Here is a 54,312-nt window from a genome sequence, read left to right on the forward strand (position 1 = left end):
AACTCAAGACTCCATTTTTGGGATTGCGGCGATTTATTTATTTAGCCTGTGGTACCTCTGGTGCCTTGGGAGCTTATATATTTTTAACCCAACTATTGGCAGGGAAGTCCGAGGTTAGTACTACCCTGAGTAATTTAGCAGTGCAAATGGGAGTGATTGGCTTAATGATCTTGCTCTACCGCATAGATCGACCCAAAACCCCTAAGGTTTAACGGGTTCGTCACGGTACCACCAAGCCAAAATTTGTACCCAGTTCCAGCCTCTTTGTGCCATTTGCTGACTAATTTTTTGATCAAGATGCTTACCATCGGATACGGGCATAAACCCATTACCCCAATTAATCCAACTCACAGGCAAACTGGCTCGATAATAGCCCTTAAATCCATCGCGTAAGACGTATCCTGCGGTTTCAACTACGGCTAGGTCGCTATTTTGATGAATGACTGGTACTGGCGTAGGTTGCTTGGGATCAAATTTGAAGAAACCACTATAAACTTGATCACGGGTATCGCTGACTAGATCGTAGGGTGCAGTTCCCCACTTACGTTGTTTTTGAGTATTAATGGCATAACTGCGAGCAGCAACAGCTTGTGCCTTAAGTGCGTCTAAGTGCCAACTAGCTGGCATCTCCGAAGGTACGACACTACGCAGATATTCTTCGAGAGGTAAAATGTTGACAGCGATCGCTTTGCTATTCCAAGACCGAATTTCGATATTACCTGGGTAAAGGCGATCACCAATCTGGGTTAGTCCGTTGTTAGAGGGCTGAATTAGATTAACTTGAGTTCGAGGCAGAAAGTACCATTTACCCGGATTAAGTGTAATAGGTTCAGAGTTATTACCAGTGGTTAAGGTTGCAGGCTGGGTTACAGCTACAGGCATTTGTGCATCTGCTTCTTCTTTGATGAGAACCCGTAAAATAGCAGCATTAGCAGCAGCACCAAGGTTAGCCGAAATTAAGCAGACACACAAACTCAAGAATACTTTTTTAATCATTAGGTAACTCACAGGATCACTCACACACGTTACTTTCGTAAACTTAATGGCTAAACATTATGATTAAACATTAAATTACTGAAAAATTTAGTCTAATAATGTCAGTGTCCCTAAGTTTATGTCAAGACCTAAGGATTAATTACATAGAATTAATTGAACCTTTTTTTGCGGCGGCGGGCGATCGCCTTACGCTTTAGTTTTTCAATTGGGGTCTCGAAATGTCTTAATCGTTTCATGTCGGCAAAAATTCCAGCTTTGGCTACCTGTCTTTTAAATCGCCGCAAAGCTGACTCAATTCCTTCATTTTCCCCAATATTCACTTGTGTCATTCTGTATTACTCAAAAAATTTTTAACTAGGTTTTAAGAAATTTTACTTTAACGAACTTTATAATTACCGAATCCATAGACTCAGAAGAGTCAGGTTATAGCGATCGCATCAAGTACTTACTGATTTAAGTTGCTGGTTATTTAGTTTTCGTTATAGCTACCTTGAAATTCACTACATACTCCCTTACTACTATAAAAACACAGCTAATTAAAAGGGGTAAAGGCTACACGCCCATACTCCCAATACGGTAATCTTTCACTACGAAGGGAGTATATCTAAATAATCGATCAAAATATTTAGATAAAAAAGTGAAGCTGATATGAACTAGATGAATCCATGTCACTTCACGTTAATTTAATTTTGTGATTAATTTTTTGTGATTAATTAATGATCGATTTCGACAAAACTAAAGCAGTGCTTTGCATCGAGTTTAGTAACGGCGAGAAAATCCATCTCTGTTACCACCACGTCCACCACCACCAGGAGCTCTTTCTTCTCTAGGTTTGGCTTTATTAACCTTAAGGTCACGCCCCATCCACTCTGCACCGTCTAGGGCTGAGATTGCTGCTTCTTCTTCGGCATCAGTATTCATTTCCACGAAACCAAAACCGCGCATTCTGCCAGTTTCACGATCTGTAGGGAGTTGAACACGCTTAACACCGCCATACTCGGCAAAAATGTTAGAAATATCTTGTTGAGTAACATCATAGGAGAGGTTACCGACGTAAATAGACATGAAATGTATCTCCAGAATCAAATAATTATTGAAGAGATTTAGATTCGGGAAGATGATTGCTAGATTAGAGAACCTGTCAGCCGAATTAATGCTCACGGAAAATCATAACACAGGTAGAGCTATTATAAACTTAATTTATCTTAACTATCAAAAATTCATTTACAAATTCATTTAGAAATTTAAAACTTTTGGAGCTTGGCAATAAAGAAGCCATCCATATTAGATTTATGGGGTAAAATTTTTAGCCACGGATGACTAGAATCTGATTGTAACTGGGGAGCAATATTTGGAGTCACAAGTTTCCAGTGGGGGTGGGTTGCCAGAAACTGCTTGATTACAGCTTCATTTTCATCTGGATGAATTGTACAAGTTGAATAGACCAGAATACCTCCATTTTTAACCCAAGTTGCGGCTTGATTCAGGAGTTCAGTTTGTAAAATGGCTAGTTTTTTTGATTCCTCTGGGTTTTGTCGCCACCGAGCATCTGCGTGACGATGAAGAGTTCCTAATCCTGAGCAGGGGACATCTAATAAAACTCGATCCGCTTGATTTTGAAAATCAGCAAACTCTCTACTATCTCCCACTCGAATTTGCACAATTGATAACCCTAGCCGATCGCAATTTTGTTGGAGTTTTTGGAGACGGCTGGCAGTGCGATCGCAGGCATAAATTAAACCCTGATTGCCCATGAGTTCAGCTATATGGGTAGTTTTACCCCCAGGAGCAGCACAGGCATCAATTATAGTTTCATTAGGCTGGGGATCAAGAATTAAGCCAGTTAGTTGTGCGCTGGCATCTTGAACAGTCCATAAACCTTCCGTAAATCCGACTAGGCTGGGAATATTTCCCGATCCTGTATTTAGCCTTAGGGCATTAGGGATGAGGGGTAGAGATTGCACTTTAATCTCGGTCGCTTCAAACAAGGTAATTAATTCTGCGGTGGTTATTTTTAAAATATTTGTGCGCAAATCAATATGGGGCGACTGATTAAACCATTGACATAATTGATCGGTTTCTTCCCTGCCAAATTGTTCTATCCATAATTCAATTAACCAATCGGGAAAACTATGCAGAGTGCCTAAATCATGAATATTATTAAAAAGTGTGTGTTGTTCCTGCTCTCGGCAAATCTTTCTGAGGACTGCATTTACTAGTCCCGATAATCCCCCTAGTTTTACGGATTTAGCTAAATCGACAGTAGTATTCACAGCCGCAGAATTGGGAATCTGGTCTAAAAAAACAATTTGATAAATCCCTATGTGTAAAATTAATCGGAGATCGGGTGGTTGTTTTGCGGTTGGTTTACCTGTAAATTCGGCAATTAAAGCATCAAGGGTACGTTGCCTGCGGGTAATGCCATAGACTAACTCTGTTACTAGGGAGCGATCGCTTTTAGAAATATCTGGATAACTCTGCAATAGGCGATCGAGGGCGATATCAGCAAAAGCTTTCTGTTTATTTATGGACTTGAGGGCATCAAAGGCTAGTTTGCGGGCATTGGTCATAGATACCAATTAAACTGAAGATATTAGGCGTTATTTGACTGAGATTTACTGAAGTTTATTGAATATAGAGAGTATTTTATGGCTTGAGCCAGTAAATAATTTAAGGCATTGACACTGTATCTAAAAGCCTTTGAATGATCTGCTTGGGCGATCGCCGACCCGCAGGAATAATCCGATGTCCTAAAACATAGGGTGCTAGAAACTTAACATCATCAGGAGTGACATAATCTGCCTTGCGGTTGGGATCAAGGTTAATTCGTAAAAATGCCAGACTTTGAGCAGTGCGCTGTAATGCTACTGTGCCTCTGGGACTGGCTCCAAGGGTAATTTCACTATCTTCACGGGTTGCCCTCACCAAATCCACAATGTATTGGCTGGTGTTGCGGTTAATTTTAATCTGCCGACACTTTTGGCGCAAAGCCAGAATTTCCTCGGGAGTAATACAGGGTTCTAACTTAGTCACACCGATCGCCCCTGACTGCATTTTTAAGAGGATTTCAATTTCCTGATCACGGCTAGGATAACCAAGGGTAAAGGCAAGCACAAACCGATCAAGCTGTGCCTCTGGAAGGGGGAATGTGCCTTGATATTCAATGGGGTTTTGGGTAGCGATCGCAAAAAATGGAGACGGAACCGCACGAGAAACGCCATCTATAGTTACCTGCGCCTCTTCCATAACTTCGAGTAAAGCTGACTGCGCCCGTGGGGTGGCTCGATTAATTTCATCAGCTAATAAAATATTGGCAAATACAGGACCGGGTAAAAATTGAAATTGTCCCGATTGGGGATTCCAGATATTTGTGCCAGTGATGTCCGTGGGTAATAGATCAGGAGTACATTGGATTCTTTGAAAAGAGCCAGCGATCGAGGCAGCTAAGGACTTTGCCAATAGGGTTTTGCCAACTCCGGGTACATCTTCTAATAGGGCATGACCACCAGCCAGTAAAGCCACTAAAGTAAGCTCAATCGCCTCACCTTTACCCACGATCGCCTTACCTAGATTTTCGACTAGCTGTTGAATCTTGTATTGATCGTCCATGAGTTATTACTGCAGATGACTGGCTTATATTTTTAGGAACTTATATTTTTAGGAAATAGGTTTGAAATATATTTCTGAAACTATGATGTAAAAATTATGACACTAAAATTTACAAAACAATTTACAAAAGAATTTACGAAACCAGATTAAGACAACCAAAACTAAAACCGAAATCCTACACCTGTTTGAATTGCTGTAGCTGTACCACCAGCATTACGATAACCATCGATCGCAAAAATAATATTGCCAAAAACCACTAAATTACTATTAGGAATAGTGTAATCAATCCCCGGTTGGAAAACTAAGGCTGTTTTATTACCTACGGGAGTATTGGTGGAACTATTAGTAAAAGCTATGCCTGTTCCCAAATAAATATCCGTATCAAAGTTAAGAGGATAATCAAAGGAAACTGTAGGCACAATGGCAGTACTGCTCCCAAATAATACTTGAGTTCTCAGAGAAATCGGAATTTCTAAAAACTTATACCTCAATGCCGCTACAGCAGAAGTATTTCTACCTTCGTTACTATTGACATTACCTTCACTCACGCCAAAACTTAGTCCACCACCGATGTAACTACCATAGGCGGGTTGTGCCTGTACTTGAGAGGTAAAAGCGAGAAGACCTAGCCCAATTCCTAGTCCTAGTATGATTTTCATTGTAGTTCTCCATATTTAAAGACTTTTGCTTGGGATTGTATCAGATCAGCGCATAAATAGTTGATTTGGGGAGTTAATTGGCTAATGAATTGGCGATCGCTGACTTGAAAGTATAAAAAGCGTAAATAAATACATCTTATCTAAGGTAAGTGTAAGCTTTGTTTAGCCTGTGCAGAATTACTAGGGATTTTTAGTACAATCAGTGACTTACGGTGATTATTGGCAAGCTCTCTAAATGACTGAAAAACTTACTGAAAAAGTGATTGAAACAGGCGATCGCATTCCTTTAATTTTAATTATCAGCAGCAAGCCAGATTTCCTGTTAAATTTCAAGTTAAACCATATTCAGCAATGTGAGTCTATTTCAGAAGCCTTAAAACTGGCATTAGCATCACGAACGGATCAACAATCACAGTGTATTTTGCTTGACTGGGAATTATCAGAATGTTCTCAGCTTACCTGTATGAGCGTAACTACTTTGATCGAAAAGAAAGAGGTGCTTCAGCAGTTAGACAAAGCATCCCAAAATTTTGTACCAGTTTTAATCTTAATAGGGACAAAGCAGGAAGAAAAGCTTAAAGAAATAGTTACTCCTCTGCATCTAGATTATCTGCTTAAAGAAAGTTTGAGTCAGGAATTTTTAAATTTTGCTATTAATCAGGCGATCACTAAGGCAAATCTAAACCAAAAATTAGCAGAAACCGAACGGAAATTACAGAAATATGAACCTAAGAGAAAAAGTAGTAAAAGGATTAGGCTTAAATCTCTTAAATCTCCAGAAAAATCTCTATCCCTTTATCAATTTGACCCTCAGATTCTTGACCAAGTCAGTGATGCGGTGATTCTGATAGACAAAGATTATCGAGTAACCTACTGCAACGATTCTGCTTTAAATCAGTATAAGCTTCCAGCAGATAAAATGCGTGGTAAATACTTAAGCGAATGCTATGAATTTAAGTGGCTGAATCCTGAAGATGAACATAGAGCCATGGCAGCAATCGAAACTCAGGGCTATTGGGAAGGTGAAAATATCCATCGCCTTTTAAATGGGGAAGAATTATGGGTCGGCTCCAGAGTAGTTACACTTAGGGATGAAAGTGGAAATTCTATTGGGTTGTTGGCAACAATCCGCAACATCACAAAGCAAAAATTAGCTGAACAATCTCTCAAGGAAAGCGAATTAAAGTTAAGAAAACTAACTGATAATATTCCCGTTGCCCTTTATCAATTTCTGCTCAAACCTGATGGCTCAATGTCCTTCCCATTTACGAGTCAGGGTACTTTCTCGCTTTACGAACTTACCCCAGAAGCAATTCAAGCGGATGCCAATATCATTTTTACCTTAGTACATCCCTTGGATGTGGAACCTTTGTATCAATCCATCCAAATTTCGGCTCAAACCCTAGAACCTTGGCGATGGGAAGGCAGAATATACACGGCTTCAGGAAAATTAAAGTGGATTTCAGGGATTTCTCAACCCGAACTACTGCCCAATGGTGACATTCTTTGGCATGGCATGGCTAGGGATATTAGCGATCGCAAGGAATATGAAATTGCATTACAAAAAAGTGAAGCAACTAATCGTACTATGCTGAATGCTATTCCTGATTTGATCCTACGACTTGCCAGTGACGGCACCTGTTTATCCTATAAAAAGTCTGGAATTGGAGTAGATAATTGCCAACCAATTAAAAATCATATTTCAGAGGTTTTAACCCCAGAATTGTTGCAACAACAGATGCAAACTATTGAGCAAGCGATCGCCACAGGAGAATTACAGATTCATGAACATAAACATCTTAAACCCAATCGTATTGTTTATGAAGAGGTGAGAACCTTAGCGATTAATGATCAAGAAGTTCTGGTGATCGTGCGTGATATTAGCGATCGCAAACAAGCAGAAATTGAACTCAAAACCAAAACTACCGAACTTGATCGATTTTTCTCTGTATCCCTAGATTTACTTTGTATTGCGAATATGGACGGTTATCTCCTCCGCCTTAATCCTTCTTGGCAGACTACTCTAGGCTATAGTTTAGATCAACTGGAGGGGAGTTATTGCATTGATTATGTTCATCCCGAAGATGTAAAAAGGACTTTGGATGCGATCGCACTTTTTAATACTCAGCCGTACATTGCCAAATTTGTAAATCGCTATCGATGCCGTGATGGCTCCTATCGTTGGTTCGAGTGGAGAGGCGCAAGCAGTGGTAACTTGATTTATGCTGCCGCTAGAGATATTACTGATCGGAAACAAATAGAAGAGAAATTACGGCGAAGTCAAGAAAATTTATGCCAGAGTGAAGAGCTATTGAAACTAACAATTGACAATACTCCCGTTGGTATCTGCACTTTCAACCTTGAAAATCAATTTTTAACTGTCAATCAGTACTTATGTCAAATACTTGGCTACTCACCTGAAGAGCTTATCAAAAAAACTACCTTAGAATTTAGCCATCCCAGTTATGCAGAAACCTGTTTGGCAGCTATTTCCCGACTGTTAGCTAATATCACAAAACATGAATGTATAGAGAAACAGTATTTACATAAAAATGGAACTCTAATTGATGCTATTACTCGAATCAGTTTGATTAAAAATGCTAAAGGTGAGCCATCTCACTTTGTCGCCACTGTGGAGGATATTACCCAGCGTAAACGTACAGCGATCGCTCTCCACCAAAGAATAGAGTACCAAAATGTTTTAATGACCCTTACCCAACAGATTCGTCAATCTCTGAACCTAAATCTCATCCTAGAAACTACTGTAACCGAAGTCAAAAGAATCTTAAATTGCGATCGGGTAATCATCTATCAGTTGCTTGAAAATGGCTTGTCTAAAATTGTCCAAGAATCTGTAAACCCAACTTACCCAGTTATTCTGCATAGCAGTTGGCATGACACACATCTAACATCTGAAATGTTTGAATATTTTATTAACTCTAATATTTTGATTGAGAATAATGTTTCCGAACATTCCTTTTTTAAAGATTTATCAGAGTATATGCAGGAAGCAAAGATCAAATCCAAGATTATTGCTCCAATTGTGCATCATATTAATAATGTCAATAACGAGGTTAATAATAAAGTTGAAGTCACTAGATGGCAAAGATATGATAAACAGCTATGGGGGCTATTAATTGTGCATTCCTGCGGAGAATTGCGGCACTGGCAACCTGAAGAAGCTGAATTATTAGAACAGATTACTAATCAACTGGCGATTTCTATTCAACAGGCAAGTCTCTACCAACAACTGCAAAATCAAGCTAAGGCTGATCGCATCCAGACTGAGGTTACTTTAATAATTAATCAATCTAACAGCGTAAAAGAAGCACTAGATTTGATCTTAAAAAAAGCAAAGGATTTCCTACAGTGCGATCGCATTCAAATTTTTCAACTAGATGTCAACTGCAACGGCTATGTCCTAAAAGAGGAAGTCTGCTGTCCCGAATTATCAATGCTGAATACCGTATTTAAAGATAGTTGCTTTGCCCCCAAAGATATAGCCACAGAATATCTGAATGGTCAAGTTACCTATATCAATGATGTGGAAAATGACCCAAATATTGCTCCCTGTCATGCTGAAATATTGCGCCAGTATCAAGTTAGGGCAAATCTTGTCGCTCCTATTATCTTGGGCGATAGCCTGTGGGGACTATTACTCGTACATCAATGCACTGAACCAAGGTATTGGCAACCATTAGAAATCAGCTTTATCCAGCAAATAGGGATGCAGATTAGTACAGCTGTGCAGAAAGAGAATCTATATCTACAAATATGTAATGAATTAGATCAAAAGAAAATACTATTGCAAGAAATACACCATCGGGTGAAAAATAACCTGCAAGTTATGTCCAGCATCTTGTTTCTCCAGTTTCGTAATGCCCCACTTGCAACTCAGTTAAGCATAGAACAGTATCAAAGCCGCTTGGAGTCTATGGCATTAATTCATGATCAACTCTATCGTAGTGATGATCTTAGCCTCATTGATTTCTCTAGCTATATTCATAACTTAACCGCCAACCTATTACAGTGTTACTATCCCCATCCAGACCTAATTGAACTAAACATAGAGGTTAATAACGTATTTCTATCCCTAGATCAATCTATTCCTTTAGGGTTAATTATTAATGAACTGGTCTCTAATTCTTTGAAATATGCCTTCCCCAATCAGTATGGCAGAATCAATATTCAGCTAACAAAGACCATTCCGCTAAACAAGATGCCAATATCTTTAACACTCTTGGTATCAGATAATGGGGTAGGTATAAGGCAGGATTCAGCCCTAGACACTTCTCAAAATTTAGGATTACAGCTAGTCCAGAGTTTAACCGAACAATTAGAGGGAGATATTAGCTTTGATTATAAAAATGGCTTTAGCGTGCAAATAACTTTCCCGATTACTTAAAACCGCCATTCTGACTAACCCATTAACAAATACCTTAACTACAGAGAGATGATGGAATATACTGCTAAATAATCGCAAAGTTCGCCTTTTTATCATGAGGATCAATTGGTAATTACTGGTAACTAATAGTAGTGTATAAAATTAATAGTACTGTTTGGATGTAAATGCTTGAGGTTATGGGTACCAAAACATTAATTGTCGAGGACGAAAAGCTAGTCGCCCAACATATTTCACAGCTTTTAAAGGATGAAGATGGCAGTATCTGCGAAATTGCCTCTGATGGTAATACAGCAATCAAAAAAATTGCAGACTTTCAGCCTAAACTTATCCTCCTCGATATCCGCCTCAAAGGAGAAATGGATGGTATAGAAGTTGGTGAGCATATTCAATCTTTGTATGATATTCCTTTCCTTTACCTCACTGCCTTCAGCGATCGCGAAACTATTGAACGTGCTAAACATACCTATCCTGCGGGATATATTCTCAAGCCTTTTCGCCGTGAGCAACTAACTTCGGCAATTAAAATAGCTATGTCAACTCATAGCGCTCAAAAAAATGCTCAAATAAATAAGCTTGCCTTAGAGCATGATTCATCTCCAGCAGAAAAAGTACTAGCTAATTATCGGCTGAAACCAATACTTGACTACATCAATAAACATTTTGATCATGAGATTAATTTGGAAACTTTAGCTGATTTGATCAACATGAATCCTTCTTATTTTTGCCGATTTTTTAATCAAGAAGTTGGCTGCTCTCCCTATCAATATATTATTCAAACCCGTATAGAAAAGGCAAAAATTCTCCTGAAGCAAAAAGATTTATTCATTAATGATATTTGTTTTCAATGTGGATTTACTTCCCACAGTCAATTTAATCGCCACTTCCGCCGTTTTGTAGGTATGACACCCAAAGAATTTCGTGACTTATAGAAATTAATATCAGTAAGCTTAAATTCTATAGTTATTACAGTTTTTATGAAAAAAGGGACAAAGTAGGGTTGCAGGGCTAGGTTCCCCGTTATGGTTTTATATTTCTTTTTGTGCTGCTTAAAACTGATAAGCGCAATATAAATGTAGTTATAAATACTTAAAACTCATATCAATTAATAACTAGGTTGTAAAAAACGGGTTAACGCTTTCGGCTGGATTTACTCTAATGTCTCTGTGTATCGCAAAGGAGATGTACCAGTGCAGTTACTAAACAGAAATGTGAAATCCAGTTCCGTTCAGGAGCGATCGCTTGTGGTAGTTATTGCGGAGTCTGATTATTCAACTTCTCAGCTAGTGGTTGCAGAACTAAGGAAAGATCGGCATTTGGTCATAGTCCGTGACAACTTTGAAGATATTGATGTAGCTCTAAGTATTCAAATACCTGATCTATTAATTTTAGGAAATGTGCAGGGAGTTAGATTCTTAGATTCATTACGGAAATATTCTAAGTTACATCCGAATATGCGGATCATTTTACTCACTGGTGATGAGAAGGTAAATCAAACTTTTCGAAATTGGGCAATCTCTAAGGGATTTTATGATGTTCTTAGTTCCTACTACTCAAATTTACATCTATTGAGAGAAGCATTACAGGAAATTCTCTATTCATATCAGAACAATCCTCAAGAAATTCCAGAATTTAACACTTCAATTTCCGATTTAGTTATTCCTGAACTGCCCTTAGACCTGAATTTAGAAACAAACCTAACTTTAGAAACACTAAGCTATCGGCAAACTCTATATGCACTTAACCAGATCACCCAATTTAGCAAGCAATATTTTAATGAAATGATACTGGCTAATTATTGGAATAAGTCTTACAGAAGTCTAATTGTCGAACACCATTGGCTAGAGTCTTGGTCTATCAATCATAACGGCACAATTTCGTATTTTAGTGAAGAAATACCAGAGGGGCGACTTACCGAATCCGAATATGCAAGCTTAAAGTTATGGGTTCAGGGCTTTCTACAGGAATGCGATCGCCTAATTAATGACTACACCTCAATTTTACAAAAAGCTAAGTTATCGGTTCCAGTTAATCAAATCATTGGTTTTATAAGTTGACGAGCATAATGACCTTAGACCCAAATTCATCTCATAATTCCCATAATATAATTCCTGGTTATCACCTGAACCTATCAACCCTGCGGATAGTCATAGCTGAATCCAATCCAAAAATTCTGAACAGCTTACTTCAGAAAATGCTAAGTATTAGCAACTGGCATATTTATACCTGTGGTGAGTACACGGAATTACTTGAGGTTTTGAGTTTTGGTACCGTCGATTTATTGCTACTAGGAAATATTAATCAAAGTAATTGTCGGGAAATTTCTCAAATTTGTCGCCAAGAGTGGCAAGATTTACCAATAATTTTCATTAGTCATGATCCGATGATTCCGGGCTTTTATCGCAGCTTGATTGCCGACAGTCAAGGACTTGGCGATGTCGTTAGTAGTACTGCTGATAAACATGATCACTTTGTCAAAGTAATTCAAAATGTGACTGGTGTAATTCATGCCCAAAAACAAGTTCTATCTTGCCTATCTCTCGCTCCAACTACTGCCAAGGAAGATTTGATTTCACTAATAATTGATGGTAAACCTACTACTTCACCAAAGGGAACTCAACTGCTCAAAGCATTGTTAGGTAATCAAGCTAAATTGCTAAAAGCCTGTGGTGGGCAAGGAAGGTGCGCTACCTGTCATGTATTTGTCCAAGCAGGAATGGATTATTTAACGCCTCCAACTGCTTCAGAACTAATGACCCTAGACCTGATGGGGATTAAAAACCCTAATGCTCGCCTTGCCTGTCAATGTCAAATTCTTGCAGCAGGGGTAGAAGTTGAAGTCCCAAAAGGTAAATATATTGGTTCGGAAGCGGAACTGGAATCATTAATTGGTAAGAGGGCGCAACAGTCGTTTATTGATCCGAGCACGGGCGAAATTCTCATACATGAAGGTAAATTGATCTTAAGATCAGCCCTACAGAAGATGCAGGAAATTAATCAAGAGTTAGCAAAAAAGCTGGGTATTTTGTTATGCCGCAAATCTATGCAAAAGCCAACTTCAGTTACCTATTCCCTAAAAGACCTCTAGGTAAATCTTGAGATTTTTATTCGGGGTAAAATCTGGCTGTACTCATCTCCTCTAGGTTCAGAATTTCCGCTAACTGCTCGGCATTAAGTAACCCTCGATCTAAAACAATCTGGCGTAAGGATTTCCCCGTAGCTAGGGATTCTTTGGCAATATCGGCACTATTCAAATAGCCAATGTGCGTATTCAAAGCTGTAACTAAAGATAAACTTCCTTCGGCGTATGCCAGACAGCGATCGCTATTAGCAGTAATGCCACTAATACATTTTTGTGCCAAGCTATTCAGGGCATTACCTAAAATTTCCATGCTATGTAAGAGGTTATAGGCAATCAATGGCATCATCACGTTAAGCTCTAATTGTCCTGCTTGGGCAGCGATCGCAATGGCAGCATCATATCCCATCACTTGAATGCACACCATATTTGTCATCTCAGCAATTACGGGATTATATTTACCCGGCATGATCGAGGAACCCGGTTGCACAGGCGGTAGTTGAATTTCTTTAAACCCAGTTTTTGGTCCTGAATCTAATAAACGTAGATCATTGGCAATTTTGATCGAGTCTTGAGCTAGATTGCGTAAGCTTCCCGAAACATTAACAAAGGCGGACATACTCTGCATTGCTGCCATGGGATTAGGAGCAGGCTTCAAATTAAATTTAGTCAGTTCGCTCAGTTTCTGTGCCACTTTAACCGCATAGTCTGGATGGGTATTCATGCCCGTACCCGCCGCACTACCGCCCAGTCCCAGTTCAGTTAAATCTAGGGCAGCAATCCGAATCCGTTTAGCATGATCGGTAATAATTTGAGCGTATGCCAGAAATTCATCGCCTAAACGCACAGGTACAGCATCTTGGAGATGAGTCCGTCCAGATTTAATCACATCTTTAAATTCGGTGGCTTTGAGTTGAAGTTGACTGATTAAATGATCTAAGGCGGGATAAATATATTTTTCCAGTGCCATTAAACCACCAATTCGGATCGCGGTGGGGATAACATCATTGGTAGATTGCCCATAGTTGACATGATCGTTAGGACTGATGCGGTTGTAGTTCCCTTTGCGATCGCCTAGTAATTCTAAAGCTCTATTTGCTAGAACTTCATTGATATTCATGTGATGGGAAGTTCCCGCCCCTGCTTGATACACATCCACTACAAATTGCTCCCGCATTGCTCCTGCCAGTACCTGATCACAGGCGATCGCAATCATTTCGCCAACCTCACTGGGAATACAACCTAGTTCCGCATTAACTAGGGCAGTCGCTTTTTTAATCGTGATCCCTGCATCTATGTAAATCGGTAAAGGTTTAATACCACTAATCTGAAAATTGGCGATCGCCCGTGCCGTTTGAATTCCATAGTAAGCAGTTTCAGGGATTTGTAATTCTCCCATGGAATCTTTTTCGGTGCGATACTCAGTCACGTTTTACTCCTTTTAATTAATGCCACTTAATCAATGCCAATAGCAAGAATGCTCGAACCATTGTAAATCGAACTGCCTAATAAATATCCATAAATAGAAATTTCACTGTTTGTCATATTTGCTTTATGCTCAAAGCTTGTATCTGCTGGCTTTTGCAAATCCTTTTTTTGTTCCAGTTTTAGTAAGTTCTAAATTATGGTAGTGATCAAGAGGGCATGATGCAGAACTTAGAGTGAATTTCAGAATTGTAGTGATGGATAAATATCCAAATAGCACCGATATGATTTTCTAATTTCTTAGAAAAAGAAAGAGTTTTTCTAACAAGGCGAGAAATTCTTTGCCTTAAAGTACAATTGAACCTTTCAATATGATTAGTCTGTCCAGACTCTTTGCCCACAGCCTTATGGCGTTTTTAGGCAAAATACAGCTATAAGCTTGCCAGAAGTCAGTATAACAAACAGCCCATTGTCGATAAACGGTTGGTAAAGATTGCCATAACCCCAAGGCTGTTTCTTGGTCTCGACTACCAACAAACACTCCAACAATTTCTCTAGTATTTCGGTCAATTGCTAACCAAATCCATACCTTACATTTTTTATCCCCTACAAATGACCATAGTTCATCGCACTCAATGGTCAGGCGTGCTTTTTTTTAGGGATTACCTTAACTTGCGGCTCTACACTGACAGACTTACCATTTACATAACTCTGTAACCACTGTAATGACACCTTGGCAACACGCTTAATCCCTCGCATGGATATACGTTCTAGCAGCAGATTATCGACTAATTTAATTGTGGATTCAGCTATTGGCTGGTTTTTGGGATTAATCACAAATTGACGATTACACTTTTTACATTTGTAGTTTTGTTTTTTGTGACGGGTTATGCCATTCTTAACTATCTGGTCACTTTCACAGTAAGGACATTTTACTTCCATAGTTACTTCTATTTTGTTTTACCCCTTTTTTTATCTATCATGCCCTCTTGATCACTACCAAATTTACTTATCGATCCCAACCATATCCATGCCAAAATTCTAACTGAATGGCAAAAAAGCCTATGACCTACCTTATCCTCGACACCGAAGGTAAAGAATATCTGTACGAAATTGCTCTTATCGACCAAGCAGGTAACCTCATCTACGAAGCCTTCACCACCCTAAAACCGCAGACACCCGACTTAAACTCAAACCCCTAGAACAAATCCTACAAGAAGTCACTGCGATCGCCACAGGTAAAACCCTCTGTCATTACTCCAAACATGATCGCCAAGTCATTGAAAACAGCAACCGCTATGCCAACCTTACCATCTCCAAATTTTCCTACGCCTGCACCTGTGAACTAGCAAAGCAGATATTCCTCACCCTTCTCAGCTACTCCGTCCCTAATCTCAGCAGGCACTTTAACCTTAAATTTGAACCAATCCTAGTAGCTGCAAAATTTCAAATACTCCATCATTACTATCGACCAACTGGAATGCCCATCGAAGAATGCTCGTGGCTAGTCATGGTGGCTCATAAAGCTAGCTAATGGGAAATATCCCTTCACTTTCTTTCTGGGCGGCGATCGCACTCCATAAACATAAAAACTCTTTCAGAGTAATACTCAAATTGTGGGGGACGTGAGAAGAGTTAGCAGGATTATCCACCAAGGCACTCTAATATCTGGAATAAACTTAGCTTTAAGCATTGGCAAACCTTGGGGCAGTATAAATCTGATTGAGCTTAAAGAAGCTGGGCGACAATCGTATTCATCAACAATTCCATAACGAGCCGCCAATTCCGCCACAATATGTACTTTACCAGTTCGACGCATCAGATCAGGAGTATTAAATAAGGCAGCAATTACTCTACCCACAAATAAATGAGTTTCCCAATTAAACTTATCTAGGATTCTTACAGATGAGTTTCCCTTCTCGGCAACGCCAAGATTACTCTCAGTATTTTGAAGGTTGTCATCAACTAGCCTATGAAAATGCTCAGTGCCAATAATACCGGGATAAAGTGAAATCGAAACAACATTAAATGGCTTAAGTTCGACTGCCATATCTGCCGCAAGGCGATCGCAAGCAGATTTACCAGTTAGTTCCATAGGCTACTCCAAAGATAGGAGCTAATCCGCCCCAAGAAGATATGGTCACGATTAATCCTTGCTTGCGTTGGGTCATCATCTTCGCTGCCCAATGACTTGACACATAGTGACTGCTCAACCCAACTTGATTGCAAGCATCCCAAAGACTAATATCCGATTCCCAAAATGGCTTGCCTTTGCTCTCTATCAGCGATCGCACTCCGCCATAGGCATTGTTTACCAATAGATCTAATTGTCCATTTTGTTCCCTATCAATTTGCTCAAATAGAGATTTAATCTGTATATCATCACTGTGATCGGTGGGTATAGCAATACAAATTCCACCCGCCTTTTCTACTGCATTCTTAGTATCTAATAAGTCATTCGATAACAGTTCTGGAGAATTACTACCATCAAAACTGCGCCCCGTAATATAAACCAACGCACCTGCTTCACCCAAAGCGATCTCAATACCCTTGCCAATTCCCCGTGATGCCCCCGTTACAAGTGCGACTTTACCATTCAAATTTCTTGGCACGAACAATAACCTCCATTTTACGAACTACCTTACAAGTATCACTCAAAGAATAGAAAATTACATCAGTCCTTTGGTAAAAGCGAAGTGATAAATAAAGTGATAAAATGAAAATAGCAATAGTCGGTTCCAGAGAATATCCAAATCTATCCAAAGTTAGAGCATACATTCAAACCTTACCCATAGATACAGTAATCGTAAGCGGTGGGGCTAGAGGAGTAGATAAATGTGCTGAGAAAGTAGCAGAATCCATCGGACTCCAAACAGAAATCCACCCCGCAGATTGGCATAAGTTTGGCAAAGCAGCAGGAATGAAACGCAACCAGCAAATAGTCGAAACATCAGACCGAATCGTGGCATTTTGGGATGGAGAGAGCAGAGGAACTAAGAACACCATCGACACAGCAAAAAAACTAGGCAAGGGAGTTACAGTCTTTCAGTAAAAGCGAAGTCAAGAGGATAAAACAATGACAAATCGTGAAAAACTAATCTATTCCAAAACCGCAGCCAGTAGAATGCTGAACTGCCTACCCCATCAAGTCAGCAGATAAAATCATCCTAGCTAAAGCCAAGGGTAGAAGACCCAAATTCATGAGCAAAAGAGCATTTCAGAAACACTTTGTGGAAATCCACAAGCAGAAAGCTCTGGAAGTAAATCTTTATCAACAATCAGCTACAGAATGGCTTGCCCACAGCCCCGATAGTAAAACCTATCATAACATTGAAATAGCTAATAACCGCATCACTTGCACCTGTGAAGATTATCGAAACCAGCAACAAATACTGAGAAATGCCTGTTGTAAGCATATCTACTCCCTACTATTCCAAAATGGATTTAACTCCTTGAGAGATTATCAAGCCAAACAAGCAGCATAGTCCTTTGAGGTTTGGTGATTTTCATATAGAGCCTGTTTCATATCTCATGAGTAGCAATTCTTTTTAGCATCAAGCGAATAAAGCAAAGATTGAGTTTAGCTGTAGCATTAACGAGAGTTCTCTCAAAGTTCTTAACTAAGATTTTGCATCTTTCAACCCAATTACCCACCTTGTCGGCACAACTACAAACCCAGACAGACCTTTTTCTGCCTTCTGTTGCTTTGATACCTTAGGAGAAATTTCAAACCTAATCTTAGTCATAATCTCAGGATAAACCTTCTGTAAATCAGTCGTCAATTTTTCGATATGATAACCACTATCCAGCAATATCGTAGTTAGCGTAATGTCATCTGGCTTCGATTTGAAGTAATCAATGTTAAACGTTAACATCTCAATCAGTCCTTGGTCATCTGATACATTTGCTCTTGTTAAATAGGTAAAGAAAGGAAATCCCAGAGTGTCAACGGCTAAATGTCTTTTGATCCCGTTAGTTGCTTTGTAGGAGCAGAAGCCCTTGGATTCTATACTTGCATTACAAGTATTTTTCACTGCTTGTGAGTCAATGATGATTAAAGTTGTCCATTTTGATTTTTTTTTGACTGTTCACGGGCTGTTGAATGCAAAGCTTCCATAATCGCAGTAAATGTACCTGTATCTTTCCACTCCTTGTAGTATCGATACACTGTAGAGAATGGTGGTAAGTCTCGGGGCATATCTCGCCAATTACAACCGTTTTTGAGTTGGTAGAGTATGCCGTCTAAAATTTGTCTTTTTGTCCAAGTTGGCGGTCTAGTTTGCTTTTTCTTTGGGAGCAATGGTTCTATAATTTCCCATTCTTTATCTGTTAGGCTACTTGAGTATGGATTTAGCATTTTCTAAGCATCATACATCTTGCTCATAATAGATATGAAACAGGCTCTATAAGGAAAGAATCAGGCTAACCAATCAGCTAAAACTGTCCTAAATTGTCTGGACATTTGGGACTTGTAATCCATATCAAATCCATATTAGTGCCCTATCAAATCCTGAGTTAAGCTATGAGTAGACTTAGTCTTTCAGTACGAGTGAAATTAAAGAAAGGGCTAAATAGTTTGAAGTAGGCAATGGAAAAGTAATTGGCTGGATTGGTGAAGATAAGCACTACATAGGCAGAACGGGAAACGATATGAAAGGTTCGGCATTAGCAAATATATTTGTAATTGGTAAAGATGGCACCAGAGCAGAAGTTATAGAGCCTGTTTCATATCTCATGAGTAGCAATTCTTTTAGCATCAAGCGAATAAAGCAAAGATTGAGTTTAGCTGTAGCATTAACGAGAGTTCTCTCAAAGTTCTTAACTAAGATTTTGCATCTTTCAACCCAATTACCCACCTTGTCGGCACAACTACAAACCCAGACAGACCTTTTTCTGCCTTCTGTTGCTTTGATACCTTAGGAGAAATTTCAAACCTAATCTTAGTCATAATCTCAGGATAAACCTTCTGTAAATCAGTCGTCAATTTTTCGATATGATAACCACTATCCAGCAATATCGTAGTTAGCGTAATGTCATCTGGCTTCGATTTGAAGTAATCAATGTTAAACGTTAACATCTCAATCAGTCCTTGGTCATCTGATACATTTGCTCTTGTTAAATAGGTAAAGAAAGGAAATCCCAGAGTGTCAACGGCTAAATGTCTTTTGATCCCGTTAGTTGCTTTGTAGGAGCAGAAGCCCTTGGATTCTATACTTGCATTACAAGTATTTTTCACTGCTTGTGAGTCAATGATGATTAAAGTTGTCCATTTTGATTTTTTGACTGTTCACGGGCTGTTGAATGCAAAGCTTCCATAATCGCAGTAAATGTACCTGTATCTTTCCACTCCTTGTAGTATCGATAGACTGTAGAGAATGGTGGTAAGTCTCGGGGCATATCTCGCCAATTACAACCGTTTTTTGAGTTGGTAGAGTATGCCGTCTAAAATTTGTCTTTTTGTCCAAGTTGGCGGTCTAGTTTGCTTTTTCTTTGGGAGCAATGGTTCTATAATTTCCCATTCTTTATCTGTTAGGCTACTTGAGTATGGATTTAGCATTTTCTAAGTATCATACATCTTGCTCATAATAGATATGAAACAGGCTCTATAGTTAAATATCGGATTTGGTTAGAAGGGATAGTGAAAAAAGGTAAAGGTGCTGCATGGCATGAATTACAAGGATTGAGGGAAAGATATATAAAGGGCGAAAAAGTAATATTGCTATGCTATTGTCACCCATTGAGATGTCATGGTGATGTTTTGATGGAATACATAAAAAAGGAGTAAAAAAGTGAATAGGTTGAAAAGGCACGAAAGTCCCCGTTTAGAAGGGCGAAATAACAACGGTAAGGGTGGAACTGCCCGAAAACGCCAAATAGACAAACGCAATCGCCAAATCGCCAGCTCAGGGAGAAAATGAAAAATGGATATTTAGCAAGTGATTCAAATAAAGCTGAATTTGGTAAAGACCCTAGATATGGATTGCTCTGTTCACTTGAAGTGAATGGTAGGAAAGCCCCAATTTTTACCCAGCGAACCACCAGAGGTTACACCGTGCCGGGCAAATGTGCCAGTGCCAAAGATGCTCTAGTCCATTGTTTGAATGTTAAAGGAAAAGTAGATTTAGATTGGATAGTTGAAAGATGTTGATGTGTCAGAAATATTAACAAGTGGCATAATATAGATAAGATGACACTATAAGCAAAAAATTATGACAGGAATAATGCTACGGTTGGGCGAACAAGGCAGAATGGTCATACCAGTGGAACTACGAAAAGAGCTAGGGCTTGAAGTCGGAACGGAATTAGTCGCTACAATCGAAGGCGATCGCCTAATTTTAGAAACTCGTAAAGCAGTATTATCTAAACTTAAAAATCTTTTTGCGGTGGTGCCATCTGACATTAGTTTAGCTGATGAACTTATTGCTGATCGAAGAGCAGAGCATGAGTAAATATGTTCTTGATGCTTCCGCACTTTTGGCTTCACTGCATTGCGAAAATGGCTATGAGATAGTTGATGAACTCCTACCTGAATGTGCAATCTCAACTGTCAACCTATCAGAGGTGATTCAAAAAGCAAAGCAGAGAGGAATTGTAACAGACACAGTAGTAGATGGATTACAAGTAGTAGGAGTAGAAATAATAGATTTTACTATTCAACAAGCAGAAATAGCAGCTAATCTCTGGTCAATAACTAAGCCTTTTGGTCTATCCCTAGGCGATCGCGCTTGTTTAGCATTAGCTCAATCCCTAGATGCCATAGCCGTAACTGCGGATAAAGCTTGGGAAAATATACCAAATATTCAAGTACAAGTAATTAGGTAAATAAGTCCTTCGGTATTTGCGTAGTAAGCGTGAATGCAAATGGAACATATAGCTGAAGAACTATCCCGATTAGGACTAATATTCTATGACCCCGAAATACAAGAATGGGTAATTACTGAAAGGTATCTTTCTGGTGATGTAAAGGCAAAACTGAAAGTTGCCAAAACCGATCTTAATCTCCCAGATTGGATAAACAAAACTCTAACCCGAAACATCGCAGCCTTACAAAAAGTCCAACCCTTACCCTGCGTTCCACCCGCCAGCCCAAATACCAAAGCCGCCTGTGCCAGTGCGATGGGCATCGAAGAAATTACACCCGAACTTTTAGACAATACCATATTCATGAATCTACCTTTAAATTACAATTCTCATCAGTTTAGTCAAATATATTCCAGAGAGAAAAATCATACTTTTTCTAGGGGTATAACGGTATTATTGAGTGGCAAATGCTCCCCCTCAACTAAAAACCAAAATATCACAATATTGCCCCCTCCAATGATATGTGTCCCGATCTCTTTTCAAGTATTTTTCTTTGGGGAAAGCATCCTGAAGGGAATCGCCAAAAAACACTCAGAACTCACTAAAGAAGTAAATCATTTTTGAGTGCTAAATCTTTGCTCGAAACAGACAATTTCAACGAACGTATCAGTTTGGTATAACGTGTATAACGTTATTTTTGAGCGGCAAGGGTTGATTGACCTTTTTGCATGTTTGTATTTATTTATAGCTCATTTTTAGAGGTTCCCTTTGATTTTTTCATTAATTCTGAACAGAATCTCTGCATGTACCTCGCGGGTAATCGGATAGAGAGCCGCAAATGCAATTCCTAAAATCAAACATAAAGCTGGCAGGGGAGCAATCATAATCCGCAGGGTTTGGAGGACTAAATCTGGTTGTTGTAAAACTAATTGACCATGTTCGGGTTTAACGAATCCAGACCGATCTAAAGCAACCCCAACGCCTAGCAGGGCGATCGCCAAACCAACTTTTTGAAGCAACACCATAAACCCATAAAATACGCCTTCTCTTCTCTGCCCTGTCTTGAGTTCATCCAATTCAATTACATCGGCAATCATCGACCACGGAATCATATAGGCAGTAGAAACTCCTACCCCCGCGAGCATCGCCAGTACAAACATTAATGCAACTTGATTGGGCTGAAGAAAATATAAGCCAGTCTGAGCAAAAATCCAAACCGACATTCCAATTACATACACTGCCTTTTTGCCAATTTTCGCGCTTACCTTTGCCCACACAAAAAGCATAACCAATGCAGTACCCTGAACTGCCAGGATCGTAAACCCTACAAATTCAGTTTTTAACTTCATCCAGTAGGTGACATAGTAAGGGATTATAGTGGCTGTATTTTGAAATGCTAACCAAGAGCAAAGATAAATCCCAATTACATACAGATAGGGCTTATTGGTGAAAGCAATTTTTAACTGAGCGATGATTGGGATTTCAATGGTTTCCAGATGATATTTTTCCCATGTTCCCCATACACACCAAAATATAGGCAAAACTGAGAGAATACCCCAAATCAATCCAGCTATAAAATATCCTGTAGCTTGATTCTGGAAATATCCTACGATAAATGGATGCAAAACTCCAGAAAGGATGCTACCAATAATCGAGAAGGCAAAGCGAAAGCTGTTTAAACTCGTCCGTTCGTCATAATCTTGGGTAAGTTCGGGCGTTAGTGCCGTGTATGGTAAATTGACACAAGTATAGAGCCTGTTTCATATCTATTATGAGCAAGATGTATGATACTTAGAAAATGCTAAATCCATACTCAAGTAGCCTAACAGATAAAGAATGGGAAATTATAGAACCATTGCTCCCAAAGAAAAAGCAAACTAGACCGCCAACATGGACAAAAAGACAAATTTTAGACGGCATACTCTACCAACTCAAAAACGGTTGTAATTGGCGAGATATGCCCCGAGACTTACCACCATTCTCTACAGTGTATCGATACTACAAGGAGTGGAAAGATACAGGTACATTTACTGCGATTATGGAAGCTTTGCATTCAACAGCCCGTGAACAGTCAAAAAAAATCAAAATGGACAACTTTAATCATCATTGACTCACAAGCAGTGAAAAATACCTGTAATGCAAGTATAGAATCCAAGGGCTTCTGCTCCTACAAAGCAACTAACGGGATCAAAAGACATTTAGCCGTTGACATACTGGGATTTCCTTTTTTCACCTATTTAACAAGAGCAAATGTATCAGATGACCAAGGACTGATTGAGATGTTAACGTTTAACATTGATTACTTCAAATCGAAGCCAGATGACATTACCCTAACTACGATATTGCTGGATAGTGGTTATCATATCGAAAAATTGACGACTGATTTACAGAAGGTTTATCCTGAGATTATGACTAAGATTAGGTTTGAAATTTCTCCTAAGGTATCAAAGCAACAGAAGGCAGAAAAAGGTCTGTCTGGGTTTGTAGTTGTGCCGACAAGGTGGGTAATTGAAAGGTCAAATGCTTGGGTTGAAAGATGCAAAATCTTAGTTAAGAACTTTGAGAGAACTCTCGTTAATGCTACAGCTAAACTCAATCTTTGCTTTATTCGTTTGATGCTAAAAAGAATTGCTACTCATGAGATATGAAACAGGCTCTATAGAAGGTATTAAATAAAATGGCGATCGCCCCGTAATAAATCAACAAAGCAGTTTCGTTTCCGGGGAAAGGAACCCACCATTGGGCTATAAAAGATAGACCAAAAGGAATCGCCGCCCAAAACATCCACGGTCTTCTTCTCCCCCATCTCGTTCGAGTTTTATCCGTTAATACACCAACTATGGGATCGTTAACAGCATCCCAGATTTTACTTACAGCTAAAATAGCTCCTGCAATGCCCGGTCTAATGCCAGCGACATCGGTAAAAAAGGGCAAAAGAAAAAATATTAGAATGTTGGCTGTTATTGAAGTGCCAAAATCGCCTGCCCCATAGGCAAGCTTGGTAGTAAAACTTAGTTTTTCAGAATTTTCCTCTGTTATTATTCGCTTTGTCATTATAAGATGCTCCAAATTTCAATAAAAAGGTATTAGAGTTAAAAATATAAATTTGGTGATGTAGAAAAATGAACTTAATTCAATATTTTTCAATATGCACACTGTCTGGTGATTTATAGTCAAGTGAATGATAATCTTTCTCCTGATTTCAGAGCATTAGGTAGATATTAATTCTTTTTCAAAACGAGTGATCGCTTTTAACATAATGTCGAGGATATCGACTGCGAATAGCATTTTAACGAACTCAGCGGTTGCTGGTAACACATGTGGAATAGGGGGAAGTGGAAATTGATGATTTTAAGAGTCAATTATCCTTCGGTAATAGTTGAAGCAACGATTCAGGAAGTACACGATTTAAGAAAACTGCAATTGAATTGGAATTTTTCTGGTACTGCATCCCAGCCAAAATTATTAAAACGCCGACAAAGGAAGTTGCAATCGGAAACAATAGTGAATCGCGAAATACTGAATAGGAAAGATGTCCGAGATAACCGATAGTTCCCATAGCCCCGAAGATGACAAATATGCGCCGTCTGAGTAAGATAGAGAGAATAATCAAAAACAGATTGATTAGAAAGTAAAGGAAGCGTTCCCATTCGCCACCGCTATTCATAAACGTTAAACCTCCCCAAAAAGCCATCATTCCAGACAGGTAGAGCCAAAAGGCAAAGTCTCCCTGACTTCGGCGGATGCGCCTATCGATGAGAAAAGCAATAATGATATTGGCAATACCAAACCAGAAAGAAACAAGGCACCGTTCATTCCAAGTGAAATAATCCTTCCCAAAAAGCAGAGGCGTTAAATCCATTGACATGTACCACAGCGAGTATGCAATCGGTAGCGTCAGGAATGCAAAACGAATCCACCAGAGAGCAAATAATCCTGCGAGAATTGTACCCATTTCCATGTAAAACCAACTAGCTTTTACCCAGATATGGTAGTTTTCATAGCTGCCTGGATCGCCGTTGGGCCAAATACCTGTCATCCGCTGAAAGCCATAAATCGCAAGCGGTACCATGAACACGGCAATAGTGGTTAACAATCCACCTGGAATTTTTAAACCCCGAGCAAACCACATACGAAAACCCGCAAGAGCAAAAATTAGCAAATAGACACAAGCCAGGGTCAAAATACCCTGACCACCAAGTTTTTCCCAGGCGGAAGTGAGGCAGAAAAACATCCCAAAGATGACGACCAAAGCTCCGAAGTAGTAAGCCACATTGGCAAAATTAAATTGCGGTATGTGCCTTTTCCGTTCTTGCCAACCTTGCCAGAGTTGTTCAGCTATATCCGCATCGATCAAATCATCGTTAATTGCCCAATCCAGATCCTCTCGTTCAATTTTCATAGCCATACAATTATTCTCATTCCAAAATAAATTAACAAAGAAAAACGGTCATTTTGAGATCGATATTAACAAAAGTGATATAAAGCTCACTTTATCGAATTGAGTAAATGAGGAATTTGCTGAATGATGGATTCAAGAACTTTAGGATCCGTTGAAGAAATACGCACGTTGATGTACTTACCTTGCTTAGCGGTTGTCAGAATTACTGAATTAAAATCTGCTCCGTTAAAAGAGTATCGTAATGGTATATAGAGAAATGTTTGATTCCCAATTTTCCTCGTGGTTAGGGAATCAAATTGCACATTTTGGTATCTGCCATTCTGTTCAGAAATCTGAATATTAGAAATTTGCCTTTTTATTTCCGCATAGACATTATCATCAATGGCACCGGAGATGTCACTTCTTCCCAAAGTAAAAAAATAGACATCCATTAGAGACAAATCAAAATAATCGCGATACCATTTTGCGCTATACCCTAAACCGGTAGAGGTTGTTTCCCAGTCAGTAAATTTTATAAACTTCAGTCCTGCCACTTCTGGATTTAACCTAGCTATTGTCTCTAATTCTTGTTTGAGACCACCATTTGCAACCAAATCAAGGTTATTAATTTTAGGCTTCATTTCCTCTATTGCCAGAGTGGATGAAGTGAGAGAAAGAGAACAAGAAATTAGCAATAGTAGAGTAATTAAACTCAGTTTATTTTTCATAATAAATACCTCATGAATATATTTAATGAATTATCGGTAAACTTCCATCATTCTGGCGAAATCTGCCCAAGAATATGAATATTGAGGCAGATAATTACGATCAATTTTTTGCTTGCTTTCAAACACTTTAGCGGCGATCGTCCCCCCCGCCAAACCAAAGAACAATAATAAAATTAAAACTTTAACTTTCATAGTTGACATCTCTAACTCGTTGACATCATCCTAAAGTTATTAACTATGAAGAGTAAATTAGGTAATTTTGATATAGATCAAAAAAACGATATTTTTGACTTAAATCAAACTTTATTCCTTCTCCTTTTCTTAGCACGCAGGCGACTTAATGTTTCTTGACTAATTCCCAAATAGGAAGCCAAATACCCTAGATTTACTCTCTCTGCAATGTCTGGATGTTCTAGTAAGATAGATTCATATCGCTCTTTCGCAGATTGAACTTGAAATGATGTGACTCGATTTTGCAAGGATGTGTAATACTCTTCTAAAAGACGGCGATTTATATCTATCCAAATTGAATCTTTATCTAATAAGTATTGCAATCCTCCATAACTTAGCGATAAAAGTTGGCTATCGCTGAGAGTAATCATGCTTATATCACTTGGCTGACGATAGGAAAAGCTAAAATAGGGAACTGCGAAGTGATTAGGAAAACTAAACCACTGGGTTACTTCCTTATCATCATTTTTCTTAAAGGAACGAATCACTCCTTCTAATACAAAATAAATTTGGTCAGAAACCTCTCCTTCTCTAAGGAGATATACATCTTTGGGTAATATTTCATGTTTTAGTACTTGTTTCAAATCTCTCTGTTGAGCTAGGCTAAGCATCGCTAAGGAATTAAGTCTTTGAATTAGCGTTTCGTGCATAGGGTTTTAAGGTATATCTATAGCAAGCCTAACTAATTTAATAATTTAACTTATTTTTTTAATTAAATCACTGAGTTTTCAGAATTCTGAATCGAAAAAACTTCCATTCTCGTGTCTTTAAAGATGTGCAGATAAGGGCTTATAAGATCGGCAAAAACTTTTTCTCTAAGGAGATATATTAAATCTCATTTCGCTCGCATGATTTCTTATGTCTCTCCTATTTTAAGCTTCGATTAAAGAAATCAGTAACCTTAGCGATATAAGCTTGTGGGTTAGTGTTAAAGCTTTCAGGGTGTACTTTGGCATTGGTCTCCCAGTATTCTGCTTGGGGGTATGCAGCTTTGAGGTTGTATGCATTTTCTATTGGAGTATAGGGGTCAATCTTGCTATGTATGATCAAAACAGGTCGTGGGGAAATGCGACTGATTTCTTGCACAGGTTTAGATAAAGTGGGATCGTATCCAGTAAATAAGTGTCCAAACATCATCGTAGAGGGCAGAAATATCTCTGGTAAGCCACCCGAAGCTGATTGCCAATGTTTTTGCATAATTGGATAAACTTCAGCGTAGCCACTGTCTGTAACAATTGCAGCAATGTCTTTATCTTCCACAGCAGCTCCGATGACACTGGCAGAACCCAATGATACTCCCAAAGCTCCGATCTTTTGCGGTTTGAAGCCCTTTTGCTTGAGCCAGTTTACGGCGGCAATAACATCCCTTCGTTCTGTGATACCAAAGGTAATCCGTGAATCGGAGCTTTGCCCGTGTCCGCGCAAATCTATCATCAGAATAGAAAACCCTTGACGGTTCATTTCTGCCCCAAACTCGGAAAATTTATCCGCAAATTCATGGGTGCGGCTAGAATTTAAACCATGTACTAAGATTACGACTTTATCTGATTTTTGAGATTTGATATACCACCCTACAATCTCTTTCCCATCAGATGTCATTATCTTTACATCTTCAGGATTAGAGTTAAAAACAGAAATTTTCTTAGGGTCAAATACTCTTACTGCTGTAGAAAGTTTATCACCTGCGATCGCAGAAATTCCTAAATACCCAATAACTAAAACAGATGAGATAATAGCAACTACTTTAACAAGAACTTTAATATTTCTATTCATAGATTATAACTAAAAAATATTTCTGGAATTTTGATATTTTATTGAATATATTCACTTGGGTGCTTTACAGACATTTAAGACATTTAAAAGAGAGTAATTTCTGTAATAGGGAAGTTAGAAACGCTGTTGAATATTGTGATCAAGTCGGACTGTATACTCTAGTTTCTGCCCATATTAGCTTTTTATTGCGATCCCCCACTGGGAAATACCTTAAAAACTACTTAAAGCTCTACCCAAATCGCTTAATGAGAATGAATTTCTCCCTTCCCAAGTACTTAAGCTATTATCATCTCGAACATTTTGTTGGCTGCCATAGGCATTAATTCCAAAATACATTGATGTTGAGGTTATCATTAATAACATCACCACATTAAATACTAAATTCCTGTGCATATATATCCTCCACTATGTGAAGTAACTTTGATGTCATTACAATCTCAGAGTTTCTTCGTAGGATAGGCTCAGATTTAAGTTCACTTTTGTGCTCACTTTTACGCACTGTCGCTATGTTATTTACATTTTGGCGAGAGATCCGATCGAGGTAGCTAAGATGGCAATTTGAGTGCGGTTGCGCAAATTTAACTGGCTTAAAATGCTAGTAATATGATTTTTAACCGTTCTAGGGGAGATGTGGAGCTTATTAGCAATCTCCTCATTGTTGACACCCGTAGCTATGAGTTTTACTATTTCTTGTTCTCTGGGCGTAAGCTTATCCAAGTCGCTTGTCGCTACCTCTGAAATATCAGGAATTCGGGCAATTACCTTCCTACCCAAATTCAAATCCAGATGCATATACCCTCGATAAACAGCCTGAATTGCAAACGTTAACTCTTCAGGTGGGGTATTTTTTAAAATATAACCTGATGCCCCATATTTTAGTGCCTGTGAGATATATTCATCCGTCTCATCAATTGTGAGAATTAAGACTTTGATCGGACCTGAGAGATTGCAAATCCGTCTTGTCGCTTCTACCCCATCCATATGCGGCATTTGAATATCCATTAGTATGATATCTGGTTGGAGGAGTTCTGCTTGGGTAATAGCTAACATGCCATTTTCTGCCTCGCCCACAATTTCTAAAGAAGATTCATCTCCAAGGGAAATTCTCAAAGCGCGACGAATGAAAGCATGATCGTCTACAAGTAAAATGCGAATCATCGGAGTTACCTATCCAGTTATGAGATATCACCTAAGTTGCCTAAGCATAGCTGTTGCTAAAAAATCAAACAAGTAGCAATAGTCCTAAATGCACCTAGGACTTTAGTCCCATTTTATTAAGGACTCAGGCTTCATGTTTTATCAGGTTTTCAACTATAGGATTGGCAGGTAAAAAGTAAGAGGTGTAATTCTATGTCCAAGATTTTAGTGGTTGAAGATAGTCAAGCTCAAAGAGAAACTATTATAAATATCCTTAAAAGTCATAAATTTGAGATTGCCACGGCTAAAAATGGGGTGGAGGCGATCGCTCAAGCTAAATCTATCCAACCAGATGTGATCATTTTAGATATCGTAATGCCAGGGATGAATGGTTATGAAATCTGTCGACAACTTAGGGATAATCCTTTAACCAGTCATATTAGGATTGCGATCTGCTCTACTAAGTCAACAAAAGTTGATCGCTATTGGGGATTCAAGCAAGGGGCAAATGCCTATATCATTAAGCCTTTTTCAACTAAAGATTTAGTTGACACTGTACATGAGCTACTTCCTTCCCAATCAAGGAATAGGCAAAAAGTCGATCCCTATAATTAAGCTAGATATTATAAATACAAGCTCATTTAATGTTTAATATCGCACTGGGAACGGAGCAAGGTAAAATTGCGTTAGTCGAAAATTTCTTTAATAGATTGCTAATGTCATAATTTATTGCAGCTCCATTTTGAAATACCCAGTTAGCTGAATTAGGCGATAGTCCTGCCTCAAATCCTAATAATTGGGGTAAAATTCTTTCGAGGTTGGTTATTATTCTTTTAAGATAAAAGAGGCTTTAAGGAAATTCAAAAATGCCAAAACTCCTATCTACTGGGGCATACCAAATAGAAAGGCTTGGGAAAAGTTGAGAATAAATTAAGTAACAGCTATGTCAAACTCTTTAAAGGCATCGTTAGAAGGATTAGAGATTATCAATCGAGCGCGTCTGAGACATGGTTGGACTAAAACCAGAAGTGCGGCTTGGTGGATGAAAGCCGATGTTTCACAGATCACATTGAGAAGATTTTGGAGTGGTGAGAAGGTAAGGCGTGATAATTTTATCGCCATCTGTGATGCGGTAGGTATTAAAGATTGGCAGGCGATCGCAGTGCCTGTTGAAGAGCTGATTGCAGAAATCTATGAATCCACAATTTCAGCAAAAGTAAGTATGGCTAAGGAAATAAGTCTAACTGAGACAAAAAGAAATTTAGCAGCAATTGTGTTTACGGATATTCAAGGATTTACTGCGCATTTAGAAAATCATGAAGAGCAAGCATTAACAGCAATTGCCCGCGATTTTCAAATGATGACCGATATTTGTCAAAGCTTTGAAGGGCAAGTCTTAAAGTCCACAGGTGATGGTTTACTGCTCTATTTTACGAGTGCGATCGCTGCCGTTGCCTGCGCCTTAGAAATTCAAGAATCACTGGTGAAATTCTCTGAAACTATTTCAGATTCCATATCAGAACTTATCCTCGCGCATCGCATAGGCATCCATCTAGGGGATGTATTTTTTAGCGATGGTGATGTGATGGGGAATGGGGTAAATATTGCTTCTAGGATTCAAAATGAAGCAGAACCCGGCGGCATCTGCATATCGCAAACAGTCTATGATGTTGTTAAGCATACCCTATCCTTAAAAGCAAATTATCTGGGGGCAAGGGAATTAAAGAATATCTCAGAAGCAGTACCCATCTACGAAATTCTCCTTGTTTCCCAAGAGGCAAGAGCGAGAAATAGAGAACAAGTTAAGTTATCTACAACTAAGCTGCGAGCAGATATAAAGCAAGTTTTTCATCAAAGCCAAGATTGGGGAGAAGCTCCTGATGTTTCAGATTTTTATGGGCGCGATCGCGAAATATCACAATTAGAAAGTTGGATAATTAATGATCGCCACAAATTAATTGCTATCCTAGGTATGGGCGGAATTGGCAAAACTACTATAGCCGTGGCAGTTGCCGATCAGGTATCCACTCACTTTGACTGTTTAATCTGGCGCAGTTTGCGAAATGCACCACCTGTGGATCAATTATTAAGCGATTTATTGTTATCGCTTTCCACCGAGCAATTAAACGAAACTGAAGGCTTCGATCAAAAATTGTCGCGCGTGACAAGATATATTCAAGATCGTCGCTGCTTATTGGTCTTAGATAACCTAGAGTCGATTTTGAGCGAGGATGAAAGAGGGAGATATCGAAGCGGATATGAAGGCTATGCCGAATTGGTGAGATGTTTCGCCGAGACCAGACATCAGGGTTGTTTAGTCTTTACTGGTCGGGAGCCACCGTTGGAGTTATCTAGGTTTAATAGTGCGCGATCTCTTCTGCTGTCTGGAGTGTCAGATGCTGATGGGAAGAGAATCTGCAATCAAATCGCCGCTCTGGATGCTTCCGAACGAGAATGGCATCAGATTATAACCCACTACGGCGGTAATCCATTAGCATTAAAGATAGTGGTAGCAGGAATTCGAGATTTATTGGGTGGCGATGTAAGGCAATTTCTAGAATTATTATCCCAAGGCATTTTAGGTTTCCGAGATATTCAAGATGTGCTGTCCCGACAATTTGACAGGATTTCTATATATGAACGCGAAGCTATGTATTGGCTAGCGATCGCTAGAGAACCAATTAGCTTTAAGGAATTACACGAAGATTTAGTATCTTTAGGATCAAGACAAAAGTTACTAGATACTTTAGAGTCGTTACAGAGGCGATCTTTGTTAGAAACCTCTCATAACTGCTTTAACCTACAGCCAGTTGTGATGGAATATGTGACAAATTATTTGGTAGAAGAGGTTAGCCAAGAATTATCCCAAGGATTTAAAGCATGGGTGCTGTTTCGGAGTCACGCTCTAATTAAAGCTTCTGCGCCAGATTACATTCGTGAAATTCAGGTGCGCTTTATATTAAATCCAATTATTGATCGGATTGGGAACGATTATTTGGGCGAACTACTTTTACAATTAAAGGCGGGAAGTAAAAAAGACTATGCCGCGGGAAATCTCCTCAACTTACTTGTCCAAGCAGGTACGGATTTGACTAATTATGACTTTTCCGATTTGACGATTTGGCAAGCATATTTGCGTGATGTAAATCTTCATTCCACCAACTTCCGTAACTCTAACCTCACTCAATCCACATTCAGAGAAACTTTTCTCAATATCATTTCTTTATTATTTAGTGCCAATGGAGAATTTCTCGCCACAGGGGATAGCCACGGACAGATCGGACTCTGGCAGGTAAGCAATGGTAAGCGCATCTTAGAAATAGACGGACATACAGATATTGTGTTTGCCCTAGCTCTAGCGACGGATGGGAAATACCTAGTCAGTGGTAGCTTAGATCAAACTGTGAAATTATGGAATCTCCAAACTGGTAATTGTGAATCTACCTTACTTGATCAGACTGGTGGAATTTCTATGCTGGTACTGAGTCCAGATAATCACTATCTTGCCTGTAGTTGCGGCGATCGCTATATTCGTGTGCTTGATTTACTCGAACGACGGGTGATCCACACTTTATCAGGGCATACAAATATTCCTAGAGCGATCGCCTTCGATCCCCACAGACCGATCCTTGCCAGTTGTGGGTTAGACAGCACAATTCGAGTTTGGGACTTAAAAACTGGGGTGTGTTTGCAGGTTATAGCCGATGAAAGCGAACTCTATACCCTTGCCTTCAGTGCCGATGGTAAGTTGCTTGCCACAGGTGGCGAAAATGGGGTCATTAAATTTTGGTCAACTCACACTTGGACTTGTCTAAATACCCTAACTGGGCATAGCGATCGGCTTTGGTCAATTAGCTTTAGCCTCGATGGCAGGTTTCTGGCTAGTGCTGGCGATGACCTATCAGTACGGATCTGGGATGTAGAAACTGGAGTTTGTTTAAGAAATTGGTTGGCACATCAATCGCGGATTTGGTCGTTGGCATTTAGTCCAAATAGCTTGATTTTAGCCAGTGGTAGTGAAGATAAGAGTATAAAATTTTGGCACCCAGAAACTGGTCATTGCTTGCGCAAGTTACAAGGATGCTCAAATGAGATATCTCCCTTTGCCTTTAAAGGAAATAATTTGTATTTGTTAAGTGGAGTTGACGGACAAAATATTCAAGTTTGGAATATAAATACTGGAAAATGTGAAAAACGCATACCAACTCATAACGCCTTCCAAGCTAGTCTGAGTCCAGATTGCCGACTTTTAGCTTCTGCTAGTTTGGATAATTTAATTCGGATTTTTGCTGTAGAGACTGGTAATTTAATTAAAACTCTTACAGGGCATACGATTTGGGTCAGAGAAACTGTGTTTAACCCAAATGGCGACCTAGTTGCCAGCGCTAGTGGCGATAAAACCGCTAAACTTTGGGATGTGCAGACAGGTCAATGCCTGCATACTTTAATCGGACATTCGGCACCGTTGCAAGCGATCGCCTTTAGCCCTAATGGAAATATCCTAGCAACTGGGGCTTGGGATGCAGCGATCGGCATCTGGGATGCCCAGTCAGGTGAATGCCTGAGAATGCTTAGAGGACATAACGATCGCATTGCGGTTGTATCTTTTCACCCTAATAGTAATATTCTTGCCAGTGGCAGCCGAGATTCCACAATTCGTCTATGGAATATCCACACAGGCGAATGTATCCTGATCGTTCCTCACTTAAGCGTCAAACTTCATGCTCTAGCGATTCATCCTAGCGGCAATATACTCGCAAGTTCCGGATTAGATACTGCGGTAAGACTTTGGGATGTGCAAACAGGTAAGCTGTTGCATAGCTTAGATTGCAGCACTAAAATTAAGTGGATTTGGTCGGTGGTATTTAGCGAAGATGGACGACTTCTTGCCACTGGCAGTGAAGATGGCTTATGTCAGATTTGGGATGTGAATACTGCAACTTGTATTCAAACTATAAAGATTTCTCGCCCCTATGAAGGTATGAATATTTATGGAGTGCGAGGTGTGACCGAAGCTCAAATTTCCGTGCTTAGAGAGTTAGGAGCGATCGAAGATTATTTCAAAGGATGATGTTCAGCAAGAATTTTCTCAACTCTAGCTTCATCAATTCTTGCCATAGTTTTTACAGCTTCGTGATTATCTCGAACAGTCTTGGCAAGTGTAAAAGTGGAACTCACTGTAAATAAAAAAGTGGTGGTAAGCTGCCATTTCATCCAATTGTCGATAGGGCGATCGTTTGGCAAGTAGAAAATGCTGGCTCCCATTGCCCCCATAGATATGATAAAGGAAGCCCATACTTGAAAAATCCATGCGGCTGTATCTTTTTGCTTTAAAGGTTGTTGCATTGTTTTTTTCCATAAATCATTTTTTCTAAATCGCTTATTTTAGGAGGATATTGGCGAAATTGCAGGTTTAGAGGGCATTCCTAAAGTTCTTCTGATCTCATTAATTACTTCTTGAACTTTTACGGTTTGTTGAATATCTTTAGCCTTACGAAATACTGTTAAAGATTCCTCGTAGAACCTTAAAGCTTTTTCGCTATTCCCAAGACCGAGATAGGAATATCCAATCCCGCTTAGTAATCTTGCTTCCGTTATTAAATCCTTCTCAGAACGAGCAATCTTAATGGCACTCATCGCAAGATTAAATGATTTATCATATTCACCTAAACTCCAATAGACATTACTGAGACTGGCTAGAGCCATAATCTGAATATCTGGAAATTTATTCTTTTCGGCGATCGCTACTAATCTTTGATAGGTTTCAATCGCCTTAGCGTGTTCTCCTTTTTCAGAGTAAAGGTCCGCCATATTACCCGTAGCATCAAGTTCATAGTTTATATCTTTCAACGTGCGAGCAATTTCAATTACTTTTTGATAAGTGACGATTGCGAGGGCGGTATTTTTTTGTAATTTATAAATCTGAGCAAGATTTGCAATGATAATCAATTCTGTTGGGCGATCATCTGCTTTACTTGCCAGGGATACAGCCATACTGTAGTAATTTGCAGCACTATCATATTTTTCTTGATCTAGATCAATATTAGCTAACCCATTCAAGCCCTGTGCTTCGATTGAAGCATTTTTTGTAGCTCTACCAAGTTCTATGGCAATTTGAAAAAACTCTGCCGCCTTCAGAAAGCTAGCTAGTTTCTCATAGGTATATCCCAAACTTAAATAAGCTTCTGATTCGCCTTTGCGATCGCCAATTTGCCTATAGATAGTTAGTGCCTGCTGAAATGATTTGATTGCTGCTTCATATTTAACTTTATCAAACTGAACATCACCCCGATCCATTAGCTTCTTAGCCTCTATCTGTTGGGCTGATACTGCTTGGGCTACTAATGAAGAACTAGCTATAGATTCAGGATTAATAGATTTGGATGCTTCAACGCTAGTACAAGCGATCGTGGTTAAAAAAGTTAAGGATGCGACTCCGATGGATATTTTTTGTATTGTCTTTTGGGTTGTGATTCGTAATGTCATGGCTCTTTCCTTATGTGTTAGTTTTTTGGTTTGAATTTAATTGAGTTCTGATTTAGGTTAATTGTGAATCAGGATTTAGTAGATAAAAGCTCAGTTTTAAGTTCACTTTTAAGCTCATTTTTGTGTTATAAGATTATTCTGGACTATTTAGTTCAAATTCACTAGGGACTTAAATCTCAAATCAGAATAGTAATTTAGTCCTAGTTTTGACTTACTGCTTCTGGGCAATTCGATAACTCGCACGCTTTCTGAATATCTGAAATCTAAGGCACTCAAAGCTGGAATGTTTGAGGTCAAAGCTTAATTACTCCTGCTTAAAGCTCAACTATAAATGCTTAAAGCTTGATTTGCCATTTGGATTATTTCTAAACCTTGAGTTACACATACATCCCGCCAAGTGCGATCGCTAGGAGCGAATATCTCCTTAAACCAATCCTTAAGATTAGTATTTGTACTTGGCGAATACCAAAAAGCTCTATTTTCGGCACGTAGAGCTTTTACAACTTTAAGTGTGGGATAAGTTCCAAACTCGGCAGTGAGAAAATCATAATCGCATTGTGGGAATTTTGTTTTACACCATTTACCTAAGCCACCACGAATCGGATAGGAGATTCCTTGAGGAGTCCAAGTTTCGATTTTATCGACTCCAAACTGGGCGGTTAACGACTGAATTTTTTGAGGGTTATCAACTTCTCCCGCAAATAGTTTATAGGTTCCCCAAGCTCCCAGTCCTGTATGAAAGTCTATATGAATCACTTTTTGAGCATCACCGATCCAATTTTGGATATTTTCCTCTAGAATATTTGCAGTTTGGGAAGGCTCCTTCCCGCCAAAAAATAAACCCTGAGGATAATCATACTGCCCCACTGGTAAAGTCTCTTTCATAGCTTTGATGCCGTATCTGGCAATTATGGCGATCGCTTTTAATAGATAAGGTTCAAATCGTGGAGGAGGAGATGCAGGATTAAAAAATTGATTTAACTTGGCGTAGAGTGGAGGACTACCAGCATACAGATCGCCCTCTAAGAGAAAGTTCCGATTGAGGTCGATATTATCTTCATTAGTGCGACGTAAATACTTAAAACCATAGGGATTGAGGGCGTGAATTAAAATAAGTGTTGTTCTGGGATTGATCGCCGACTTTAGTAAACTCAGTTGTACTGCCGAACCTAAAAACCCCTCTGCTCCATGTAAACCGCTAGAAACCACCAATGCCTTTTGCGATGTCCCCCAACGAATAGCAACATCAATCGTTAGATCGTCATCGGTTTTAGTCTTGATTGGATAGGCGTAAATCTCACAATTAATCGATTTTGCTGCCTCTAAGAAACGCGATCGTGCCGTTATATAATCAGGTGAAAATGCGCTAGAAATACTATCATGGTTGGGTTTCATAGATATCTTTTAACTCACTAAATTATTAATTACTTTCTCTAGTCCGCTTACAACTCTGGCAAACTCACCATAACAAACGCGATCGGGTGTATCTTCGGGTCGGTGATAGTAAGGATAACGAAAGGGCGCAGTATCTGTAACCATCAATGCTGGATAACCGTTTTGCCAAAAAGACCAATGATCTGACATGCCAATGGCTGACATGAGTTCGCTTAATGCCGCTCCTTCCGAAGGAAATTGAGTATGCTGGCGAAATGAATCAACTACAGTCTCCACTAGCTTTTTAGAAGCAGCATTGCCAATAAAAGCGATGTAGTTGCCTGTGGAAGGATAAAAGGCTCCGAGGGGAAACGGAAACTTCTGACTACCAAGTTCGTTAGTGTAATAGCCAATAGTTTCAATACTTAGCATCCCCACAATTTTTTCCTTTCTCTGTTTACAGGCTTTGGCATAAACTAGACTTCCCATCATTTCGGTATGATAAAAAGGTGGCTCTTCATTCACAAATTGTACAAAGCGTAATGTCTTTTTAGGACTACTTCCACTAATTAATTTTTTACTAAAAAGTCTAGCTAGTTCTAAAACTCCCACTGCTCCAGAGCCATTATCATTAGCACCCGGACATCCAGCTACAGAGTCATAATGAGCACCAATGACAACAATCTCTTCAGCGCGATCGCTACCTAAGATTTCAATTTCCAAATTTGTGAATGCCTGTCCGTTAACTTCATAGATTTGTTTCTTTACCTCAAAGCCATAGCTTTTCCATGAATTACTAAGAAAATCCTCAGCAGCCTTGAGATTGGCATAGTTCAAATAGTTGCGATCGCCGATCTCTCCCGCTAAAATTTCTAAGTTTTGTTTTAGCGCATCTCGCAAACTTTCTTCTTCTCGATCCAAAGGAGGTAATTCTCCCTTATAGCTTTCTCTGGGCATATTCACGTACATAATTAACCTCATTTAATGGGGATTGAGGGGAATTTGAGGACGAAGCCCCAACTCCCTTAATTTCAGTAAAATCTCTTCATGTCTCAGCCGCGAGATGGGATATACGAAGGCAAAAAATATGCCACCTAATAATGCCAAAATTGGAACTAGACTTATCATCAGGCGGATTGCCCAAAGTGCAGATTCTGGTTGAATTGGCGGCGAGTTCTCCGCGATAGTTGGGATAAAATTGCTCCAATCTAGAGTTTTTCCTACTAAAAAGAGAGCGATCGCAATGCCAATCTTGAGTAACTGAGTCACAAATCCATAAAATACCCCTTCTTGTCGCTGTCCCGTTCGCAACTCCTCATAGTCAATAACATCAGGCAACATGGCACCCGGAATCAGATAGACTACAGAAATCCCTGCTCCGGCTAATACCGCTAAACCATACATCAAGACAACTTGCCCCGGCTGCACTAAAAATAAACCAATTTGAGCGATCGCCCACAGGGGAATACCAAGAAAGTAGACCGCCTTTTTCCCTAGTCTTTGACTGAGAATGCTCCAAGGAATCATCATGATTAAAGCCGTTCCTTGCACTGCGATCGCGGCTTGGGCAAAGTGTTGATCGGGCAATCCCATCCAATTTACGACAAAGTAAGGTAAAATCGCTGAATTAGTTTGGACGGCAATCCAAGAACAGAGATAAATACCCATCAAGATCAGAAATGGAATATTGCTTAGCACAATCCGCATCTGGGCAATGAGATTAGGCGAATTATCGTTATGATCATTTATACTGATGTGCTTATTCATCAGGCGCAATTGGGGGCGCGTTCCCCAGATGCAAACAAATATTGTCAATGTCGATAGAATTGCGAAGGCGATCGCCATCATCAAATATTTATCCTGCGGATTAGATATCTTAGCGAAGATGATCTGTGCCACGATTAAAGCGAAGATTCCCGCTCCTAGTCCAAAAGCGGCTTTAAACCCGTTTAAACCAGTACGTTCGTGATAGTCTTGGGTTAAATCGGGAATCAATGCCAAGTATGGCAAAAACACAGCCGAAAAGGCGGTATCTGCTAACAAAGAGATCGCTGCATAGTACCAAAAGAGGAATATTTGGTTGAGTTGAAGTTCGCTGCTAAAATTTGGTACAATCCATTGCATTACGGACAGGCTTGCAAAAGGAATACTGCCCCAGAGCATCCATGAGTGCCGCTTTCCCCATTTAGAGACCGTGCGATCGCTCAACCAGCCAATGACTGGATCGTTAACTGCATCCCAGATTCTGCCTATCAATAACACCGTACCGGCAAGGCTAGGATTTAACCCAGCCACATTCGTCAGAAAGAATAACTGAAAGAAGGCGCGAATAGTCACAAAGATAGAAGCACCAATTTCGCCAATTCCATAGGAAAGTTTGGTTTTGAAATTCAGCTTAGTTCCTAAATAATCTGATTGCATAACATCCTTCCTTAAAAACTTCTAAATGCTCTACCAAAATCGCTTAATGAGAATGAATTTCTAACTTCCCAAGTGCTTAAGCTATTGCCATCCCGAATCTTCTGTTGGCTTCCATAGGCGTTAATTCCAAAATATAATGATGCTGAAATCATGATTGATAACATCGCAGCTTTAAATACTAAGTTTTTGCGCATATCCAACCTCCAAAATGTGAAATAACTTTGATGTCATTACAATCTCAGAGTTTCTTGGTAGGATAGGCTCAGATTTAAGTTCACTTTTGCGCTCACTTTTAAGCAATGCCGTTATGAGTTTCCTGTTCTTCTCCGAATATAATCTCTTCAACAACTTTGTAACACCACCGATTTGTTGGACTGTCAGCTAATCTGTCCGCCTACAGACTTGGCTAATTCTTCGACTTAGTCATCTACGGTAATGTATATCATCACACCACTTCCGGTTCTACTAATAAACAAAATACTGAATCATCCTTGATTAATCCTGGAATCTCCAGCCAAACATCAATATGCCACAAAATAAAATAGAACCGGATATAATTTTCAATCCGAATTGTGGAAACGCCAGCAGATGGAATGTCAATGAACCATTCTTGCTCAATTCGGGAAACGCCGGGTAATATCGTTAGGGGTGGTAAATCATAATACTAAAAATATTTACCGTCGAAGTTTGTATCATTGGCAACGGCATACAGATAAACTTCTAAACAGATTAATCTTCCCCACACCTTACCGCCTGTCTTCGCTTCATACCCACTTAGTAAATGACGGCGGAAGGTCACAACCATAGTTTCACCTAAACGTAGTGAATAACTCTGGGGGATCAATTCACTAGGATTAGCCCGATTGAGAGTTTTTAGCTTCCTAGGGATTGCCCACAAAGTACGAATACCAAATAATATTTGCAATAAGCCGATAAGGAACATGAACAGAAAGAACAGATCCCTCAGACTAATAATCCCCCCAATAATGAAGACCCAAATATCCCAAGACTGGAGATTCCTGAAATCAGCATAAATATCCCAGTAAACAATTGAGCTTTAATTCCTGCTCCTTGACGCGTATTTTCCAAATCCGTAAACACAAATCCCCTTAGTTGTTTTGCGGGTTTATTATCCATGCGTCTATATAGTTTTTCTGCTAAAGTCTTGACGCGATTTTCTAATTTAGGAGGCTCTTGTGAAACAGACATCTGTATTTTTTCATCGCTACACACAAAATCTTTAGGCATAAAGCTGCTGGAACTAGATAAATGGTAGGGCTTTTAAAGCTCAGAAAGCTAAGGAATTATTCCTACTAACGTACCCTAATTTGCTGCTACCCTAGCTAGGATTGTGCCGCCTAACTGGGTATTATAAATAAACTATACGCATAAACACCTTGATTGTGCTAATTATACGGAAACCTTCTGGGTAGAATGACTTTCCGGTGTGTGATCAAGAAAAATGCTCGATTTTGCCGTTTTCTGGATCAAATACTGGAAAAGAGAATACTTTATGTGATCGCCCCCAAAGTAATGTTTATAGCGATCGCACATAAATCTAGGAGATATTTCTAAGAATCTCTGCGATCGCCCACCCCAACCAACGGCTTGCCCACCACATTACGCTATTCGCTCCTCATGACCCGCTCCATTCCCACCGCGCCGCAGACTCCCAAGCACAAAGGATGGTCATAACCCCAGATTGATTGGATCGTGGCAGACAGAAGACTGGGCAAATCTCAGCAAGGCTTCCAAATTCTAGCCAGTCATTACCGCAAATCCCCACTTCAAACCGTGGACTAAGACAAATACCTCATCATCTCAGTATTACAACTCTCAGCACTGGTAACAACTCTGAAATCATCAACCATCGACTAAACGCACGACTAGAACACATCAGATAGAAACAGGAGGGCAACTGCTCAAACTCAAACAACTCAGCAGTTCAGAAGATACCTTTGGGCATCCCAGAAAGAGATACAGATAGCGTAGACAAGCTAAACCATTACAGCAGTCAGATAGCTCTAAATCCCGTTCTTCAGTTAGGGGCGTTGGTCGAAGCGGTGTCTCTGTCATAAAAAAGTTGAACTACCTATACTTAAATCTTGCATCCTGCGCGTCTCTTCACTCCAACGGGTGAAATGTATCTGGATAAATTCACAGTTTCTAAGCGATTCCCTTTCAGCCCCGCAAGCGTGGATCACCAAGAACCAGTAAACGATTTTCCCCAGACCCCTTTCCGTGCTTCGGCTTGAATGCTGGCGACTTGTATAGAGTTCAACTAAATTTCATGACTATCAACAAATCCGCTTTATCTTCCAACTTCAAGCCCCTAACTCGCAAAGAACGTGATGAGCAAATCGCCTTCCGCAAATGGCATCGCGGAAGATGCGACCTTTAGAGTCTTCCGCGATGCCATTGAGTTTGGAGTGATCGAGGCAGTAGCTCCACCTGTCAAACTACCCGATGGTTCTCTCAGTCGTGCCGAGTTCGATGGTGATGACATCAAGGAGTTGTACGCAGAGGCTTGGGAGAAGTTCAATGCTGAGTTCGATGAAGCCTTTGTCAAAGCCACGGTAGATGAGATGGTGGACTTCGCAGGTAAGCACTTCGGCTACAAGCTAAAAGACCTGCAAGAGATGAATGCCCAGCGTTCTGCTGTCCGCCACAATCGCTAATCACTCTAGGGGGTTCTGCCCCCTTTCTCTCTTTTTTCCTTTGCCCACCCCCCACCCGTAAGAATGGATTCAGCCGTGTTCCCACCGCTTCAGTTAATATCTACACCACTTCCAAGCATTCAGTCGTGTCTTGAAAGTGATGAGGTAGTGATCACACTCACCAAAATCCACAACGAGAAATTTAACAACTTAGTGGACAGACATTATGCCAGAGTTCCCCATTACCTCCCCTATAAAGTTGGCTATGGTAAAACCTTCACGATGGTAGCCAAACAATATTCAATCGAACGCTTGCAGGCTTGAATAATTATAATAGTTGTAGTATTATGCAACTATTAGTATTAATGTAAGGAATGGTATCACTGCTGGTATGACACTTACAAATATTAGCAGAATCAAAAATTATATAAAAACTGCAGCCATTCCCAGTGCCTAGCATTTGGATATCTCCTAATTTATGTATTGGGAGATTAAGAGGGAACTTCTGATCAGTTTCGACTATAAATATTTCCTCACCACATTCAATTTTGTATTTGTATTTCATCTTATCTAAATCATTAGATTGCCTTTAACATAAACAGAAAGATATAGATGCTTTGGAAAGACTAAGTTACTCGACCTCCTACTAGTAGGAATTATCGGGAAATTTTGGCTTAAGCATTTCTAGCTCTTTAAAAACAAAACTTTTTTATTCGTTGACTATATCATAGTGTCCAGATAGTTGGAAGAAAAGCCAGAATATGGAGCACAAATACAAAACCTACAAATTGTAATATTTCTGTTGGCTATATAGTTTCTACTTGCAAAAACATAAGATTTCCACAATTACAGACGGAAGAATAGAAATAAAAAAATATGGAGGCAAGAACTGGAGTATCTTTAATACCTTTATCTTTTGCTAAGTATCGACAGTATGGAAAATAAATTGTGGAAAAGCTACCAATTAATAAACTAAATACACTAATTGCAATATAAATCAATTGGTAAAAGGTAAATAATTAAAGGATAATAGCTGCAAAAGCTGAGATGTCAAACGGAAAAATGCTTGGAGCTTTAGATATAGTTCTCAAATGAGTTTCAAAGTAAGAATTTACGAAGTGCCAAAGCAAAATGTTCAGTAACTCTAATGATAATCTCTTTAGGTCTATAGAGATTAATTACTTTAGAATGAAGCCAACCCAATTGATCTTGGTCATTTGAATCCCATGTAGAACGATTTGACCATTGAAATGATGGTTGATCAAAGTTGTAAACATAAATGACTAAATTTTCTTGTGGTGGAGTTAATTCCCATATCGAGGATATACCGCATTCCGCAGATAAAACAGGGTAGTTGTAATCACAATCTCTAGCAACTGTAATAATTAAGCTATATGAGGAGGAAGGTCCCTGCTTCTTATTAGTCTCTAGATACCATACATTAACAAAATTATCTCCAATAGCAGCATTACGCTCTAGAAACTGGACTTCATAATGCCAAATCTCAGGATTATTTTCATAATCAGCAGATATAATTGCATTATTTATTGCAATAGATTCTAAGGCAATATCTGTATAAATTTCTGGAAACTCAGAAATATTAAGTTGATTTAATGCATAATTGTAGGACTTTATAGCCAATATTTTTCTTTCTTTATTTAGATAATTAATAGAATTTAGAAAAGCAATCTCTAGTGCATTATTTCCAAAGAGGCTCTTACTTTGATCAATTCCACCAACTATTGGGTTGAAGACGAAATTTCCATTTTTGTAGCCGCTTAGAAAAATTTTATATGCCGAAATTGATTCTTCGTTCATACCAGCTTCAATGTATGAACTAGCGAGGGAAAGGGATGCTTTTGTATATTTTGGAAATAATTGGGTAAGATTTGTGTAAACTTGCAAAGCTTCTGATAATCTACCAACTCTTTTAAGAGTAGAAGCATAATTGTTGTAATACGTTGGCTCATTCCTATCAAGTGCAATGGCTTGAGAGTAATAACTTAAAGCACGGGTAAAATCACCTAATGATACGCAGACGTTAGCTTGATTGTACAAATTGCTAGCTTCAGCTTTATTTGTTGAATCAAAACCTTTCTCATCCATACGGTTGCTCCTAACATTGTTATCATTATTCAGGAAATTCTTATGCTCGATTATATCTTCGTTACGACCAAAAATATCTGAGTTTATTAGTTCATTTAATTCAAATCAAGAACCAGAGAATTTGTTAATTAACTGATTATCTTCCCGAGGACATCGACTTGATCTTGGAAGAATTGAACCACTGCCGAACCCAAAGTTAAAGTTGAAACTGTAGGAACTAGCTTCAGTAATGGGTTTGACAATTATGAAATCAACGGTATCACCTTCACTGGCAAACCCCGTCAATATCGTGCCGACTGTCAATCTGGTCAGTTCAAAATCGGTGGAGCCAAGATGCTTGGTAAAACTTTGAATCTGGAAATTCTTGCATTCCGTAAAATCCAAGATGAACTCTTTGCCTATGAATTCCAAACTTGGTTAGAGATTATCTTCATTGATGCTCAAAATATCATCAGCCACATCCTGTTTAAGACCGAGAGTTTAGATAACTTTGATGAATTGGTACTTGAGCTTTCCGAACGTAAAGTGGCGATCGCTTGCGGAACTGTAACTGCCCAAATGCAATCTCGATCCAGTCGCACCAACGGCACTAATTACTATGCTGTGGAATTTACTTGGCAACCCAACCCCCCCGAGCGCATTGAGGAAATTAAGGCATTTGCTAAAACTATTCCATACGAAGCTCTAACCGTTTATGCCTTACCAGAGGCAGCTTAGTTAACTGGATAAACAAAACCTTCGGATTGGGTGGGATTAGAAATAGTCTCGCCCATTTATTTTATGAATATTCAAGGAGAAGCAAATGTCTTTACTACTTCATGTCAACGGACTATCGGCAACCAGAAACGAAGTTTATAATATCCCCACCCCCGACCATACAAGCACTTGGCAACCAGTGCCGCACCGAGACTTTATCGAAACTATCCTAGAAAATGCTGATAAAGCGGGGTTAACCATTCGTTCAGAAGCATACGGACTGGCAAATAAAGGTAAACGGCTATTTGGTGTAATCGCCTTTGACCAAGGTAACGAACATGGCTGGAGCATCGGCATCAGAAATTCCCACGATAAATCATTAAAAGCTGGCATCGTCGGTGGAGCCAGAATCTTTGTCTGCGACAACCTTTGCTTTTCTGGAGAGTTCAAGGCACAACGCAAACATACTCCCAAGATCGACATTAACTCTATGATTGGCGATGCCTTTAGCCAACTACCCGACCAGATTGATAACCTCTACAAGAATCTGGAACGGTTGAAGATGGAAGGTCTAACCGAAGATGAAGCAAAGCTGGCAATCTTCAAAGCCGCAGAGGATCGTATCGTTGCGCCCAGTGAAGTCTTGAATATTTGGCACGAGTTTCAAAAGCCAACCTATTCCGAGTTTCAAGAGCCAACTAAATTCAACTTATTGATGGCTTTTACCGAACAGGCGAAGACATACTCAGCAGGAAAACTGGATAAATTACATCAGAAATTGCCAGCACTGCTAGGTTACTAAGTCCGACAATTTAACTTTGAGTTAAAATTAATCCATGACCATAACAGTAACCATTCCCGAAGCCAGCCAACAATTCTCCCAACTAATGGGACAAGTCATGCTGGGCGAAGAAATTATCATCTGTGAAAACGGCGAAGCGATCGCCATAATCAAACCTAGTCCTAAAAAGCGACAACCCCGCATAGCAGGTCAAGATAAAGGGAAAATCTTCATTGCCACAAACTTCAACGATCCTTTGCCAGACGATATTTTGGATAGCTTCACAAATTAATTAGCAATGAGAATACTCCTTGATACCCATACCTTCCTGTGGTGGGTTGCTGACGACCCAAAACTATCTGTAAATGCCAAAGCTATTATTGCTAACCCAGATAACGATGTGTACTTCAGTGTTGTCAGTGCATGGGAAATTATTATCAAAGTGGGGACTGGAAAGCTTACTTTATCTGAAGCACCCGAAACTTATATTCCCAGTCGAGTCGCCTCAAACCAATTTGAGATACTACCCGTGCAGATGTCGCACATTTTGAGGGTTAATAGTTTACCCAATTTTCACAAAGACCCCTTTGACAGATTATTAATCGCCCAAAGTATGGAAGAGAACTTATTAATTGTGACAATAGATAACCTAATAATCCAGTACCCAGTTAAATCCATCTGGTAGTCCTTTGGTTTGGTTGAAATTAAGGACAAATAATATGAGTACCCTGTACCAAATCAACCACGATCTAAACGAACTAGAAAATCAACTAGAAGAACTTGACCTAAACAATGCCAGTCAAGACGAGCATAATGCTTTCATCGAACAATGGTTGTGCCTTGAAGGTGAACTGCATTCAAAGCTCGACAACTATGGTATTTTCATCCGAGAACTGGAAGCAAGGGCAGAAGTAAGAAAAGCTGAAGCAAAGCGATTGGATGAACTAGCTACAGTAGATGAGAATAAAGTAAAGGCATTGAAAGCATCATTGCTCTATGTATTTACAGCCCGTGAAATCAAGAAACTGGAAACCAAGCGATTTTCATTTTCTAGGGTAAAGAATGGTGGTAAAGCACCTCTAGTCCTAAATGAATTAACTCCTATTTCTGAAATACCTAAAGAGTTTCAAACTGTGATCGTCCAAGTCAGTAAAGAAACCGTGAGAATAGCTCTGGAATCTGGACGAGAATTACCTTTTGCCAAACTTGGTGAACGAGGGGAGAACATCAGAATCAAGTAACAAAAGTCTTACAGCGATATTGAAATCAAATTAGCAAGAAAACTATGACCAAAACTAAAATCGCATTAACTATCGTTAAATTACTAGGAATTACTGCATTGTTGGCGATCGCCCTAGCAACCATAATCCTAATTGAAACATTACAGCTAATTGCCCATCTAATCCATGCTCTAACCGAAAAACCAGAGATAACTCTGTCCATTCAACCACTTCTCAAACCTATAGTTCCCATCAAATTTCCCAACACCAAACCCCAATGGATGATCGACCTATTACCCAGAGAATACCTCACCATCAAATACCTGAAAGCATGGGCAAAACAACGGCGAATCAAAAACTATTCCAAACTCAGTAAATCCAACCTAATCCTTGCCCTCAGTCCTGCGGGTTAAGCAAAACTAAAAAGAAGTCAAATGATTACCCAATCGGATTTACAACAATTCTACGGCACAGAACAACATTACCGATACCTCAACATCCTAATCACCGATGGAGTCAAATATCTGGCTGACGAAGGAGAATGCCATTGGCTTCTAGGCATCATTGCCAGCTTCCATCATCAAATCAAGCGAAACGGCAGGCTCTATGAGTTTTGTCTATGGCAAGCCGAACGGAAAGGCGATGGAGCCATAATCACAGCCAGAGGAGATACAAATGAACCAGCATTCCTAGAACAACATCTCGACTATGCCGAACTTACCTTTAACATCAAACTCTATCAATGTGGAAAAGTGGTAATGCTACCCAGCGAATATTAAATATGCTCTACATCTAGTATGATGAGCCATAATAACAAATGGTACCCGCTAGATGTAGAGGCATTATGCAAACCACTCAACCCACATCTAAATTTATTAAAGAACTCCGCTTTCGTCTTGGCATGACCCAAGAACAGTTTGCTGCGGAGTTGGGGGTGACAGTTGCATCAGTAAGACGCTGGGAAAATAATAAAGCTACCCCTTCACCATTAGCTTTAAAAGTAATGGAATCTCTTAACAACCAGTAGTCTGAGTAGTCAGATGAGTACTCAAGTGAGCGGTCAACTGAGTAGTCATTTGCAGTGGTAATCCATAGCAAATCCAGAGATGATTCTGATCAAATCCAGATCAGTCCCATATCAACTCCATATCATGGCAAAAGTAACCAGCTTAATCAAATACCAAGGAACCCTTGATGGCGTAACGATTGACAAGGACGGCAACGCTAAAATGGCAGCCAAGTCTCGTACCATCACTTCCAATCGCACCAAAGAAAACAACTCCGAATTCGCAGTAGCCGCCAAACAAGGCAAAGTTATTCGTGATGCCCTTCGGGTATTGGATATAGGCGATAGATTCCTATCCTCTCGGATGCTAAAAGTAGTTCGTTCTGGCATTGCCCTCGATGATACTAACGAACGGGGTAAGCGCATCCTATCCAATAATGAGGCAAAGACCGTCCTCAAAGGCTTTGAGCTAAATGGTAATGCCAACTTTCTAGCCGTTGCTCCCATTAAGGTTAACTTCAATGCAGGTGCTACTGAAACCACCATTGACATCAAGAATCTCTTGGATGGTGATGTCACCCTGAAGGACTTAAATGCTCCTGATGGTACTACCCATGCCGCTGCAATTGGTATGGCAGCAATTATTGATATTAGCCCAGAAGTCCTACAGGTCAAGGATATTATCGTAGTCCAATCCGATGTTGCAACTGGAACTGAGCCTATCGTTTTAGCTCCCTTAGTTTACGAAGCTCCAACTACCGAAATAGTAATTATTACTCTAGCTATCAAGTTCTACCAACAGGTAAGTGGTGAGTTCTACGACTTACAGAATGGAGCTTATGACGTAGCTCGTATTCTCGATATTTATACTGCCTAAGCCAGTTCCCTAAATTAGTTCGATTCATTCACCCATACTCAAAAAGATAATGCCAGACCAAATAATTGAGATACCTCCTAATACTGAGGTTGTAATTTCCATCACCATAAATCCTTGCCATTGCGATCCATCAGTACTCACAGAATCTTCTCCAATCGAAGAAATTCCCTTTAGCCCAGAAGTACCTTCAATAGATGAGTCTGAAACTATTGTGGTTATCGATCCGCCCCTAGAGCAGCCCATAGAGGAAACATTAACTCTAGTTCTGGATAATCCTTTGGAACCTGAAGTTTTACTGCCTTTCAACGAGGAACCTACAATAATTCCAACCGTGGAAACACCTAGTTTTGAAATTGAATCAGTTATTGAAGTAATTTCGACTATTCCAGAGGTTACACCAATAGCTGAGCTAGTACCAGAAGTTCAACCAGTAGTTGAACCTACCCCATCTTCCTCAGAAGCTTTACCAATTGAAGCAACTTTACTAGAAGTAGAACCTACACCTGTAGAAACTCCTATAACGGTAACGATTGAAGAAACCTTACCAGAAGTTCAACCAGTAGTTGAAACTCCTTCAACTTCCCCAGTTACTTTACCGATTGAATTACCCAATGCTGAAGTTTTTCCAGTATCAATAACTCCTATCCTAGTTACCGATTCTCCTGTGGAATTATCAAATCCAATTCCCATAGCAGTAGCTCCAAGTCTTGAAGTTCATAACTGTAAACTATCCTCTAGTCTGACCCTAGCAGAGTTCACCAAGCGGCTAATCGCAGCCACTAAAGACTTACTCTACCCCTCTGAGTCTGACTTCCCCATCGAAGTCCTATCCAAAGGACTCAGTACTAAAATACCGCCAATTAAAGGTATCGAAGTACGCAACCTTGAGCGAGTCTTCCCTGAATTTTTGAGATTGAGCGATGAAATTGGGACGCAAGCAGCTAGATGGCAAGCCCTGTATCAGCTAATCAAAGCTAATACCGTCACCACAGTTTGGCATTACCCAGTCAAACAAAAACGCTATACCCATGAGGAGTTAGTAATCATGCTCCACCCCCAAGGCACAGTCGGACTTCGCATTAAACTCGTGGAAACCTAAGCCATGATCGATCTTAATATCCCCTACTTCAGCCAGCTTGACAATGCTTTAAATCCATACGGTTCCTGCAACGTCACCAGTATCGCCATGTGCCTTTATTTCCTGGGCATTCGTGGTAATGGACAGGGACAGCTAGAAGATCAACTCTACCGTCAGATGGAATCTATGGGATTGAGTCGTCATTCTCCTTACGATCTCGCTCAGTTGGTAAGACAGTATCGGCGCAAGGATAACTTCGATCCAACTGCCACTTGGCAAAGCGTTAAAGACTGGCTCATGCAAAAGAAGCCCATAGTAGTTCACGGCTACTTTACCAACTTTGGACATATCATCGTCATTCGTGGATTCAACGACAAAGGGTTTATCGTCAACGACCCATACGGAGAGTTTTGGGCAAGTGGCTACGACAATAATGCCAGTGGGGCTGGATTGACCTACAGCTATGACCTAATGCGAGATCGTTGCGGTCATGATGGCGACTTATGGATTCACTTTATCTCTTGAAACTATGGATAACCGCTTTTGGCTACAGGCGATTTTGAGTTTAATCGTTGTTGGCTTTTGCCTCGTTCAAATAAGCAAAGGTAATACCGATGGCGGATATTGGGCAACCGTCTCAGCCATTCTTGGTTATTGGTTGCCCTCGCCCGTGGAGAATAAAAAATTATGAAAATTGACAACAACCTAAGAATTGATCCCAGCACCATTGCACAGACTTTTCTAATTGCGACTTTGCTTGCTCTCACCACCACTGTTTTACAGCTACGTCAGGATGTGGCTCTACTCCGTGACCAAATGCAGAACTTCATCTTGGCAAAGGAATTTGCTGCTTTCAAGGTGATCGCTGAGCAACATGACGAACAGTACGAAAAACGCTTAGTACAAATCGAGAGAAAGCTGGAGCAGCATAAATGACCGAACCAAAATCTAAAGAATCCAAAGAAGTTACCGTACCTCCCTATACCCGTAAGGATGGGACTAAAGTTAATGGCTATACCTATACCAGAAACTCTGGCATCCTTGCTGGTTCCCGACCAGTCATTGAAGCGGGTGAAGATTTAATCCGTGAGTTATTAAAACCTGCGGATGTGAGAAATCCTACCGATCTGCTCAGGTATCTTAATGGCGATGCGATCAAGAAATATGGTTTATCGACACCCGAACGGGAAATGTTATTGAAATATGGCTTTAAGAAGTTTGGCAATACTTGGGTGCGCCCGAGCTTTGACGATCTGAGTAATGGGCAAGCGTTACGCAAACTTAATGGCATGAAGATCAAGCCAACTAATTTGCGCTCTGAAGATTTACAGGCTTTAGCTGTAAAGGGGATTAAATATTCAGACAAGGTTGGTAAGTTTGCCCGTGTTGCTACCACTGCGACTAAAGCGGCGACTAAGGTATTACCAGCCGTGGGTGCAGGTTTAGACTTTGCCACTGGGTTGGCTGAAGGTGAGGACGTGCAACGGGCAGCAACGGGAGCGGCTGGTTCTACCTTGGGTTCGATTGTTGGTGGAATCGGCATGGGTGCGGCAGCAGGATCGATTTTTCCTGGTATCGGTACTTTTGCTGGGGCAGTAGTCGGACTGGGTGGGGCAGTTATCGGCGGACTGGCGGGTGGCTATGCTGCTGATCGGGTTGATGAGGCGGTAAGGGGGAAGAAGTGACTCCTTCTCGGAGATTATTAGGATTAGACTGGCTTACACCTATGGCTCATGCCCCACTCGCAAAAGTGGGTTTTAATAAATGCCGAGAAGGTAGCGATCGCCAATAAGTATGGAAATAACTGGACAACAACAACCTTGTGAATACGAAGAATCCAATCAAAGAACATTACTACCTTTCTTACTAACTCCAAATAAATTAGGAGTTCTAGGGCTAGAGTCAATTACGCCAGCATAATGCTGATAAAGAATTGCCAGATCGTGACCAGTAATCTGTGCCACAGTCATTGGATTCATACCACTAGAAAGAGCATGAGAGATAAAAGTCGATCTGGTGCTGTAGGGCTTGCGATAAGTTATCTCAATAGATTCTAAAATCGAAACCCATGCACGGTTGCGGAAATTATGATCGTCGATCGCAAGCCCAGTTAAAGAAGGAAAAACCAAATCTTCAGGATTAAAATTCTCAGGACGACGCTTAATCAACATCTCAGCCACATCTGATGACAAACGAAATTGCCTAGATCGATTAGTCTTAGGCGGTTTACGCACCCCACGGGAAATTGTTTGGATAATCTCAACATTAGTACAATCCGATGACAAATATTTCCAACGCAACCCAATTGCCTCAGCCAGTCTTACCCCAGTACCAAACAAAAAGAATACATAATCGTAAAGATAACTGTAATAACGATTATCAGCAAACGCTGTAAGTATTTTTTCTACCTCATCCGATGTAAACGGTCTGGGAGCTTCTTGAGGAGGCACACGTAAATAACTGGGTAACTTCTCCCAAGGATTGCTACTAACCAACTGCTGCTCCATGCCCCATTTGTAACAGGAAGATAGCATTTGCATTTTAGATTTAATCAACCGCTTACCATTACCCTGCTTTTCCAAATAAGTTAAAAACGCCTCTGGATCGGGAGCAACCACATTACCGTAAACCTCAGAAAGCTGGATCTGCACCGAAATATACTTTTCTAGCGTCCTTGCGTCCACCTGCTTTTCCTTAAATCCCTTAAATCGATCAAATAACTCAGTAAGGGTTAACTGCTTAATTTCTTGTATTGCTGGAGAAGGCTTATATTTAGCCAGTGTCAAATCAAAATTATCTGATAAAATATCCAGCTGAATTTGCGTAGCCCGACTTTGAGCAACCTTAAGATTAGTTTTATTGTCAGGCAGCCCCAACGTCAAAAAGTACCGCTTAGATTGATACGTCCATACCAGTCGTAACCACCCCTTATCGGAGTTAACTTTTACATCACCCTTAGCCATATTTGTCTCACAGTTATCTAACAAAAACGCCCTGAAATTTCGTGAAAAATCGGGTAATTCCCAGTTAGACGTATTTTGACAGATATGATCCAGTAAATGCAAAACCCTCTCATAGAAAGGGTTTAAGACTATCGGAATGTTGGGATTTGAACCCAAGACCCCCACTACCCCAAGGTAGGGGCATCAAAGGCTAGAAATATTACTGTGTATAGCTTCTGGGTACTGTCAATAAATGAACGGGGTAGATTTCGGGGTAGTCGGACAAGCCAAACAGCTAAGTAGCGCACCACTTTAGGAAGTTGTGCTTGAGTGAAATTATTGGGTTTGCTGAGTAGGCGATCGCTCTAAAAGTTTAGATAAATTAGATGCTTCTTCAGGTGGGTAAAATTTTTGGTCTGGTTCGGAGTTAACTTTATCCATTAGGGCTTCAAAAGCTTCTATGTCGTTGCGATGCTCTAGCAAATATGATTTAAGTTCGGGCTTAGTCATTGCTTTAAGGTTTGGTTTCATGATTCATATCTCTAATAACCTTTAGGAAGGTTTACCGATTTTCTAAACCAGTTAGCCTTGTATTAGTTGCTTCAACAAACTGAGAAACAACCTGTACTAGCTCAGTTAATTGTCTTTGGGTATTTTGGGCTAGTCGTCTATTTTCTGCCCCTTCATTAGCAGCAGCTTCAATGGCTCTAGCATTACTATTAGCGATCGCTTCAGTTTTAGTTAAATTTAGCCTTAGTTCTGCCATCTCTTGCATTACTTGAGCTTCATGATCGGCTTGTCTGGTTACTAAGCTTGATAGTATTTCTTGCATTTGTTCATAGGTCATTGCAGGTATCCTCTTGATTAATTAATTCTCGCTTTGCTGCTTCAGTGATTACCCTACGCAACCATGCTGACCGATTGGGTAGCGATCGCACTAAAGTATCAATATCAACAGTCAGTCTTGTAGCTGTGGCTAAATCAGCTAGTTTTTCAGTTGTGTCATCTTGTCTTGGTATATGAATCCCTTTAAGACAATCGTTGCGTTTTATTCCCATAAATTTACGTTGTTAACAACATTAAATATAGTCTATAGAACTATCTAAAGTCAAATAAAAAACCCTGTATTTCTACAGGGCTATCTAAGCGGTAAATTAGGGCTTAGTTCTTAAGTGATTGACAATATAGGTGATCGGCATTGATGCAAACTTTATGGACTAGGGAAAATAGCAACTCCAAACTCCCGCCTATCCCCTGAGTTTCTATATCTGTCAGGTAGTCAAATAACTCTGATTTGTTTAGCAGGATCGCCAATGAGTCAGCCTGCAATGTCAACTCATAGTGTTCTTTCAGTGGGATAGATTCAGTCTCTAGGCTTTTTAATTCCATACTGGTTATGTTAGGCAGACTAGCGATCGCATTATGCAATTCTTGAAACTGACTAAGA

At 39.8% G+C, this 54,312-nt stretch carries 67 protein-coding genes and 3 pseudogenes (2 of these 70 only partly in view); 32 read left to right on the forward strand and 38 right to left on the reverse strand.

Going from position 1 to position 54,312, the window contains the following annotated elements; all coding sequences use genetic code 11:
- Nucleotides 1–212: the 3' portion of a DUF3493 domain-containing protein gene (locus SYN7502_RS06970; RefSeq protein ID WP_015168151.1), read on the forward strand. Its footprint begins 43 nt before the window's first position; 212 of the gene's 255 nt are visible here — the last part of the coding sequence; the start codon falls outside the window, past its left edge; it ends in the stop codon at nucleotides 210–212.
- Here the strand turns inward: SYN7502_RS06970 and SYN7502_RS06975 are convergent.
- The 6 genes from SYN7502_RS06975 to SYN7502_RS07000 all read right to left on the reverse strand — a co-directional run bounded on the left by SYN7502_RS06975 (nucleotide 202) and on the right by SYN7502_RS07000 (nucleotide 5,264).
- Entirely contained in the window at nucleotides 202–996 is a 795-nt protein-coding gene (locus tag SYN7502_RS06975) for a SpoIID/LytB domain-containing protein (RefSeq protein ID WP_015168152.1), read from the reverse strand. The genes SYN7502_RS06970 and SYN7502_RS06975 overlap by 11 nt on opposite strands.
- Before the next feature lie 149 nt (nucleotides 997–1,145).
- Nucleotides 1,146–1,325, reverse strand: coding sequence for a 30S ribosomal protein S21 (gene rpsU / locus SYN7502_RS06980; RefSeq protein WP_015168153.1), 180 nt, complete (start codon nucleotides 1,323–1,325; stop codon nucleotides 1,146–1,148).
- Nucleotides 1,326–1,755: 430 nt separating this feature from the next.
- Nucleotides 1,756–2,061: an RNA recognition motif domain-containing protein gene (locus SYN7502_RS06985; protein WP_015168154.1), complete on the reverse strand. Its 306-nt coding sequence runs from the start codon at nucleotides 2,059–2,061 to the stop codon at nucleotides 1,756–1,758.
- A gap of 179 nt (nucleotides 2,062–2,240) precedes the next feature.
- Nucleotides 2,241–3,566, reverse strand: coding sequence for a 16S rRNA (cytosine(967)-C(5))-methyltransferase (locus SYN7502_RS06990; RefSeq protein ID WP_015168155.1), 1,326 nt, complete (start codon nucleotides 3,564–3,566; stop codon nucleotides 2,241–2,243).
- 100 nt (nucleotides 3,567–3,666) lie between these two features.
- Complete coding sequence (locus SYN7502_RS06995) at nucleotides 3,667–4,605, reverse strand: AAA family ATPase (RefSeq protein WP_015168156.1); 939 nt, start codon at nucleotides 4,603–4,605, stop codon at nucleotides 3,667–3,669.
- 161 nt (nucleotides 4,606–4,766) lie between these two features.
- Entirely contained in the window at nucleotides 4,767–5,264 is a 498-nt protein-coding gene (locus tag SYN7502_RS07000) for a hypothetical protein (RefSeq protein ID WP_015168157.1), read from the reverse strand.
- Between the two features lie 235 nt (nucleotides 5,265–5,499).
- On the opposite strand from SYN7502_RS07000, the gene SYN7502_RS18210 reads away from it, so the two are divergent.
- The 4 genes from SYN7502_RS18210 (at nucleotide 5,500) to SYN7502_RS18215 (ending at nucleotide 12,754) form a co-directional block, all read left to right on the forward strand.
- Nucleotides 5,500–9,669, forward strand: coding sequence for a PAS domain S-box protein (locus SYN7502_RS18210; protein WP_015168158.1), 4,170 nt, complete (start codon nucleotides 5,500–5,502; stop codon nucleotides 9,667–9,669).
- Between the two features lie 176 nt (nucleotides 9,670–9,845).
- Nucleotides 9,846–10,598 carry a response regulator transcription factor gene (locus tag SYN7502_RS07010; RefSeq protein ID WP_041430020.1) on the forward strand — a complete coding sequence of 251 codons (753 nt, stop codon included), beginning with the start codon at nucleotides 9,846–9,848 and terminating at the stop codon, nucleotides 10,596–10,598.
- A 279-nt stretch (nucleotides 10,599–10,877) separates the two neighbouring features.
- The gene (locus tag SYN7502_RS07015) at nucleotides 10,878–11,723 is read left to right on the forward strand and encodes a DNA-binding transcriptional response regulator (protein WP_210391326.1); all 846 of its coding nucleotides are present in this window, start codon (nucleotides 10,878–10,880) and stop codon (nucleotides 11,721–11,723) included.
- Nucleotides 11,724–11,860: 137 nt separating this feature from the next.
- Nucleotides 11,861–12,754, forward strand: coding sequence for a 2Fe-2S iron-sulfur cluster-binding protein (locus SYN7502_RS18215; RefSeq protein WP_168130327.1), 894 nt, complete (start codon nucleotides 11,861–11,863; stop codon nucleotides 12,752–12,754).
- 16 nt (nucleotides 12,755–12,770) lie between these two features.
- Here SYN7502_RS18215 and SYN7502_RS07025 read toward each other — a convergent pair whose 3' ends face one another.
- The gene (locus SYN7502_RS07025) at nucleotides 12,771–14,174 is read right to left on the reverse strand and encodes an aspartate ammonia-lyase (protein WP_015168162.1); all 1,404 of its coding nucleotides are present in this window, start codon (nucleotides 14,172–14,174) and stop codon (nucleotides 12,771–12,773) included.
- 205 nt (nucleotides 14,175–14,379) lie between these two features.
- Nucleotides 14,380–15,112: pseudogene (locus SYN7502_RS19300) on the reverse strand (IS1 family transposase).
- A gap of 107 nt (nucleotides 15,113–15,219) precedes the next feature.
- Between SYN7502_RS19300 and SYN7502_RS20145 the strand changes: the two are divergent.
- Nucleotides 15,220–15,372, forward strand: a complete 153-nt coding sequence (locus SYN7502_RS20145) for a hypothetical protein (RefSeq protein ID WP_210391327.1) — start codon at nucleotides 15,220–15,222, stop codon at nucleotides 15,370–15,372.
- Nucleotides 15,373–15,779: 407 nt separating this feature from the next.
- Here SYN7502_RS20145 and SYN7502_RS20930 read toward each other — a convergent pair whose 3' ends face one another.
- Nucleotides 15,780–16,265, reverse strand: a complete 486-nt coding sequence (locus SYN7502_RS20930) for a Rossmann-fold NAD(P)-binding domain-containing protein (RefSeq protein WP_246828976.1) — start codon at nucleotides 16,263–16,265, stop codon at nucleotides 15,780–15,782.
- Nucleotides 16,249–16,782 carry an SDR family NAD(P)-dependent oxidoreductase gene (locus tag SYN7502_RS20935; protein WP_246828977.1) on the reverse strand — a complete coding sequence of 178 codons (534 nt, stop codon included), beginning with the start codon at nucleotides 16,780–16,782 and terminating at the stop codon, nucleotides 16,249–16,251. The genes SYN7502_RS20930 and SYN7502_RS20935 overlap by 17 nt, the downstream gene beginning before the upstream one ends.
- Nucleotides 16,783–16,886: 104 nt before the next feature.
- On the opposite strand from SYN7502_RS20935, the gene SYN7502_RS07040 reads away from it, so the two are divergent.
- Both SYN7502_RS07040 and SYN7502_RS07045 read left to right on the forward strand, forming a co-directional pair.
- Complete coding sequence (locus SYN7502_RS07040; RefSeq protein WP_015168163.1) at nucleotides 16,887–17,222, forward strand: DNA-processing protein DprA; 336 nt, start codon at nucleotides 16,887–16,889, stop codon at nucleotides 17,220–17,222.
- Between the two features lie 148 nt (nucleotides 17,223–17,370).
- Nucleotides 17,371–17,655: a hypothetical protein gene (locus tag SYN7502_RS07045; RefSeq protein ID WP_015168164.1), complete on the forward strand. Its 285-nt coding sequence runs from the start codon at nucleotides 17,371–17,373 to the stop codon at nucleotides 17,653–17,655.
- A gap of 135 nt (nucleotides 17,656–17,790) precedes the next feature.
- Here the strand turns inward: SYN7502_RS07045 and SYN7502_RS07050 are convergent, their stop codons facing one another.
- From SYN7502_RS07050 to SYN7502_RS20485, 6 genes are all read right to left on the reverse strand, one after another.
- A complete protein-coding gene (locus SYN7502_RS07050; RefSeq protein WP_371257812.1) occupies nucleotides 17,791–18,204 on the reverse strand; it encodes a transposase in 414 nt (137 codons plus the stop codon).
- A 20-nt stretch (nucleotides 18,205–18,224) separates the two neighbouring features.
- Nucleotides 18,225–18,527 (reverse strand): transposase, encoded by a 303-nt coding sequence (locus SYN7502_RS07055; RefSeq protein ID WP_041429297.1) that lies wholly within the window; start codon nucleotides 18,525–18,527, stop codon nucleotides 18,225–18,227.
- A 268-nt stretch (nucleotides 18,528–18,795) separates the two neighbouring features.
- Complete coding sequence (locus SYN7502_RS21370; RefSeq protein ID WP_371257813.1) at nucleotides 18,796–19,026, reverse strand: hypothetical protein; 231 nt, start codon at nucleotides 19,024–19,026, stop codon at nucleotides 18,796–18,798.
- Nucleotides 18,993–19,406 (reverse strand): transposase, encoded by a 414-nt coding sequence (locus tag SYN7502_RS07060; protein ID WP_371257812.1) that lies wholly within the window; start codon nucleotides 19,404–19,406, stop codon nucleotides 18,993–18,995. Before SYN7502_RS07060 ends, SYN7502_RS21370 begins: the two co-directional genes overlap by 34 nt.
- Before the next feature lie 20 nt (nucleotides 19,407–19,426).
- The gene (locus SYN7502_RS20480) at nucleotides 19,427–19,567 is read right to left on the reverse strand and encodes a transposase (protein WP_210391328.1); all 141 of its coding nucleotides are present in this window, start codon (nucleotides 19,565–19,567) and stop codon (nucleotides 19,427–19,429) included.
- Nucleotides 19,568–19,577: 10 nt separating this feature from the next.
- The gene (locus SYN7502_RS20485) at nucleotides 19,578–19,727 is read right to left on the reverse strand and encodes a transposase (RefSeq protein ID WP_210391329.1); all 150 of its coding nucleotides are present in this window, start codon (nucleotides 19,725–19,727) and stop codon (nucleotides 19,578–19,580) included.
- Between the two features lie 48 nt (nucleotides 19,728–19,775).
- Here SYN7502_RS20485 and SYN7502_RS21375 point away from each other — a divergent pair, with 48 nt between their 5' ends.
- The 5 genes from SYN7502_RS21375 to SYN7502_RS07085 all read left to right on the forward strand — a co-directional run bounded on the left by SYN7502_RS21375 (nucleotide 19,776) and on the right by SYN7502_RS07085 (nucleotide 21,595).
- On the forward strand, nucleotides 19,776–19,955 hold the full coding sequence (locus SYN7502_RS21375) for a DUF4326 domain-containing protein (RefSeq protein ID WP_371257825.1): 180 nt from the start codon (nucleotides 19,776–19,778) through the stop codon (nucleotides 19,953–19,955).
- A gap of 129 nt (nucleotides 19,956–20,084) precedes the next feature.
- Nucleotides 20,085–20,318 carry a hypothetical protein gene (locus tag SYN7502_RS20490; RefSeq protein ID WP_041429298.1) on the forward strand — a complete coding sequence of 78 codons (234 nt, stop codon included), beginning with the start codon at nucleotides 20,085–20,087 and terminating at the stop codon, nucleotides 20,316–20,318.
- Between the two features lie 61 nt (nucleotides 20,319–20,379).
- Nucleotides 20,380–20,619 carry an AbrB/MazE/SpoVT family DNA-binding domain-containing protein gene (locus SYN7502_RS07075; RefSeq protein ID WP_015168165.1) on the forward strand — a complete coding sequence of 80 codons (240 nt, stop codon included), beginning with the start codon at nucleotides 20,380–20,382 and terminating at the stop codon, nucleotides 20,617–20,619.
- Nucleotides 20,612–20,992, forward strand: coding sequence for a type II toxin-antitoxin system VapC family toxin (locus tag SYN7502_RS07080; protein ID WP_015168166.1), 381 nt, complete (start codon nucleotides 20,612–20,614; stop codon nucleotides 20,990–20,992). Before SYN7502_RS07075 ends, SYN7502_RS07080 begins: the two co-directional genes overlap by 8 nt.
- Before the next feature lie 39 nt (nucleotides 20,993–21,031).
- Complete coding sequence (locus SYN7502_RS07085; RefSeq protein WP_144050180.1) at nucleotides 21,032–21,595, forward strand: hypothetical protein; 564 nt, start codon at nucleotides 21,032–21,034, stop codon at nucleotides 21,593–21,595.
- 131 nt (nucleotides 21,596–21,726) lie between these two features.
- On the opposite strand, the pseudogene SYN7502_RS07090 reads toward SYN7502_RS07085, so the two are convergent.
- Nucleotides 21,727–22,713: pseudogene (locus SYN7502_RS07090) on the reverse strand (MFS transporter); the annotation flags it as partial.
- 56 nt (nucleotides 22,714–22,769) lie between these two features.
- On the opposite strand from SYN7502_RS07090, the gene SYN7502_RS18220 reads away from it, so the two are divergent.
- Both SYN7502_RS18220 and SYN7502_RS07095 read left to right on the forward strand, forming a co-directional pair.
- Nucleotides 22,770–23,081 carry a transposase gene (locus SYN7502_RS18220; RefSeq protein WP_015168135.1) on the forward strand — a complete coding sequence of 104 codons (312 nt, stop codon included), beginning with the start codon at nucleotides 22,770–22,772 and terminating at the stop codon, nucleotides 23,079–23,081.
- Nucleotides 23,035–23,619: a transposase gene (locus SYN7502_RS07095; protein WP_371257780.1), complete on the forward strand. Its 585-nt coding sequence runs from the start codon at nucleotides 23,035–23,037 to the stop codon at nucleotides 23,617–23,619. Before SYN7502_RS18220 ends, SYN7502_RS07095 begins: the two co-directional genes overlap by 47 nt.
- 10 nt (nucleotides 23,620–23,629) lie before the next feature.
- Here SYN7502_RS07095 and SYN7502_RS07100 read toward each other — a convergent pair.
- The 7 genes and pseudogenes from SYN7502_RS07100 to SYN7502_RS07125 all read right to left on the reverse strand — a co-directional run.
- Nucleotides 23,630–24,025, reverse strand: a pseudogene (locus SYN7502_RS07100) (MFS transporter); the annotation flags it as partial.
- A gap of 304 nt (nucleotides 24,026–24,329) precedes the next feature.
- Nucleotides 24,330–25,379 (reverse strand): DUF2157 domain-containing protein, encoded by a 1,050-nt coding sequence (locus SYN7502_RS07105; protein WP_015168167.1) that lies wholly within the window; start codon nucleotides 25,377–25,379, stop codon nucleotides 24,330–24,332.
- A gap of 80 nt (nucleotides 25,380–25,459) precedes the next feature.
- The gene (locus SYN7502_RS07110; protein WP_015168168.1) at nucleotides 25,460–26,080 is read right to left on the reverse strand and encodes a hypothetical protein; all 621 of its coding nucleotides are present in this window, start codon (nucleotides 26,078–26,080) and stop codon (nucleotides 25,460–25,462) included.
- A 30-nt stretch (nucleotides 26,081–26,110) separates the two neighbouring features.
- On the reverse strand, nucleotides 26,111–26,272 hold the full coding sequence (locus SYN7502_RS20150) for a hypothetical protein (RefSeq protein ID WP_168130333.1): 162 nt from the start codon (nucleotides 26,270–26,272) through the stop codon (nucleotides 26,111–26,113).
- A 104-nt stretch (nucleotides 26,273–26,376) separates the two neighbouring features.
- Nucleotides 26,377–26,961, reverse strand: a complete 585-nt coding sequence (locus tag SYN7502_RS07115; protein ID WP_015168170.1) for a Crp/Fnr family transcriptional regulator — start codon at nucleotides 26,959–26,961, stop codon at nucleotides 26,377–26,379.
- A gap of 217 nt (nucleotides 26,962–27,178) precedes the next feature.
- Nucleotides 27,179–28,084, reverse strand: coding sequence for an alpha/beta hydrolase (locus tag SYN7502_RS07120; protein WP_015168171.1), 906 nt, complete (start codon nucleotides 28,082–28,084; stop codon nucleotides 27,179–27,181).
- A gap of 513 nt (nucleotides 28,085–28,597) precedes the next feature.
- Nucleotides 28,598–29,242: a response regulator gene (locus tag SYN7502_RS07125; RefSeq protein WP_015168173.1), complete on the reverse strand. Its 645-nt coding sequence runs from the start codon at nucleotides 29,240–29,242 to the stop codon at nucleotides 28,598–28,600.
- 192 nt (nucleotides 29,243–29,434) lie between these two features.
- Here SYN7502_RS07125 and SYN7502_RS07130 point away from each other — a divergent pair, with 192 nt between their 5' ends.
- Together SYN7502_RS07130 and SYN7502_RS07135 are read left to right on the forward strand one after the other, a co-directional pair.
- On the forward strand, nucleotides 29,435–29,836 hold the full coding sequence (locus SYN7502_RS07130; protein ID WP_015168174.1) for a response regulator transcription factor: 402 nt from the start codon (nucleotides 29,435–29,437) through the stop codon (nucleotides 29,834–29,836).
- A gap of 328 nt (nucleotides 29,837–30,164) precedes the next feature.
- Nucleotides 30,165–34,292, forward strand: coding sequence for a WD40 domain-containing protein (locus SYN7502_RS07135; RefSeq protein WP_015168175.1), 4,128 nt, complete (start codon nucleotides 30,165–30,167; stop codon nucleotides 34,290–34,292).
- On the opposite strand, the gene SYN7502_RS07140 is transcribed toward SYN7502_RS07135, so the two are convergent.
- The 7 genes from SYN7502_RS07140 to SYN7502_RS07175 all read right to left on the reverse strand — a co-directional run bounded on the left by SYN7502_RS07140 (nucleotide 34,277) and on the right by SYN7502_RS07175 (nucleotide 40,711).
- On the reverse strand, nucleotides 34,277–34,567 hold the full coding sequence (locus SYN7502_RS07140; RefSeq protein ID WP_015168176.1) for a YiaA/YiaB family inner membrane protein: 291 nt from the start codon (nucleotides 34,565–34,567) through the stop codon (nucleotides 34,277–34,279). The genes SYN7502_RS07135 and SYN7502_RS07140 overlap by 16 nt on opposite strands.
- A gap of 39 nt (nucleotides 34,568–34,606) precedes the next feature.
- On the reverse strand, nucleotides 34,607–35,707 hold the full coding sequence (locus tag SYN7502_RS07145; protein ID WP_015168177.1) for a tetratricopeptide repeat protein: 1,101 nt from the start codon (nucleotides 35,705–35,707) through the stop codon (nucleotides 34,607–34,609).
- Nucleotides 35,708–36,028: 321 nt separating this feature from the next.
- Complete coding sequence (locus SYN7502_RS07150; RefSeq protein ID WP_015168178.1) at nucleotides 36,029–37,102, reverse strand: M14 family metallopeptidase; 1,074 nt, start codon at nucleotides 37,100–37,102, stop codon at nucleotides 36,029–36,031.
- Nucleotides 37,103–37,111: 9 nt separating this feature from the next.
- On the reverse strand, nucleotides 37,112–38,038 hold the full coding sequence (locus SYN7502_RS07155; protein WP_144050181.1) for a M28 family peptidase: 927 nt from the start codon (nucleotides 38,036–38,038) through the stop codon (nucleotides 37,112–37,114).
- Nucleotides 38,039–38,062: 24 nt separating this feature from the next.
- Nucleotides 38,063–39,502: an MFS transporter gene (locus SYN7502_RS07160; protein WP_015168180.1), complete on the reverse strand. Its 1,440-nt coding sequence runs from the start codon at nucleotides 39,500–39,502 to the stop codon at nucleotides 38,063–38,065.
- A 664-nt stretch (nucleotides 39,503–40,166) separates the two neighbouring features.
- Complete coding sequence (locus SYN7502_RS07170) at nucleotides 40,167–40,445, reverse strand: hypothetical protein (protein WP_015168182.1); 279 nt, start codon at nucleotides 40,443–40,445, stop codon at nucleotides 40,167–40,169.
- A 20-nt stretch (nucleotides 40,446–40,465) separates the two neighbouring features.
- Nucleotides 40,466–40,711 (reverse strand): hypothetical protein, encoded by a 246-nt coding sequence (locus SYN7502_RS07175; protein ID WP_144050182.1) that lies wholly within the window; start codon nucleotides 40,709–40,711, stop codon nucleotides 40,466–40,468.
- A 1,142-nt stretch (nucleotides 40,712–41,853) separates the two neighbouring features.
- Here SYN7502_RS07175 and SYN7502_RS07180 point away from each other — a divergent pair.
- Nucleotides 41,854–42,180: a hypothetical protein gene (locus SYN7502_RS07180; protein ID WP_015168184.1), complete on the forward strand. Its 327-nt coding sequence runs from the start codon at nucleotides 41,854–41,856 to the stop codon at nucleotides 42,178–42,180.
- 147 nt (nucleotides 42,181–42,327) lie between these two features.
- The gene (locus SYN7502_RS20495; RefSeq protein WP_210391330.1) at nucleotides 42,328–42,483 is read left to right on the forward strand and encodes a hypothetical protein; all 156 of its coding nucleotides are present in this window, start codon (nucleotides 42,328–42,330) and stop codon (nucleotides 42,481–42,483) included.
- A 774-nt stretch (nucleotides 42,484–43,257) separates the two neighbouring features.
- Here the strand turns inward: SYN7502_RS20495 and SYN7502_RS07190 are convergent.
- The gene (locus SYN7502_RS07190; RefSeq protein WP_015168186.1) at nucleotides 43,258–44,265 is read right to left on the reverse strand and encodes a tetratricopeptide repeat protein; all 1,008 of its coding nucleotides are present in this window, start codon (nucleotides 44,263–44,265) and stop codon (nucleotides 43,258–43,260) included.
- Between the two features lie 105 nt (nucleotides 44,266–44,370).
- Nucleotides 44,371–44,568: a hypothetical protein gene (locus SYN7502_RS19655; RefSeq protein WP_144050183.1), complete on the reverse strand. Its 198-nt coding sequence runs from the start codon at nucleotides 44,566–44,568 to the stop codon at nucleotides 44,371–44,373.
- A gap of 30 nt (nucleotides 44,569–44,598) precedes the next feature.
- On the opposite strand from SYN7502_RS19655, the gene SYN7502_RS18225 reads away from it, so the two are divergent.
- From SYN7502_RS18225 to SYN7502_RS07260, 13 genes are all read left to right on the forward strand, one after another.
- Entirely contained in the window at nucleotides 44,599–44,982 is a 384-nt protein-coding gene (locus tag SYN7502_RS18225) for a hypothetical protein (protein ID WP_051023593.1), read from the forward strand.
- Between the two features lie 85 nt (nucleotides 44,983–45,067).
- Nucleotides 45,068–45,763, forward strand: a complete 696-nt coding sequence (locus SYN7502_RS07200) for a hypothetical protein (protein WP_015168187.1) — start codon at nucleotides 45,068–45,070, stop codon at nucleotides 45,761–45,763.
- A 34-nt stretch (nucleotides 45,764–45,797) separates the two neighbouring features.
- The gene (locus SYN7502_RS07205) at nucleotides 45,798–46,034 is read left to right on the forward strand and encodes a type II toxin-antitoxin system Phd/YefM family antitoxin (RefSeq protein ID WP_015168188.1); all 237 of its coding nucleotides are present in this window, start codon (nucleotides 45,798–45,800) and stop codon (nucleotides 46,032–46,034) included.
- 6 nt (nucleotides 46,035–46,040) lie between these two features.
- Nucleotides 46,041–46,427 carry a type II toxin-antitoxin system VapC family toxin gene (locus SYN7502_RS07210; protein ID WP_015168189.1) on the forward strand — a complete coding sequence of 129 codons (387 nt, stop codon included), beginning with the start codon at nucleotides 46,041–46,043 and terminating at the stop codon, nucleotides 46,425–46,427.
- A 34-nt stretch (nucleotides 46,428–46,461) separates the two neighbouring features.
- Entirely contained in the window at nucleotides 46,462–46,983 is a 522-nt protein-coding gene (locus SYN7502_RS07215; protein ID WP_015168190.1) for a siphovirus Gp157 family protein, read from the forward strand.
- Between the two features lie 44 nt (nucleotides 46,984–47,027).
- On the forward strand, nucleotides 47,028–47,375 hold the full coding sequence (locus SYN7502_RS07220) for a hypothetical protein (protein WP_015168191.1): 348 nt from the start codon (nucleotides 47,028–47,030) through the stop codon (nucleotides 47,373–47,375).
- A 21-nt stretch (nucleotides 47,376–47,396) separates the two neighbouring features.
- Entirely contained in the window at nucleotides 47,397–47,741 is a 345-nt protein-coding gene (locus SYN7502_RS07225) for a DUF6876 family protein (RefSeq protein WP_015168192.1), read from the forward strand.
- 65 nt (nucleotides 47,742–47,806) lie between these two features.
- Entirely contained in the window at nucleotides 47,807–47,989 is a 183-nt protein-coding gene (locus tag SYN7502_RS07230; RefSeq protein ID WP_015168193.1) for a helix-turn-helix domain-containing protein, read from the forward strand.
- A gap of 124 nt (nucleotides 47,990–48,113) precedes the next feature.
- Complete coding sequence (locus SYN7502_RS07235; protein WP_015168194.1) at nucleotides 48,114–48,845, forward strand: hypothetical protein; 732 nt, start codon at nucleotides 48,114–48,116, stop codon at nucleotides 48,843–48,845.
- A 49-nt stretch (nucleotides 48,846–48,894) separates the two neighbouring features.
- Entirely contained in the window at nucleotides 48,895–49,944 is a 1,050-nt protein-coding gene (locus tag SYN7502_RS20940; protein ID WP_015168195.1) for a hypothetical protein, read from the forward strand.
- Between the two features lie 3 nt (nucleotides 49,945–49,947).
- A complete protein-coding gene (locus SYN7502_RS07245) occupies nucleotides 49,948–50,448 on the forward strand; it encodes a C39 family peptidase (protein ID WP_015168196.1) in 501 nt (166 codons plus the stop codon).
- A 162-nt stretch (nucleotides 50,449–50,610) separates the two neighbouring features.
- Entirely contained in the window at nucleotides 50,611–50,859 is a 249-nt protein-coding gene (locus tag SYN7502_RS07255; RefSeq protein WP_015168198.1) for a hypothetical protein, read from the forward strand.
- On the forward strand, nucleotides 50,856–51,608 hold the full coding sequence (locus SYN7502_RS07260) for a hypothetical protein (RefSeq protein WP_015168199.1): 753 nt from the start codon (nucleotides 50,856–50,858) through the stop codon (nucleotides 51,606–51,608). The genes SYN7502_RS07255 and SYN7502_RS07260 overlap by 4 nt, the downstream gene beginning before the upstream one ends.
- Nucleotides 51,609–51,764: 156 nt before the next feature.
- Here the strand turns inward: SYN7502_RS07260 and SYN7502_RS07265 are convergent, their stop codons facing one another.
- From SYN7502_RS07265 to SYN7502_RS07285, 5 genes are all read right to left on the reverse strand, one after another.
- A complete protein-coding gene (locus SYN7502_RS07265; RefSeq protein ID WP_015168200.1) occupies nucleotides 51,765–52,886 on the reverse strand; it encodes a site-specific integrase in 1,122 nt (373 codons plus the stop codon).
- A gap of 315 nt (nucleotides 52,887–53,201) precedes the next feature.
- The gene (locus SYN7502_RS07270) at nucleotides 53,202–53,396 is read right to left on the reverse strand and encodes a DUF6887 family protein (RefSeq protein ID WP_015168201.1); all 195 of its coding nucleotides are present in this window, start codon (nucleotides 53,394–53,396) and stop codon (nucleotides 53,202–53,204) included.
- 31 nt (nucleotides 53,397–53,427) lie between these two features.
- Entirely contained in the window at nucleotides 53,428–53,697 is a 270-nt protein-coding gene (locus tag SYN7502_RS07275) for a hypothetical protein (RefSeq protein ID WP_210391331.1), read from the reverse strand.
- Nucleotides 53,698–53,701: 4 nt separating this feature from the next.
- The gene (locus tag SYN7502_RS07280; protein WP_015168203.1) at nucleotides 53,702–53,923 is read right to left on the reverse strand and encodes a hypothetical protein; all 222 of its coding nucleotides are present in this window, start codon (nucleotides 53,921–53,923) and stop codon (nucleotides 53,702–53,704) included.
- 103 nt (nucleotides 53,924–54,026) lie between these two features.
- Nucleotides 54,027–54,312, reverse strand: the 3' end of a protein-coding gene (locus SYN7502_RS07285; protein WP_015168204.1) for a hypothetical protein. The gene runs 413 nt beyond the window's last position; only the last 286 of its 699 coding nucleotides appear in the window; its start codon lies beyond the right edge, outside the window; its stop codon occupies nucleotides 54,027–54,029.

Source organism: Synechococcus sp. PCC 7502, from assembly GCF_000317085.1.
GTDB lineage: Bacteria > Cyanobacteriota > Cyanobacteriia > Pseudanabaenales > Pseudanabaenaceae > PCC-7502.

What these genes read in the sequence shown, in the direction of transcription:
- SYN7502_RS07155 (WP_144050181.1), bottom strand. Translation starts at nt 38,038, where the DNA reads ATGCCCAGAGAAAGCTATAAGGGAGAATTACCTCCTTTGGATCGAGAA.
- SYN7502_RS18215 (WP_168130327.1), top strand. Translation starts at nt 11,861, where the DNA reads ATGCTAAGTATTAGCAACTGGCATATTTATACCTGTGGTGAGTACACG.
- SYN7502_RS07270 (WP_015168201.1), bottom strand. Translation starts at nt 53,396, where the DNA reads ATGAAACCAAACCTTAAAGCAATGACTAAGCCCGAACTTAAATCATAT.
- SYN7502_RS07145 (WP_015168177.1), bottom strand. Translation starts at nt 35,707, where the DNA reads ATGACATTACGAATCACAACCCAAAAGACAATACAAAAAATATCCATC.
- SYN7502_RS20145 (WP_210391327.1), top strand. Translation starts at nt 15,220, where the DNA reads ATGGCAAAAAAGCCTATGACCTACCTTATCCTCGACACCGAAGGTAAA.
- SYN7502_RS07080 (WP_015168166.1), top strand. Translation starts at nt 20,612, where the DNA reads ATGAGTAAATATGTTCTTGATGCTTCCGCACTTTTGGCTTCACTGCAT.
- SYN7502_RS07010 (WP_041430020.1), top strand. Translation starts at nt 9,846, where the DNA reads ATGGGTACCAAAACATTAATTGTCGAGGACGAAAAGCTAGTCGCCCAA.
- rpsU (WP_015168153.1), bottom strand. Translation starts at nt 1,325, where the DNA reads ATGACACAAGTGAATATTGGGGAAAATGAAGGAATTGAGTCAGCTTTG.
- SYN7502_RS18225 (WP_051023593.1), top strand. Translation starts at nt 44,599, where the DNA reads ATGCTTGGTAAAACTTTGAATCTGGAAATTCTTGCATTCCGTAAAATC.
- SYN7502_RS18210 (WP_015168158.1), top strand. Translation starts at nt 5,500, where the DNA reads ATGACTGAAAAACTTACTGAAAAAGTGATTGAAACAGGCGATCGCATT.
- SYN7502_RS07055 (WP_041429297.1), bottom strand. Translation starts at nt 18,527, where the DNA reads ATGCTAAATCCATACTCAAGTAGCCTAACAGATAAAGAATGGGAAATT.
- SYN7502_RS07115 (WP_015168170.1), bottom strand. Translation starts at nt 26,961, where the DNA reads ATGCACGAAACGCTAATTCAAAGACTTAATTCCTTAGCGATGCTTAGC.
- SYN7502_RS07215 (WP_015168190.1), top strand. Translation starts at nt 46,462, where the DNA reads ATGAGTACCCTGTACCAAATCAACCACGATCTAAACGAACTAGAAAAT.
- SYN7502_RS07045 (WP_015168164.1), top strand. Translation starts at nt 17,371, where the DNA reads ATGAGCAAAAGAGCATTTCAGAAACACTTTGTGGAAATCCACAAGCAG.
- SYN7502_RS07235 (WP_015168194.1), top strand. Translation starts at nt 48,114, where the DNA reads ATGGCAAAAGTAACCAGCTTAATCAAATACCAAGGAACCCTTGATGGC.
- SYN7502_RS07075 (WP_015168165.1), top strand. Translation starts at nt 20,380, where the DNA reads ATGACAGGAATAATGCTACGGTTGGGCGAACAAGGCAGAATGGTCATA.
- SYN7502_RS07265 (WP_015168200.1), bottom strand. Translation starts at nt 52,886, where the DNA reads ATGGCTAAGGGTGATGTAAAAGTTAACTCCGATAAGGGGTGGTTACGA.
- SYN7502_RS07110 (WP_015168168.1), bottom strand. Translation starts at nt 26,080, where the DNA reads ATGAAAAATAAACTGAGTTTAATTACTCTACTATTGCTAATTTCTTGT.
- SYN7502_RS07225 (WP_015168192.1), top strand. Translation starts at nt 47,397, where the DNA reads ATGATTACCCAATCGGATTTACAACAATTCTACGGCACAGAACAACAT.
- SYN7502_RS07275 (WP_210391331.1), bottom strand. Translation starts at nt 53,697, where the DNA reads ATGCAAGAAATACTATCAAGCTTAGTAACCAGACAAGCCGATCATGAA.
- SYN7502_RS18220 (WP_015168135.1), top strand. Translation starts at nt 22,770, where the DNA reads ATGCTAAATCCATACTCAAGTAGCCTAACAGATAAAGAATGGGAAATT.
- SYN7502_RS20480 (WP_210391328.1), bottom strand. Translation starts at nt 19,567, where the DNA reads ATGCCCCGAGACTTACCACCATTCTCTACAGTCTATCGATACTACAAG.
- SYN7502_RS07255 (WP_015168198.1), top strand. Translation starts at nt 50,611, where the DNA reads ATGAAAATTGACAACAACCTAAGAATTGATCCCAGCACCATTGCACAG.
- SYN7502_RS20930 (WP_246828976.1), bottom strand. Translation starts at nt 16,265, where the DNA reads ATGGAACTAACTGGTAAATCTGCTTGCGATCGCCTTGCGGCAGATATG.
- SYN7502_RS20940 (WP_015168195.1), top strand. Translation starts at nt 48,895, where the DNA reads ATGCCAGACCAAATAATTGAGATACCTCCTAATACTGAGGTTGTAATT.
- SYN7502_RS07120 (WP_015168171.1), bottom strand. Translation starts at nt 28,084, where the DNA reads ATGAATAGAAATATTAAAGTTCTTGTTAAAGTAGTTGCTATTATCTCA.
- SYN7502_RS07105 (WP_015168167.1), bottom strand. Translation starts at nt 25,379, where the DNA reads ATGGCTATGAAAATTGAACGAGAGGATCTGGATTGGGCAATTAACGAT.
- SYN7502_RS07125 (WP_015168173.1), bottom strand. Translation starts at nt 29,242, where the DNA reads ATGATTCGCATTTTACTTGTAGACGATCATGCTTTCATTCGTCGCGCT.
- SYN7502_RS06995 (WP_015168156.1), bottom strand. Translation starts at nt 4,605, where the DNA reads ATGGACGATCAATACAAGATTCAACAGCTAGTCGAAAATCTAGGTAAG.
- SYN7502_RS07160 (WP_015168180.1), bottom strand. Translation starts at nt 39,502, where the DNA reads ATGCAATCAGATTATTTAGGAACTAAGCTGAATTTCAAAACCAAACTT.
- SYN7502_RS07220 (WP_015168191.1), top strand. Translation starts at nt 47,028, where the DNA reads ATGACCAAAACTAAAATCGCATTAACTATCGTTAAATTACTAGGAATT.
- SYN7502_RS07085 (WP_144050180.1), top strand. Translation starts at nt 21,032, where the DNA reads ATGGAACATATAGCTGAAGAACTATCCCGATTAGGACTAATATTCTAT.
- SYN7502_RS20490 (WP_041429298.1), top strand. Translation starts at nt 20,085, where the DNA reads ATGAAAAATGGATATTTAGCAAGTGATTCAAATAAAGCTGAATTTGGT.
- SYN7502_RS07130 (WP_015168174.1), top strand. Translation starts at nt 29,435, where the DNA reads ATGTCCAAGATTTTAGTGGTTGAAGATAGTCAAGCTCAAAGAGAAACT.
- SYN7502_RS07260 (WP_015168199.1), top strand. Translation starts at nt 50,856, where the DNA reads ATGACCGAACCAAAATCTAAAGAATCCAAAGAAGTTACCGTACCTCCC.
- SYN7502_RS06990 (WP_015168155.1), bottom strand. Translation starts at nt 3,566, where the DNA reads ATGACCAATGCCCGCAAACTAGCCTTTGATGCCCTCAAGTCCATAAAT.
- SYN7502_RS07280 (WP_015168203.1), bottom strand. Translation starts at nt 53,923, where the DNA reads ATGGGAATAAAACGCAACGATTGTCTTAAAGGGATTCATATACCAAGA.
- SYN7502_RS06975 (WP_015168152.1), bottom strand. Translation starts at nt 996, where the DNA reads ATGATTAAAAAAGTATTCTTGAGTTTGTGTGTCTGCTTAATTTCGGCT.
- SYN7502_RS07210 (WP_015168189.1), top strand. Translation starts at nt 46,041, where the DNA reads ATGAGAATACTCCTTGATACCCATACCTTCCTGTGGTGGGTTGCTGAC.
- SYN7502_RS07175 (WP_144050182.1), bottom strand. Translation starts at nt 40,711, where the DNA reads ATGTCTGTTTCACAAGAGCCTCCTAAATTAGAAAATCGCGTCAAGACT.
- SYN7502_RS07040 (WP_015168163.1), top strand. Translation starts at nt 16,887, where the DNA reads ATGAAAATAGCAATAGTCGGTTCCAGAGAATATCCAAATCTATCCAAA.
- SYN7502_RS07150 (WP_015168178.1), bottom strand. Translation starts at nt 37,102, where the DNA reads ATGAAACCCAACCATGATAGTATTTCTAGCGCATTTTCACCTGATTAT.
- SYN7502_RS07000 (WP_015168157.1), bottom strand. Translation starts at nt 5,264, where the DNA reads ATGAAAATCATACTAGGACTAGGAATTGGGCTAGGTCTTCTCGCTTTT.
- SYN7502_RS07135 (WP_015168175.1), top strand. Translation starts at nt 30,165, where the DNA reads ATGTCAAACTCTTTAAAGGCATCGTTAGAAGGATTAGAGATTATCAAT.
- SYN7502_RS07205 (WP_015168188.1), top strand. Translation starts at nt 45,798, where the DNA reads ATGACCATAACAGTAACCATTCCCGAAGCCAGCCAACAATTCTCCCAA.
- SYN7502_RS07170 (WP_015168182.1), bottom strand. Translation starts at nt 40,445, where the DNA reads ATGTTCCTTATCGGCTTATTGCAAATATTATTTGGTATTCGTACTTTG.
- SYN7502_RS06985 (WP_015168154.1), bottom strand. Translation starts at nt 2,061, where the DNA reads ATGTCTATTTACGTCGGTAACCTCTCCTATGATGTTACTCAACAAGAT.
- SYN7502_RS07180 (WP_015168184.1), top strand. Translation starts at nt 41,854, where the DNA reads ATGAGCAAATCGCCTTCCGCAAATGGCATCGCGGAAGATGCGACCTTT.
- SYN7502_RS07230 (WP_015168193.1), top strand. Translation starts at nt 47,807, where the DNA reads ATGCAAACCACTCAACCCACATCTAAATTTATTAAAGAACTCCGCTTT.
- SYN7502_RS20150 (WP_168130333.1), bottom strand. Translation starts at nt 26,272, where the DNA reads ATGAAAGTTAAAGTTTTAATTTTATTATTGTTCTTTGGTTTGGCGGGG.
- SYN7502_RS20485 (WP_210391329.1), bottom strand. Translation starts at nt 19,727, where the DNA reads ATGCTAAATCCATACTCAAGTAGCCTAACAGATAAAGAATGGGAAATT.
- SYN7502_RS07140 (WP_015168176.1), bottom strand. Translation starts at nt 34,567, where the DNA reads ATGCAACAACCTTTAAAGCAAAAAGATACAGCCGCATGGATTTTTCAA.
- SYN7502_RS07200 (WP_015168187.1), top strand. Translation starts at nt 45,068, where the DNA reads ATGTCTTTACTACTTCATGTCAACGGACTATCGGCAACCAGAAACGAA.
- SYN7502_RS07190 (WP_015168186.1), bottom strand. Translation starts at nt 44,265, where the DNA reads ATGGATGAGAAAGGTTTTGATTCAACAAATAAAGCTGAAGCTAGCAAT.
- SYN7502_RS07245 (WP_015168196.1), top strand. Translation starts at nt 49,948, where the DNA reads ATGATCGATCTTAATATCCCCTACTTCAGCCAGCTTGACAATGCTTTA.